Here is a 55,847-nt window from a genome sequence, read left to right on the forward strand (position 1 = left end):
TGCCGTACCGATGTGACCTGGGGTGGCAATACGCTCTCGTTGGCAGGCCGCACGTTCGAGGAAGCGTTCGCGCTCGAGAAATCTCGGCTGGTGCCAGCATAAGGACCGAAAGCCACTCCAGCTCCGTATCGCAAAGAATGCGGAGAAAAATCTCAGTGAGCTGGCTGGCCGCATTCACAAGCGCGTTCAGGCTAAGAGTTTTAGCAAGACCGACTTCGCCTTGGCGCTGCTCGCCGAAGATCCCGCGACCTGGATTGTTCCGCAATACATCGCTGACGGCCTTCGCTGGCTCGAAGCCGAAATTGCGCCGCCTGAACCCGAGCCTGAGCCTGACGACGAGGCAAACGCGGAAGAAGTGGCGGAGACCGATGGCGCCGCCATTGCTGCGCCTGGGCCAGATGGTGAGGCTGCGGCATGACCAGCCGCATCGGCAGCCCCGACACGCCAGCAGACATCGAGGTTCGCGCCTGTCTCGATCGTAAGGTCCCGAGATCGTTCGTGATGGTTGCGGGTGCTGGCTCGGGCAAGACAACATCGCTGATCAAGGCGCTGGAGCACCTCGCCCGGACCCGAGGTAAGGCGCTACGGCGCGCGGGGCAGCAAATTGCCTGCATCACCTATACCGATGTCGCGGTTGGCGAGATCTCCGGTGATGTAGGCGTCTCACCGCTGTTTCACATCTCCACGATCCACAGCTTCCTCTGGTCGGTGATCCGGCCATTCCAGAGCGACATCGCGGCCTGGGTAGGCGTTCGCATCGAGGAGAAGATCGCCGAGCGCCGCGAACATTACAACCGACCTCGCACTCAGATGCGAACGAAGGCACGGCTGGAGATTGAAATTGCCGAACTTGAAGCCCAGCTCGCCGCGATCAGTTCGGTCGAGAAATTCACATATGGTACCGGTAGCAGTTATGCTGAAGGCATTCTCGGCCATGACGATGTGCTGAAGTTGACGCCCTATTGCATCGGCGCCCATCCGTTGCTGCGCCGGGTTGTCGCCAGCCGCTTTCCGTTCATTTTCGTTGACGAAAGCCAGGACACCAATCCCGAAGTCATCGAAGCGCTGCGCACGATCGCGGTCGAGCAGCCGCGCCTGTGCGTTGGGTTCTTCGGCGACCCGATGCAGAAGATCTATATGAGCGGCACTGGCGCCGTTCCACTCAGCGCTGACTGGGCCGAAATTAGCAAACCTGAGAATTTTCGTTGCCCTGCTTCTGTCCTCGGTGTGGTCAACGCTATCCGCGCAACAGGCGATGGCCTGGTTCAGACCCGTGGGCGCCGGATCAAGGTCGGTGATGTCGAACAGCCTGTGGCGGGCACAGCAAATCTTTTCGTTCTGCCGGCCGACGATCAGCGCAGTGCCCGCCTCTCTGCGGTCCGTGCCTGGCTCGCCGGAGAGACCGACGACGCGCTTTGGCTGAGCGACGTACGCGAAAGCGATGTTCGCCTACTAGTGCTGGTGCATCGCATGGCGGCAACTCGGCTCGGATTTCCAAACCTCTATTCTGCGCTAAGTGACCGCGCACCAACGAACCTAAGCGAAGGACTCGCCGACGGCTCGGCCTGGCCGTTACGACCGGTCGCGCAGCATATTCTGCCTTTGGTCATGGCCGCTCGTGAAGGTGACCGCTTCACGGTCATGTCAATCTTGCGCAACGAAAGCCCGAAGCTCGAACCGGAGCGTCTACGCGGACTACCGGCGGCTCCGATCCTGACCGGTCTTCAACAGGCAATCGACGCGTTGGTCGCGATGCTCGCGGATGGTTCACAGGCCACCGTGCTACAGCTGATGCGGCATGTTCGTGACACCCAGGTGCTGCGCCTCGACGACCGGTTTGCGCCACATCTTGTGGACGAGCCGGTTGATGACGGTAGTAGCGGCTTTTCCAGCGTCCAGGCTTTTCTGTCCTGCCCAATCGGGGAGCTCTGGGCCTATCGGCGCTATTTTACCGAAGAATCACCGTTCGCCACCCACCACGGCGTTAAGGGGGCGCAGTTTGAACGTGTTCTGGTCGTGATCGACGACGAGGAGGCCGCGTTTCACCAATACTCCTACGGCAAGTACTTCGGCTATGTGCCGCTGTCGGACAATGACCAGGCAAAAATCAACGCGGGAGAGGAAACGGTGCTCGATCGTACGAGGCGTCTCTTCTACGTTTGCTGTTCGCGCGCGGTTAAGGATCTCGCAGTCGTGATTTTCGTGCCCGACGTTGCCGCAGCTAGCGCTGCGATCGCCGCAAAAAACCTATTCCCGCAAGCCTCAATACGTGGCCCCGAAGTCTTGGCTTGACTGCAACAAGCATTTGCCATCCTCAGAAAAATGCAAATCCTACTGGGTGTCCCAGTTTGGGTCGTTAGTCGAAGGACTGCGGTTCGAATTTCCTGATCGCCGAAAAAGACGGTGCTTTGTGGCTGCGAACCCGGCATTTGTCTACGCGATAGCGAGCAACCGCTTTTCAACTGTCACAGAGAGCGGATTACATAATCAAAATTATCGGAGCGAATACCAAGCCCCCCTCCCGGCTCCGTTCAGGCTCAGGTGGCCATCTGCCACCAGCGCGCGGAAGTGCTGCTTCAGTGTGTTGCGATTCTGGCCGGACAGGCGCTCGGCGTCGCCGATGGTCAAGCGACCGTGGTCTCGCACGAGGTCCAAGAGTTGCGCCGAAACTTCCGGGAGGCTACCCATCAAAAGTCGTTCACGCTCAATCTTCACGCGCAGACGATGCATCTGGCGCTGCAGCGCGGACAGGAAGAAGCCGAGCCAAGGTTCCCAGTCCGGACTGTCAGACCTGATCGTTCCCTGGGTCTGTCGAAGGGCCAGATAGTAGGCCTCCTTGCTTTGCTCGATCACGCTTTCGAGGGAGGAGTACGGTACATAGGCATAGCCTGCGCGCAGAAGCAGGAGGGTGGTAAGGATCCGACTGAGACGTCCGTTGCCGTCCTGGAACGGATGGATCTCGAGGAAGACCACGACGAAGACTCCGATCAGCAGCAGCGGATGCAGTTCACGGTCCCGGGTGGCGGTGTTGTACCAGTCGATCAGTTCAACCATGCGGCCGGGGGTGTCGAAGGGGGTGGCGGTCTCGAACACGACGCCAATCTGCCGCCCTGTCTCGTCGAAAGCCGCGATCGAGTTTGGCGCGGTCTTCCAGGCTCCCCTGTGGCGCTGATCCTTGCCGCTGTGCCGCAGAAGGTCCCGGTGTAATTGGCGGATATGGTTTTCGGTCACGTCCATGTCGCGCCACGAGGCGAAGACCGCATCCATGACCTGGGCGTAGCCAGCGACCTCCTCTTCGTCTCGGGTCGAGAAGGTCTGGATGTCGAGGTTGGAGAGAAGACGCTGGACCTCCTGATCTGAGAGTCGGCTTCCTTCAATGCGGGTCGAAGAGCCGATGCTTTCGATCGTAGCGACGCGGCGCAAGGCGGACAGCCGCTCGGGGGCGAGACTTCCGAGCGCGCGCCATGCGCCCTTGAACTCGTCGATTTCGGCGATGATCGAAAGAAAGTTCGGGGTGATGCGGAGCGTATGGATTTGGATCATACCCATTTAAATACCCAATAACACCCATTTTCCGCAACCCATTTCTTGACCCAATTACACCCGATTAGCGGCGGAACCACAGGTCGCGCATGGGATCCGGACATGATGTCGGTCAACTCATACGCCGGACCCGAGCGTATCAAGCCATGTCTCCGTTGCCGGTTTCGGCAAGGCGGCCCAGATGAGCGCGCGCTTCGGTCGTAATAGACCCTCCCCTGCCGATGGGCCCCCAGGCATCAAAGGGAACGGCGAGGCGCAGCTTCATCTCGCCTTCGAACTGCTCATGCCTGAAGTTAGAAGTGAGATCAGTCAAGCTATTGCTCTCTTCGCGTTCCATCATCACCACCCTCGCTGCAAGTTCACCGGAATACCCTAGCCCTTCGTTTTCATCGTGGACAACACCAACCAACAGCCTGACGCACCCTCATGAGCGATTGGCGCAGGCTCTATTGCTCATGAGGGACGACCGGCGATGACCCTGGCCGGATGAGTTGTACAATGCGGAAGGCTGCCGCCCTTCTTCGGCGATCACAGCGTCGCGTGTTGTCCTTTCGTTTCGATTCTGGTCCTGTCGTGCGGCACGAAGTTGAGCTGAGGCGGCACCAAGATGAAGACCCCACATGGCGATCTAGACCGATGGCCGGACCCGGTAAGTCCGAACGCTCGCCGCAGCATCTTCGCGCAGGACCTTATTGTCGAAGGCGATGCCACCTCCAGTGGACCGATCGAGATCCAAGGCAATGTCGTTGGCTCACTGCGAGCGCCGGAGATCAGCGTGGCTGGTTCAGGTCGCGTTGAAGGTTCCGTCGCCACCCACGACCTCGTCGTGCTTGGGGCTGTCTCTGGTATGATCTCGTCGCGAAACGTTCAGCTCGCGCCGAGTGCGGTCGTGCAGGCCGACGTCATCCATGAGCGGATCGCCATTGAGGCCGGTGCCGTGTTGGAAGGCAGGCTTCAACGGAAGGCCTGACCGATCTCACACCGCAAGGTATGGCTGCGGCAACTGGCCGGACGGCCGATAGCCCCGCCGCATCTTCTGGCGTAGGGTTTACGATGCTGCTCTCTCCGCTTCTTCAATGGAAGCACAGGTTTCGATGCTCGTCCGGCCGTGGGTCCCGATCCGGCCCCAGGTCCGCACGAATGAGACGTCCCCGAACAGTGTCGGCGCGATGTCGACGCAGTAATAGCGGGCCATATTGGCATCGGGATCGATGCGGTGCAGATGTGCCAGAACCATGTGGGCCTCCCAACACAAATCCTCCCTGCGTCGCAGCTAGTCCAATTACTTTTCTGAATCGAAACCAGCGGATCGATTCAGAAACTTCATGGCTTGCCCCCCCCGGTTCGCGCGCATTGGCCACCAAGGGGTTGCCCACGTTGCGACCTGTCATTGTCAGGTGGTCTCCTTTCCGAGCAACTGTAGGACCTCCAAAACAATGAAGCACTTCGCGCGCCGCTTGTTCGCTGTGTACCAAACCGTCTTGCGCTCGCCGGTATGGCTGAACTCATAGGTGACGCCGAGGATCTTCTCGCGATGATCCGGGTCGACCATCCATTCCACAGGCCTGCCAACATCAAACTTGGCTGCCGACGTGTCGTCGTCGAGGGCATTCGATTTCTGATCAGTCATTTCTCTTCTCCCTCGGTTGTCGTGTGCAGCGGCGCCTTGTCCAAGGCGATGTCGAATGCCTCCTGGAACCGCGCGCGGAAGGCCGGGCCCATGACCCGCGCCAAACCAAGAACCCCAAGCGGATCGTGCCGGGCGGCCAGGTCGGCTGCAAAAGGCGGTCGCAGGGTCAAGGTCACGCTGGTCGGATGCTTGCCCCGTGCACCGCGAGGTTCACTGACTTCGGGCATGCCATCGCGTTCCCAGTCGTCAAAGGCCTCGTCACGCAGTCCCTGCGCCACGCGACGGATCAGGAACTGGACCGAGCACCGCGCCACTGAGGCCCAGGCTTCAGCGAGATGGGCTTGCCTGGCGGTGAGCGACACCGCGACATAGACGACCTGACCCCGGGCCGTTGCGGATGGGGCAGGCACCGCATGGCGCTGCGCCAAGTGCAGTGGTGTCCGCGGTTCACCCTCCTCTTTCCGGGCTTCTTCTTGGCCGCGGATGGGCAACCCGCCATCATCATCGCGTTGGGGCATGACATGTGCGGCGGCTGTCACGATTGCCGGTTGCTCGGGCTTCGATTCTGGCCGGGAGCAGACCGGCGCCGACGGCATCGCGCTCGGTCTTTCAACCTCCGCCGGGGGCGCGACCATCCCACCAAACCCAAGCTTCGCTGAAAAACCCGCATCCTGCCGGATGATCCGCATCTGATCTTTACGCGGTGCCATTATGCGACCACCGCCGGGGCCGCGATCAACTGATCGATTTCGTCGAGAAGCTCCCCGGCCTCCTTCACGGCTGTCTGCAGATGCGCCGCCAAGCCGCGATTTGGCGTCTTGTCCGCGATCGGGCCGAGGAGCCCTTCCTTGTCCATCCGGACATAGGCGCTGCGATTGGACAGCCAGGCCTCGCAGGCAGGCAGCGACCGGAAGAGTTCATCCGCCACCGCGCGCTCCGCTTCAGAGAGCCGGACCTGCACGCGACTGAACACCACGGAGAAGCCGGCAAGCTCATCCGGATTGTCGACCCGCCCGCGCAGCTTCAAATACCAGTTGGCAGTCTCGAGCGTCTCGCTGAGATCGCCGCGCGACAGCATCATCGGGCAGATGATCCGGTGGGCGGCAACGGCCAGCACATCCTGTGCCTCTGACCCGCCGCCGAAAGTGTCGATCAGGATCAGATGCTCCTGGTCTGGCTGTTCATAGATATGGTCAATCGCCTCGACGACCCGGTGGGCATCAAGTGTGTGGATCACCTCAACATGGGGTGACCAGTTTCCGGCCTCTTGCCCCGCCTGCATCCACTTGAGGCAAGACTTCGAGGCATCCGTGTCGAAGATCGTGACCGTCTCGCCGCGACTTGCTGCGGCAGAGGCAAGGGCGCGGCAGAGCGTGCTCTTGCCCGATCCGCCCTTCCTGTTCATCACCAGCACAACCCGTATTCCGTAACCCATACCACCTTCCTCACCTCGCATATCGACTATCCCATTTTTCTGAATGCGGATCGCCGAAATCTTTTATCCTAAATCACATCGCTTTATTCCGTAAGCCTGCGGTGAAGGCCGTCTGCTCTGATTGAGCAAATGGTCGTAAGGCATTGCCTTATGGCATGCGCTTCAACTGTTTCACCAATCGAGATCTTCGCCGCCGATGAGGGTGGCCGTCGTCGGCACTGGTCTGACGAGGACAAGATCCGGATCGTCGAAGAGAGCCTGCGCGGTTTCCGGCAGGGTTCGGCGACGGCGCGCCGGTATGGGATTTCCCGGTCGCTTCTTTCGATCTGGCGGCGCGAGTATCGCAGCGGGACACTTGGCGCGTCGGGGGCTGGTGGGGGCTTCGTGCCATTGGTGATTGCGGGCGCCCCGCCTACGCCAGCGGAGCAGCCATCGCGGGAAGCCGACGATGCCCGGATCGACATCACGTTGACGAACGGGCGTCGCATGACGATCTCTGTGTCGCTGGCCCCTTCGCATCTTGCGGCGTTGCTGGCCGTGCTGGACCCGCGATGATTGCCTTTCCGGCGGGGGCCCGCGTGTGGATTGCAGGCGGGGTAACGGACATGCGGTGCGGAATGAACAGTCTGGCGCTGAAGGTCCAGCAGGGGCTGGGGCGCGACCCGCATGGTGGCGAGATCTTCTGCTTCCGGGGGCGCAAGGGTGACCTGATCAAGGTGCTGTGGCACGACGGGGTCGGCATGTCGCTGTATCTGAAGCGGCTGGAGGCCGGAAAGTTCATCTGGCCGGTGAGCCAGAATGGCTCAGCCGTTCCGGTTTCGGCAGCGCAGCTCGGCTATCTTCTGGAAGGAATTGATTGGCGCAATCCGCGCTGGACACAGCGGCCAGCATCAGCGGGTTAATGGGTAAAATTCCCTTGTTTTATTGGACTATTCTTGGGTTCCGTGGTAGGTCTTCGGCATGTCGGAGACCGCATCTGAGATCGCTGTTCTGCGCGCCGCACTCGCCGCGGCAGAGGCCCGCGCGTCTGCCGCAGAAGGCGCATTGGTCGCCGCCAAGGGGGAGTTGACCCAGGTTCAGGCGATCGTCTCGGCCTCCGAAGACATGATCCGGCACCTTCGACTGCAGATCGCCAAACTCCGCCGCGAGCAATATGGCCATAGCGCCGAACGCCATGCCCGGCTGATCGAACAACTGGAGATGCAGCTCGAGGACATCGAGACCGACATTGCCGATGACCGGGCCAAAACCGAGGCAACGGGCCCGGGGGCGATGGTCGCGGCCTTCGAGCGCCGCCGCCCCGCCCGCAAGCCGTTCCCCGAGCATCTGCCCCGCGAGCGCGTGGTGGTTGAGGCGCCGACGTCCTGCACCTGCTGTGGTTCCGCGCGCATCGTGAAGATGGGCGAGGACATCACCGAGACGCTGGAGGTGATCCCCCGGCAGTGGAAGGTCATCCAGACCGTCCGTGAGAAGTTCACCTGCCGCGACTGCGAGCGGATCAGCCAGCCGCCCGCGCCGTTTCATCCGACGCCTCGGGGCTGGGCGGGGCCCAATCTGCTGGCCATGATCCTGTTCGAGAAGTTCGGCCAGCATCAGCCCCTGAACCGGCAGGCCGAGCGCTACGCGAAGGAAGGGGTTGAGATCAGCCTTTCCACCCTCGCCGACCAGGTCGGCGCCTGTGCCGTGGCGCTGCAGCCGATCCACGATCTGATCCGTGCTCATGTCCTCGGCACTGAACGATTGCATGCGGACGACACCACCGTGCCGCTTCTGGCCAAGGGAGGCACCAGGACCGCCCGCCTCTGGACCTATCTGCGCGATGACCGGCCCTTCGGGGGTGGGGCGCCTCCGGCTGCGCTCTACTACTTCTCCACCGACCGCAGGAAAGAACACCCGACCCGGCATCTGACGGGCTGGACTGGCATCCTGCAAGCTGACGCCTATGGCGGCTACAACGATCTCTATCGCCATGATCACAAGCCCGCGCCGGTGCGCAGCGCGCTGTGCTGGGCGCATGCCCGGCGCAAGTTCTTCGAACTGGCGGATATCAAAGCCACGGCCCGCAAGGGCAAGAAGGTGGCCGAGGAGATCTCGCCTGTGGCGCTGGAAGCCGTTCAACGCTTTGACGCCATCTTCGATATCGAGCGCGAGATCAACGGCCTGACCGCCGAGGCCCGTCATGACGCCCGTCAGCGGCTGGTGCGTCCGATGGTCCAGGATCTACATGACTGGCTGCGATCCGAACGCGCCCGGATGTCGAAGCACAACCCTGTCGCCAAGGCCATCAACTACATGTTCGAGGAAGACGGCCGCTGGGAAGCTTTCACCCGGTTCCTCGATGATGGCCGGATTTGCCTCACCAATAATGCGGCCGAACGAGCCCTCCGCGGCGTCGCCCTCGGCCGGAAAGCCTGGCTCTTCGCCGGATCACCGCGCGGCGGCGACCGCGCTGCCTTCATGTATTCCCTGATCGTCACAGCCCGGATGAACGACATCGACCCGCAGGCTTGGCTGGCTGACGTCCTCGCGCGGACGCCAGAAATATCCCTCTCTCGTCTGCCGGAACTGCTCCCTTGGAACTGGCGCCAAACTGATCGGAAGGTGGCCGCCTGATGGCCCGCGTCACACACACCTACACGATCGACGAGGTCGCCAAAATGATCGGCGAAAGCCCCGAGCTCATCGAGATCACCAGCGCCAATTCCGACAACATCGATTACGGCGAGATGATCTGGGTCGACAACGGCACCGAGGAAGGGATCAAAACCTTCACGGACCGCGGCATCGAATGCCTGCAGGAGCTCCTTGCAGACATTCGAACATGGGATGGCGGCATCCTCGAGTTCCTCCGATATGAGCAGTGTGATCCGGCAGTTATCGAACGCATCATGGCTGACCAAAAAAATGATGAGCCGGAAAACCTTCGCCACAGCGAAGCAACATAACTGCGGCCTACGCCGGATGCTTACTTTATTCCGAACCCGGACAGCGGATATCAGAAACCATCTCGCGCAAACCCTATTGCGCAAGGCGTATCTCTTTAATCATTGGTCTGATTACTGGATGCGTATGTCTTTTATCTGATCGCGCAATGCGTGTATCATAAGGCGTAGCCCTGATCACACGTCGCTGATGCCACAAGACGCATCCCACACTTCCTTTCTCCGAACCCGCAACACTGAACGGTTGGGTCCGTACATCAAACAAAACAGGGCGTTACCGCCACTTCTGCCCGGGAAATGCCCTCCTGCCAAGGGCTTGGATGTGCACCTTCTCCGGTTGCGCCTTGTGCATTCAGCGATCAGCGAAGTGCACTCGGTGGCAGGTGAGTTACCCAAGGTTAACACAACCTGCAAGTGGTCATATCGCGCATAGATTGTGCTTGATCAAGGGCTGAAAGAAGGGGATAGAGAAGGTGGCAGGAAATGCGATGTGTCTACAAATAATCGGTGGCGGAAGTTGGCAGAAAAATCAGAGCCGCGCAAAATACGACTTAAGTCTGGGTCCGGTGTTTCAGCCAAAGCGAATTGCGATCTGGCTGATTCTGCAGCGCAGCAACGGGCGCACCGCGGGCGGCCGCGAGTCGAGAGCTTGGGCCAGGTTGTAAGTTGCCGTCTGCCTGCCGAAGAGCTTCAAGCCTTCGATGCGCTCTGCACCCAACTCGGCGCGAAATCCCGCTCTGACGGTGTGAGGTCGGTCGTGCGGATGGCCTCGGGCTTCCTCGAGTTCAGCCGGGAAGACAGCGCGCGGCTGGAAGAGATCCGCCACGAGTTGGCGAAGATCGGTACCAACGTGAACCAGATTGCGCTGGCGGCAAACCGGGGCCGGGCGCCGATGGTGCGGGCGCAATGGGCATCGGTCGAAGAATTGCGCCGGTCGCTGCCAATGGTGGCGAAGATGTTGAGCCAGATCATCGCGGAACGCCGGCGGCAGGGCGTGGCGCTGTTCCGCAAGTTTGTCGAAATCCAGGAGGGTGCGCGCCATGGTTAAGCCCGGATCGCGTCCGATCGGGCTGGCAGAGGCTGTTCTAGGCGACCTCGACTTTCTGCGTCCCCAGTCAGGGCGCGTGAAACCCGGTCCCTCTTCTTCCTCTCGGCAGGGCTTTCGATTCTCGCCGCGCGCCAGCCAGCTGTGGCGGTTTTCGCTGGGATCGAACGCCGCGGTCATCAAGAAGATCGGCAAGGGTGGCACGGCGAACGCGAAGGAGCTGGCGGCCCAGATGGATTATCTGTTCTCGAAGTCGGCATCGATCTTTGGCAACGGGGTCGTGCTGGATGCAGATGCCAAGGGGCTGACCAAGGACGAACGAAAAGACATCATCGGCGACTGGGTCGAAGATTGGCGTGGGTCGCCCAAGAACGGGCACACCAGCCATCTGCTGCTGAGCTTTCCGTCCCATGTGCGGCCGGAGAAGGCCAAGCTGATTGCCGAGGCCTGGGCCTTCGAGATGTTCCAGTCGGGCGACCATCAGGACGATATCTGGTCCTATGTCGCGGCGCTGCACACCGACCGGGCGCATCCGCATGTCCATATTGTCGTGAACAACCGAGGCACCCTGAATGACAGCTGGTTCTTCATGGCGAGGGAACATGTGTTCAACCTCGACGTGATGAAAACGTGCATGGTGGCCATTGCGGCGGAAGAAGGGGTGTTTCTGGACGCGACCTCGCGCGCGGAACGGGGGCTTCTGACCTATGGCCCCTCGCGGGCAGAGATCGAACGGGCGCGGGAAGAAGGTAGGGCACCGGAGGAACGGCCGCGCAAGGGTAGGGCGCTGGAGGATGCACTTGCCACGATGGCACGCACGGCGGACACCATGCGCAACCTCAGTCATGTGGCGGCTCTGACCGGGCTGCCGGAGATCGCCGAGAAGATTGCCAAGGCTGAGGAAGTACTTCGGCAGGGAGGGGTACTTTCACCCTTCCCGGCCGAGGCGGCGACGCTGGAGCGTGCTGATCTGGAGCGGCATTTCAGCGGATGGATGACCGAGACCGAAGGCAGGATCCGCAAGGCGCCAATCGCGGAGCGGAAGGGCCTGCGGGATGAGCTTTATGGCTATGCCGTCGACATCGCACGTGGGCTTGGCGATGCCCGCGGCGCGCAGCTTCTGCAGATGATGCCGCAGTCGGTGATTTACGGCATGGCGCTCGAAGGCGACGCCCTGACGCGGGGGCGTGCGGAGACGACCCTGCAGCCCGGGGCGGCGGAGCGGCTGCGCGCGGAGATCGTGGCCGGCGCGAGTGCACTTGGCCTGAGCGGCGAGCGCATCGCCATCCGTCTGGAAACGGGCGCGGCGAACGCCTGGGAAGAGCGGGATTGGGTGCGCAGCGATCTTCTGCTCCTCGCCGGACGGCGACGACTGGACCTGCGCGACCCGGAGCAGGGACGGCGCATGGCCGGGGAGCTGCAGGGGTTTTATGACCGAGCGGCGGCGGCGATTGACCATACCGTTACCCATGAAACCGCGCCTGAGAACGACCGGCTTGTGCGCGCGCTGCGGTCCATGGGACGCATCATGCAGGCCGAGGGGAAGGTCGGGTTCCGCAACGATACCCATGCCGGGCGGTTCGCGGCGGAATTGCGGGCGCGATATGGGGCGGGCATCGTGACAGACCTCGCCGCAGGCCGGACAGATGCGCTGGCGCAGGATGTCGGGGATCAGGCCGAACGCCACCGGATCGCCCGCGCAGTGGTCTCAGCCGCGAAATCGCATGTGGCCTTGGGACTGACTTTGCGGCAGGCGACGGTGGCGGAGCGCGAGTTGGCCGGACAATCGGAGCGCAAGGGCGTGACGGATTGGGAGCTGTGATCAGGTCCCGGTGCGCGCCACCCCCGGTTTGCTCCGTCGGCTCTGGCCACGGTCGGCGGGCCCGCCATTCTGTCGCCAGACACGGCTGCCATCTCTTCCTGACAAGGGACAGCCACTTCGCTAGGCTGGTCGCTGAATTCGGACAGTACGGCGGGTGAGACGTGGCAAAGAGTTGGATCGATGAGGCATTGGCCGCCCTTGCGGCGGCGGGCGCCGATGGCTTCGGCGCGCGGCGCGACGTTCTGGAACGCATGAGTTTCGACCTCTTGCATCGTCCGGCCCTGGGCGGCCAGATCGTCGCGCAACTATGTGCAATCGAAACCCCTTCGCCGAATGACGAGGGCCTTGTGGATCTTCTCGGTGCCGGCCTCGACGCCGCGCGTATCGCCAGAGAAAACGGCAAGTCGCGCGGCCAGACCTTTCTCAAGACTGTCGAAGACGCGCTTGATCTTGCGCGCCGGCAGGGGCGGATGACGCCTGCTCACAACCTCATCTTCGCCCAGCTCTGGACACGCAACGGCCTGACCGCCCCGGCTTCTCTGGAGTTGCAGCGCGAGGGCGTCATTTCGGAAACGGGGCGACGTACGGCCAATCCCGCCCAAGGCGAAGCCCTGCTTGAAGGGCTCTTCACCGAACTGATCCAGCAGGCGGAGGGCGAACCACTTGCATTGCACCATGCCCTGACCGAAAGCTTCCCGGCCATGCCCCCGGAGATGCGCGATCAGGTGGTTGCCTATTCGGTGGGTCGAAGCGATGCGCTCCATGCCGATCTGGCCTGTTTCTGGCTGCTTGACCCGGCTCCGCATATCCGCCTTGCCGCAGCGCAAGGCCTGGCGGATCGTCTTGTACGCGGCGACCTTCCGGGGCGCATACTGGCGACATTGGTTGTTCTGCGCAGCTGGATGCCCGAGGATGCGGCACGGGGCAGGGTCGATCTGGTTCTCAAAGAGGCCATGCGCAAAGGCGTTATTGCCGACCCGGACGTGACCCCATGGAAGATCCATGGCATCCGCATGACCCTGCCGGATGGGGGTGGGGCGCAGAGCATCGGTGTCGCGCTGCAAGCAGGATCGCAACGCAAGATGGCGATGCTTCTTCTCAAGCAGGGGCAAGGCGTAAAGGACGCCTATACCATTCCCTGTACTACCGCCCGGGAGCAGAAGTCGATCATCGAGCGCATGTCGGAAGATGTCGGCGCATTGACCGGGACGGCCGACTGTTTGCGCCGGGCCGTGTCTCTCGCGCTCGCCGATGGCCTCGCCCATGGTCTGCCGCCGGTTCCGGGGTTGATTGAGGTGGCGCGCCTCTGCGGCCTCAACGGGCTGCGCCCGGAGGCCAGATCGACGCCGGATCTTATTGCCGGCACGGGATCGTTCGCGGCAGTCAAGGAGCTGCCTTCACGTCAGCAGGGTGCCCTGATCATGGCCAGCGAAGACTGGTGGGATCGGCACGAGATCATCGAGAGCTGGTTCGAGGACAGCGATGAAGCCCATGCGGCCCTCGACAAGGCGCGCAGTGCCCGCTCGGCGGAGGCCGCGCTCTGGAAATGGCTCGAGACCCGGCGCGACTGGTGGGCCCGTATCATGGCCCGCAGCGCCGATGTGCTGGAGACAAGCCTTCATCCAGATGCGACCGGTTTTGTTGCTTGCGCCACCGCGCTTCTTGATGGTCGGGAGTTGAAGAGGATCCCGGTCATGCTCGATATACACGAACAGACGATCGAGGCCTGGGTGCGGGATGATCCGGACTTCGATCCGGAGGCCTCGCTCGAGGAACTGGCCGAAGCGGCCCCCGAGCCCGAGAAGAAGGGTGAAGTTGCCGCGCTGTTGCGCGGAACGGGCCTTTCGTCTGACTGGCTTGACGGTTACCTGACCGGGATCGTCATCGCGCCGAAAATCATCATGCCGAACCAGTGGCTGCCCCGGATTCTGGACGCCGTCCTGCCCCGGATCGACCCGTCCCGCTTCCAGCGGTTCATGGACCTTCTGATGATGCGTGCCCAGGCGGTTGCCGAAATAGCGTCCGAGCCCGCCGAGTTCGCGGCCTCGATTTCCAGTCGATCGAAGAAGGCGCAGGGCGATTGGGCATCCGGGTTTTCTGAGGCCCTGGACAGGTTCCAGTCGGCATGGCCGAAGAAGGGCATGACCAAGGAGGACCGCAGATTGATTGAAATTGGAGCGACTGGCCTGGCCGGTGCCGATCTGCCTGAACTCGCGGCTTTGATCGCGGAACGGCAGGAGAAAAACTCAGGGTGAAGATAGGGCGAGAGGCGTCGCGAAGGGCGGGAAGCGGAAGTTCGCCGCGCCCAAGACGAACGGCAGCAGTGCGGGACGGGGCCGCCGTCAATCTTCAGAAAGGCGATTGGGGATCAGCTCGGCCTTCATCCAGTGGGTTTTTGACTGAACATGCCCCTCCCTGACGTATTTTCCCATTTTTATTGGCATTTCAGCTTCTGCAAACGAAGCCGCGGTCCTTGCAACGAAACCTTCCTGTGTTGTCAGATCAATTGTCTGCATCAAGTGATCGAACAGGGTGGCGTGGTATGGACCGCGGTAAAGCGTCGGGACCGGCAGGATACCCAGCTCCTCGAACCGAGCGAGTGTCAGATCCCATGATTGAACTTCGTCCCCAACAATCCAGGAAAATCCAAGAAAGTATGAGGGAAGAGCGCTATAATAGACCGAATGATGCGCATAGAGGTTTTCACCGACAATGCGTTCGCCGTCTGCCAGAAAGGGTGAAATCCCAGCAGCGAAGGCTTTGAGCCAGTCTCGGGAAGGATGGTAACGGCTGTCCGGGCTGCGCGCGTGGGAACCGTTGGCATGAATGGTTGTATTCTCGCCATCCATCTTTTCGGTGACGACGAGGTCGTCCACCATCAGCCCATCCAACGATGACATGATCTTGTCATCGCTGGTGGCACCGGGGGAGAAAGGTAGGTGAAACGTGCGACCATATTTCTTCATTTGGGTGAGATAACACATAAAGTTCCGGGGGAGCTATGGGCTCCGAGCCGCAGGCTGCGGCACGGAATCAGGTCACTTGGCTTGCTTATTCTTCCCGCTGGCCGGGGCAGGTGAGCGCGGCCCGTGTCTGCCGGTCGCCTTGCGCCAAACATCCGGCGAGAATGGCAGCTATGCGGGGGAAACCCGCCGACATCGCTGTTGAGTTCACTTACAGGCCAAGACCCTCGGCGATGGTATCCACGATCGCTGCATGAACCGCTTCCCGATCCGTGCCCGAGGGGTCGGTGCAGACCGGGTCATCCTGCTCGGCCTCAAGGATCGCCGCGCCTTTAGGCTGGCAGAGCGGCATCGCGGTGAAGTGGAAGGCCGGGGCAAGCTGCATGACCTTGGCATCAGGGATCAGGGCGGCAAAACCGCTTTCGGTGAAGTTCGTGGCAGACATTTGCGTTTGGTGGTCGCCCAAGCCGATCAGCACAGCGTCCGGCACAAGGCCCACCACATCCGCCGCCTTAAGGCCCCAGATGAAACCGGGGTCGATGGCCACCACCGAGGTCACACGCGGATCGGCGTAGCTTGCGTTCCACAAGCCTTGGTCCTGCCGTTGCAATCCGACCTTGTCTGACAAGAACACGTCGCAAGCTTCCATCGTCTCGATCTGCGCAGTACAGGCCGCGACGATCCCGTCAAGATTGCCGGTCACGCCCCCCAGCGACAGCGCCGTCCAGCCGCCAAAGGAGAACCCCGCCGCCATCACCCGCGTCAGGTCAAGATGCGGGCCAAGGTCGGGGTCCTCCGTCAACACGTCCAGCGCCCGCGACAGGTCGGCCGCGCGGGTCCAGTGCCGCACGCCGCGCGCCATGTCATGATCGCCCCAGGTCGAGCCCAGATGGTTCACCATCACCACGATGGCGCCCCGCCCGGCCAGCGCCGAGGCGAGCCAGGCCTGCGCCCGGTCGGTGCCGCCCATCCCGTGACTGAACAGCACTACAGGGTGCAGGCCCGCGGCCGGTTCTGCATCGGTGAAGGCCTCAACCCCGCGAAAGACGGGGTTCTCGGCATAGACGGCTTCTGTGCCGCCCGTCGCGCGGGGATACCAGATCGCCACACGGGTTTCGGCGTCATGATGGGGCATGTGCATCTGGGCGATCTTAAGGCCCGCACCTTCGGCAAGGGCGCCGCTGGCGAGGGTGGCAAGGGCAAGGGCAAGGGCGGTGGTTTTCATCGGGGTCTCTCCGATCCGGGGTTTCAGGTGAGCCTTGCCTCGCCCGAATCCGCCGCGGCCTGCGTCCTGAATCCGGAAAAAGGTCGCCATGATCCGGATTTCGGACTAGGCGTGAGCTGTTCCCAACCGCCGTGACCCATAGATGCCCACCCTTCCCATCCCCGTTTTTGTTTCCTTTCTGCTGGCCTTCGCCTGCCTGCGCCTCTGTGTGGAACAGCGGCGGCTGAGCGTCCTCGGGCTGCTTCTGGCGCTCTGCGCGGCGCAGTCCTTCATCATCGCGCTGGCGCAACACTACATGGTGCCGGGCCTGCGGTGGGTGCAGCCCGTCAGCGCCGCCCTTGTTCCGCCGGTGGCCTGGCTGGCCTATGTCGCCACCGCCCTGCGGCCAGCGGCGCGGGGCGATCTGCTGCATGGTCTGGTTCCGCTGGCGGCCCTGGCAGCGCTGCTGGTGGCGCCCGCCTTCCTTGACGTGCTGCTGCCCGCGGCCTTCGTCGGCTACGGCATCGCGATCCTGATGCAGGCCCTGCGCGGTGCCGACGCGCAGCCCCAGGCCCTGCTGGCGCATGGCAACCTGCCTGCGCGCATATGGCTGGTGATCGGCGCGGCCCTGGTCGCATCGGCATTGAGCGATGTGCTGATCGTGCTCGCGCAGGCCACTGGGCGGGCCGAAACGCGCGGCTGGATCATCACAGTCTTTTCGGTCGGCAACCTGCTGCTGATCGGCCTGTTCGCGCTGTCCCCATATCTGCGGGCAGAACCTCCGGAAGCAGAAGAGGCTGAAGAGGAAACCCCCGAGCCGGATATCGAGCTATGGCAGCGGCTGCAGGCCTTCAATGCGCGGGAAAGGCCATACCTCGACCCGAACCTGACGCTCGCGCAACTTGCCCGGAGACTGCGTGTTCCGGCCAAGGCGCTGTCGGCCACGATAAACCGTTCAACCGGCGAGAACGTCTCGCGCTTTGTAAACGCCGAACGTATCCGTCATGCCCAATCCCTCCTCCTGCGCGGCGAGACAGTGACCGAGGCGATGCTGGCCTCGGGGTTTAACACCAAGTCGAACTTCAACCGCGAGTTCCTGCGCGTCGCCGGTGCCAGTCCAAGCGATTGGCTAAAGGCCAGTCGCACGACTGCAGAGGTGAACACTTCGCAGCCCCTGTCATGACATTGGATAGAACAGGCGCGTTGAAGCTGTGACCGCACCCGGGTGGCATTGATGTGCCAAGGTGGGTCTGTGAGGATCCACAAAGGAGGAGGTCACATCATCAACGCCAAGTGATAGGTTTCTTTTCGAGATAATCCTTGTCTCCTGAATTTGGAATTTCACAATGAACCTCGAAGCAGTCTCGCTCAAAGGACACAAAGACCATTTTGCCCAATTGGCGGCAGACTTGCTGCCAACTGATCCGCAGTGACAAGTGACAGAAAATCCCGCTTGATTTTCGCAAAGCGGTCGATCACAGATGTGCGAGGGGACAGCCTAGAGGTGAGCGGCCCCTGCCTGAAACCCGTCTGACTGGGGCGGCCATGCGGAGAAGACGGGTTAGGGAGCGCTGGTGGCTTAATGACGATTTACAATCTGCATAGCAGCGTCGTGGGCGCCCATCACAGCGGTGCGCATATATTGCCGCCTGATGGCAAGAATGAATGGGACGAAGACGCCGAGATCTTCGAATTTGACGTCAGTCTGAACGGCGCCCGCGCGTTGAACGAGGCGGAAATTGGACTGTTGCAGCGCTGCCGTGTCGAATTGATGCAAAAGCCAGAAAAGCCGCTTCATTGTGCCGGGATACAGGGCAGCTTGATGGTGGTCAGTGTTGAATTGGCTGACCTGATCGAGCAGCTTTGCCCCGCGCAACATCAGATCATACCCCTGTCAAATGTGTGGTTCAAACGCGCAAAAGAGCCGTCCCCCGGCCGGTATGCCGCGGTTCTGGTCATGGCCTACACGCGCACTGTCGATCTGGAGCGATCGAATATCCATCGGTCCTACCTGCCGCATCTCGACAAGACGGCCGTTGTGTTCACCAGTTCGACACTCAACAGCCGTGTTGTCTTTGCTGCGGCAGAGATGGGCAAGACCCTTTGGGCAGATGACGTGACAGGCGCGCTGTTTTGCTCTGATCGGTTCAAAGAGGCTGTCGAGGCTATGCCGGGCCTGTCGGGCTATCATTTCGGTCCCTGCACCGAAGTGTGACATCAATCATATCGGTAGACGTTGACGTTGCCCCCAACTTTTATCCAGTGTGAACGAGACTCCGGGTTTGAGTTTTGCCTGTTTGGGCGGGTTGGGCAACGGGGGCTGGCGCGGAGTTTTGCGGGTTGCGCAGCGTGAGTCCCCGTTGCCGGGCGAAGGTTTGTGCAAACTCGGCTTGGGTCGGCCAGCCAAGGCGGGAGTGGGGGCGTTCGGTGTTATAGTCTTTGCGCGAGGCTGCCAGCGTGGCGCGGGCATGGTGCAGAGACGGGAACAGGGTCTCTTTCAACAGCTCATCGCGCAAATGACGGTTTTTGTCCTGAACCGAACGCGGCCTTAGTATCAAGATCTGGAACGTCCGAGATGCGTTCCTTCATCCTCCAAGAGTTCTGCGAGGCGCACGAATGGCAGCAATGGGGAAGCTGCGCCAAAGAGCGGAGACTGTACGTGAACGTCTGCTAAGGGCCGACCGGCGCATGGCACGCCGGTCGGCGGAGTTGTTACAGATCGATCCCTTCTGACAACGACAGCGCATCGTCCAGGTCAACCCCAAGATACCGAACGGTGCTGTCCATCTTGGTATGCCCGAGCAAAAGTTGAACAGCGCGAAGGTTGCCTGTCTTCTTGTAAATCTGGGCAACCTTGGTCCGTCGCATCGAATGGGTGCCATAGGCGCTCGGTTCCAGCCCAATCGACAGAACCCAGTCGCGCATGATCCGCGCATATTGTCGTGTCGACAGGTGCGGGCTCGCATGAACGTAACCGTCCGGTCTGACCGCTCTGCCGCGGCGCGATGGTGCCGGTTAGTGTCCACCAAGGATAGTGGACACTATGGTGCTTGATGGCGCGGCGAACGAGGCGGCTTTGGACGGATGAGGAGAAGCGTTCGATCTGCTTGCAGACGACGGCGCCCGGCGTCTCCGTGGCTCAGGTGGCGCTTCGCTACACGGTGAATGCGAACCTGATCTTCAAGTGGCTGCGCGATCCCAAGTATCGGCCCGCACCCCGGTCTGGGGCAGAGGATCCCGGTTTGCGCTTTCTGCCGGTGGAGATCGTCGCAGAGGCGAAGGGGCCGATTGCGATGCCCGCCGCATTGAACCACATCGAGATCGAGGTGGCGGGCGGTCACCGGATGCGGATCAGCGGCAGCTATGATCCTGAGGCGCTGGCGCGGCTTATCCGGGGCCTGACAGCGTGATCCCGGTCCCGGCCAACACGCGGGTCTGGCTGGCGGCCGGAGTGACCGACATGCGCAAGGGCTTTGCGGCACTGGCCGCGCAGGCCGAGGCGGTGCTGAAGCAGGATCCGTTTGCCGGGCATCTCTTCGTCTTCCGTGGCCGTCGGGGCGATCTGGTGAAGGTCATCTGGTGGGATGGCCAAGGGGCCTGCATGTTCATGAAGCGGCTGGAGAAGGGCCGCTTCGTCTGGCCCTCGGCCAAGGAGGGCAAGGTGGCTTTGTCGCCTGCGCAACTGTCGATGCTCTTGGAAGGCATCGATTGGCGGGCCCCGGAACGGACGTGGCGGCCTCTGGCTGCGGGATAATCGCCTGCCCCGCGCGAGAAGGATTCCCACAAGGAATACAGTGGGATAAACTCCTTACATGCTCGATCAGACCCTGAATTTGCCGGAAGACCCCGAGGAGCTGCGCAGCTTCACAACGCGGCTCTTGGCCGAGGTCAAGGCGCAAGCGATCCTGATCGAGAAGCTGCGCCATCAGCTCGCGGGACACCGGGCGCATCGGTTCGGGGCCTCCTCCGAGACAGCGGAGCAGCTTCAGTTGGCGCTGGAGACGAGTGAGATTGCCGCCGCTGCGATGACCGCACGAATGAAGCTGCCAGACGTCGAAGAGAAGGACAAACCGAAGCGCCGTCCGATCCCCGACCGCATCCCGCGGATGGAGGTGGAACTCAGCCCAGGCGCAGATGCCTGTGCCGATTGCGGCGGGCGCCTGCGCCGGATCGGCGAAGACGTGACGGAAGAGCTGGAATACGTTCCGGGCCGCTTCATTGTGAACCGCATTGTCCGCCCTCGACTAACCTGTGCCTGCTGCGAGAAGTTTGTTCAGTCTCCGCTGCCATCGCGGCCCATCGAGCGCGGTCGTCCCGGGCCGGGTCTGCTGGCCCATGTGCTGGTCAGCAAGTATGCGGACCACCTGCCGCTTTACCGCCAGAGCCAGATCTTCGACCGCGAAGGGCTGGACCTCGACCGGTCCACCCTGGCCGATTGGGTTGGCAAGACCACCGCCCTGCTTGAACCCGTCGCAGACGCCATCGGCCGCCATGTCCTGTCGGCCGAGGCGATCTTTGCCGATGACACGCCCATCAGCATGCTCGCGCCCGGCACCGGCAAGACCCAGACCGCCCGGCTGTGGACCTATGCTCGTGACGAACGCCCCTGGGGTGGAACGGCACCGCCCGCGGCCTGGTATCGCTTCTCCGGCGACCGCAAAGGCCAGCACCCCAAAGACCACCTCGCCCGATACCGCGGCTGGATGCATGCCGATGGCTATGCTGGCTTCGAGGACCTCTACCGTTCCGGGGCCATCCGCGAGGTCGCCTGCATGGCCCATGTCCGGCGCAAGTTCGTCGACATCCACCGGTCGCAGGGCTCCCCCATCGCCGAAGACGCCATCGGCCGGATAGCCCAACTCTACGCCGTGGAAAAGGAAGCCAGAGGTTCGCCACCGGATGTCCGCGTCGAACTTCGAAAGGCACATGCGGCCCCGGTGTTCGACGATCTCGAGGGCTGGCTGGCCCTGCAACTCACCACGATCTCGGGAAAATCCCCGCTCGCCGCCGCCATCCGCTATGCCCTGACCCGCATGGAACGCATGCGTCCCTACCTCGACCACGGCATCCTTGAGCTCGACAACAACGCAGCCGAACGCGGCATGCGCACCATCGCCCTCGGCCGCAAGAATTACCTCTTCGTCGGATCGGAAGCGGGCGGCAAGGCCGCTGCCATCGCCTACACGCTGATCGAAACGGCCAAACTCAACGCCATCGATCCCCACGCCTGGCTCGCCGACACCCTCGCCCGCATCCCGGAATACAAGATCACGAAGGTCGATGACCTGCTGCCTTGGCGCTGGAACGGATAGCGGTCAGACCGGACGGTTACGCATGAACTCGGCTGGGCCAAAGATATTCGCAACCGATCATTTCTGGATCACGGATCCAACGCTCCACCGACAGTCGCGTGGTTTCGGTGATCTCAAAGCGCACGGGCTTGCGCGTCTTGCTTTGCGTGACTGAAGCACGTTCCTTAACGCGGCCTGCGGCGTAAACATCGTTCACTTTCAGGCAGACCAGATCGCAACCCCGGAGCTTGCAATCGATAGCCATGTTGAACAGCGCGAGATCGCGCTTGTTGTCCGCCATTTCCAGCCGCACACGGATCGACCAGACATGTTTGGGCAACAGCGGGCGTTTCTGGCCGACGATGCGGCCCTTGTTCCAAGGCGCGCGTGTGGGACGAAGGGCGGGAAGTGTTTCGATGGACATAGCTTCTCTCCTGTCCACCATGCCCGCCACGTCTTCGGCTTTGCCGACAAGGCAATATAACATCGACCACCGCTTATATACTGATAAATCGTATCGGGCGGAAAGCAGCCCTTGGCTTGTGAAGAAACGACGTCCGCTTTCCGGGTCGAGTCAGAACTGCGGTTCAGTTCCCTCTTCTCACCGGACCTGTATGGAATCGAGATAGGCGATCAGTGCCAGGACCTCGTCATGCTCCAGCACGAACTCCGGCATTTCGTGACTGACCATGATCCCTTCTGCCAGTGCCTCTTCCAGGCTCTCGATCGGATAGAGCCTGCCAAGGAAGCGGAACGGTATTGCCCGAGGATTGGGGCTGTGATCCTCGGCGGTGACGCCGTGGCAGCGGGCGCAGTTCTCCTGCACCAGGTCAGAGCCATCGCCTATCGGGTCGGCACTGACCGGGGCCGCAAGGACAACCAGCGCTGCGGCGAGGTATCGCATCATCTCTGCGCCTCCCGTGCGTTCAGAAGGAACTGGTAGCGGGTTATGTCTCGAAAACTGAGGCAACAGCACAATCGGACCCAAACCGAGATAGACGGATGACGCATGAAGTTTGGGCGCTTCTGCGCTGTTGTCGGTGCAGATCTGCGCGCTCGTCAACCGCTTGGCCCTGCGTATTACCGCGTCACCCATCATTTCCGATGCTCCTGCAACCCGAGTTCTGCCCGGATCCAGCCGAAGGCGTAGTCGCCCATCGGATCGTCACCATGCCGCCTGACGCGGGGATTTGCCCCCCAAGGCAGGGATCGCCGCGATCGCTGTGGAAGATGCAGCCCCGAAGCGGGGACCGCGGGGCGATGGACATTTTCAGTGCCCGGATCGCCAGATCGCGTTTCATGCGGTTGCTGACGGCCCAGCATGATTACGTGCCGCGAAAGCCCACTCGTCAACGCGATCCGCACCGCATCCCTGCAAAATTCATCCGTCCTGCCTGTGTCCATGGTTCATCTCCTTTGCTGCACATTACGTGATCAAAGCAGCGGCACCAATCCGCAACAGGTCCAGGCACATCGCAGGAAGGTGACGCGCTCCGCACGTTGAGGAACGTCTGATCAACGGCTTTGGCTGCGCCAAGATGGCCGCGTGACTCGTTGTGCCACCCGAATACCTGCGTCCGTAGACTGTTTTCGTGCATTTCGAGCCGCCTGAGCGGCCCTTTCGTGGGTTTCAGGCAGGCTCGTCCTCATGCCATCAGCCTCCGTCGCACCAGGAACAGGTTGCCGAGGGCGAAGAGTGTGAACAGCTGGGCGCGGTTCTTGGCGAGGCCGCGGTAACGGGTCTTCACGTGGCCGAACTGACGCTTGATGATGCGGAAAGGATGCTCGACCTTCGCGCGCACCATGGCGATGATCCGGTTGATCCGTTCGTCGACCGGGTGCAGCGAGCCACCCTTCGGGGCCTTGCGCATGACGCCCCAGACCTTGCCCGGCCCCGCGAATGCGGCCTCCCGGTCGGCGCTGACATAGCCCTTGTCGGCCCAGACCGAGGTTTCTTCGCCGTGCAGCAGTTCGTCCCAGACCTGGCTGTCGTGCAACTTGGCGGTCGAGGTTTCCAGACTGTGGGTCACGCCGCTGTCCGCATCCACGCCGACATGTGCTTTCATGCCGAAATACCAGTCGTTGCCCTTCTTCGTGGACGACATCTCGGGGTCGCGGGCCTTGGCCTTGTTCTTGGTCGATGACGGCGCGTCGATGATCGTCGCGTCCACCAGCGTGCCCGAGCGCAGCGTGATACCCTTGTCGGCCAGATGGGCGTTGACGTCGGCAAAGATTGCCTCGGTCAGCCCGTGCCGTTCCAGCAGGTGCCGGAAATTCAGGATCGTGGTCTCGTCGGGAATGCGGTCGTCACCCAGTTCGATCCCGGAGAACCGACGCATCGCCTCACTGTCGTATAGGATTTCCTCGGCCATCGGGTCGCTCAGCGCATACCAGTGCTGAAGAAAGTAGACCCGCAGCATCGTTTCCAGCGGCATCGGCGGGCGCCCGCCCTTAGGTCCGACCTTGGGGTAATGCGGCGCGATGAGCGCCAGCAGCCGCCCCCACGGAACAACCGCCTCCATCTCCGTCAGGAACTGCTCGCGCCGCGTTACCTTCTTCTTCATCGCGTCTCGAAGACCGGGAAAGGCAGGCTATTTCGGCATCGGCGGGGCTCCTCGTCGCGCCCCGCAAATCCTATCAGATCACGCCAAAACGCGCAGGTTTTTCAGACGTTCCTTGAAGCTTCCATTGGACGGCTCCGCCGTAACCACCGATCTCCGGGCCCAGTCTTCTGTCGAGGAGTCGCGGGCGGATTGATCCACGTCATTGCTAAATTCTTAGCATCTGCAAACATTCTCAAATCTCGGAGGACGGTCGGTGTGGACTTGGCAATCAAGATCGTCCCTGCCTCGGCCGATCGCGGGGTGTGATATGAGCGAGATAATCACGTTGAGTTGGCCCACGGGAAAAGGAGCTTCGGAGATCGCGTTGCGTACTGTCGTGGCGGCACTCTTCTGTCTATCAGCCAGTGTCTCAGGCACGGCTCCTCTCTGGACGGTCATGCTCGGGTTTGCGTCCGGCCTGGCGCTATACATCCTCTGGCCGAAAGCCCGGTTCCCTGCGGGGACAAGCACGATGCACCGCGGCAGCGCGGTCATCGGGCCGGACATCATCGGCGTCGGGCTGCTTGCCCTGTTCGTGGCGCTTCCGGTCTGGATCGGCCGGGCCGAAGGCGCCGAGGGGCTGCACGGTTCGGCGCTGCTGATCTGGCCACTTCTGCCTGCGCCACTGGCCCTGCTGTTCGTCGCGGCGTCAAACGCCTGTTTCGGGCTTTGGGTCGGTCCTGCCGGGCTGAGCATCAGCAGCCTGCGGAGAACCGAACGGATAGGCTGGGACGAGATCATCGGCTGGCGGCCCTGGCGGCGCGACCGGTTGAGGGTATTTCGTGCCGTGGCACCGTTCCTGCCGCCGGGTGCTGCCGGTGCGGTGCTGCTGGCGCGGGCCAGCACGGGGGTCGAGATCGTGCTACGGACCGGCCGCAGCCGGCGCCTTCCCCGGGAAGGGTTCGAAAACGGGCTTGCCCGTGTCCAGCGCGCACTGACCGAACGCGGCCTGCCAAGGCTGGAGCCGGCACATTGAGGAGACGCATCTGACGATGAAAGGTTTTCTGGCCATGACTCTTCTGCGGGCGTTCTGCCTGGCGGTCTTCCTTCCTGCGGCGGCTTGGGCGCAGGCGCTGCACACCTTGGGCGAAGCCGAGGCGCAGGTTCCCGCCGACTGGGCCGAGGCGGGCCGGCGGGGTGATCGCGAGGTCGATTTCACCGGTCCCGGCGGGGCTTATCTGATGGTCCGCTGGTGGTTCCCGGACGAGCCGCTGACTGGCCACGATGGAGAGCTGTCGGCCGAGACGCGCAGCTTTCCTGCCGGGCCCGCGCTGGTCAGGCAATCGCGCACCGGGCCGCTGGTGCAGGTTACCATCGCGTTCGAGAGACTGAACCGGAATGGTGAACGGCTGCTGCTGACGGTGGGAGGCAGCGATGCCGATCCGCAGGCGCTGGAGGCGCTGCTGCTGCCGATCGCCGAGTCGGTGCGATTTGCCGGCGACCCGGCCTCGGCCGCGACGGTCGTGCCGCAGGCTTCGCCGGGCACCGCGGCATCGGGCGGCCGGAACCATCACGCCGAAGGTGGGTTTTCGCTGGCCATTCCGGCGGGCTGGACCATCCATCCGGTCAGTCCTGACGAGGGGCATGGTCTGGTGGCGCTGTCGCCGGCGGGTGATGCGCTGCTGCATGTCGCGGTGTTCGATCTGGCGACGGCCGACACGGTGCTGCTGTGGTGGGACCGTTTTCTGGCCGAAACCGCAATCCCCACCGATATCCTCGGCGAAAGCCATGATCCCTTCGCCGGGATCGAGGGGGTGGCTGTCACGCTGGAGGCCGAGGTCTATCCCTTTGCCGGCATCACCCTGCCGTTCCGACGTGGCAATGCCTGGATCTTCACCGGCAGCGCGTCGGAGGGCAACGTGATGCTGGCTTCCCTGCACGCCGCCGACGCACCGCCCGCCTTGCGGCAGGAACTGGCGGACATGGCGGCGAGCTTTGCCTTCGGTCAGCCGGCGCCGACAGCAACAGCCGAAGCGCCCCCTCCCGCGCCCGCACCTGCCGCCCCCGCGGCGGCGCTGTCGGCGGCCGAGACGCTGGCGCTGGTGGCCAGCGGCTTCGAGGGCGGATGCACCGCGCGCGACGTGGCGGGCGATGCCTTTGCCGGTGCGCTGGCCGCGATGGCCCTTGCGCCGCAGGTGGTGGCGGGCTGCGCGGCTGGCACGATCGAAGCGGCCGTCGTCTCGCTGCCGCAGGACCCGCGCCAACCGCAAGCCGCGATGCTGTGGCTCCGAGCATTGACGGCGGCGGGTGGCAGGGACGTGGCGCTGGCCGACCCCGCGCGCCGCCTTCTGGTCCTGCTGCGTGCCGATGGCGCCGCCGGGTTCCGCATCGAGGTTGCGGATCTGGCCGCTACAGCGCCCGCCGCGCATGCTGCTGCCAAATCCACGGCCGAGCCCGCAGAGCCGCCGGGCCAGCTGTTCGCGGGCGTGGAATCCCCCGACTGGGCGCTGCATCTTGCGCGGCGCGGGCAGGCGGAGTGGACCCGGTTCGAGGGCGGGGCCTTTGTCGCCGAGGTGCCGGCCGGCCCGGATTTCCGCGTTACGGGCTTGCGCACCACGGCGCCGATAGTGCGGCTGCCTTCGGCATCGGACGGCTTTGCCACGCGGCTGTCGATCGACCTCGACACCGCGCGGCTGGACAACATCGTCATCGCGCTGGTTGAACCGGGGCTGGAAGACCAGCGTGACTGGCACGACCACGAAGTCTGGCTGGCGGTGGAACGGGACGGCGATGTCGTGCCCGAACTGGTGCTTGCGGTGCAGCAGAAGATGCAGGGCCGCATGCCGCTGCCCGACGCGACGGCGCTTGCCGGCCTGCAGATCGAGATGCGGCCCGACGGGCTGATCCTTGTCTCGAACGGTACCGGCGCGGTGCTGCTGGAGGGGCGGCTTGCCGCCCTGCCGGGCGATGGCCCCTTCCATCTGCAGATCTCGGCCACCGCGCCGTCGGGTGAGGTTACCGCACTGCTGGCCCTGCGCGGTGTGCGGATGGAGGATGTGGCGGTCGCCGCCGATGCCGACCCGGGCGCGCTGTTGGCCGATGCGCCCCAAGAGGTGGAGCTGTTCGACGGCCGCACCCCCGGCCCGCATTTCGCGCTGCACGGCCCCAAGGGCTCGGCCCCGCTGATCAGTGTTGGCGACGGCCTGCACGTTGACGCCGCGGGAGCAGCGCTGCAGGGCCTCGGGCTGTTTTCGCCTGAACCGGTCATCTGGCTTGACCGCTTCGGCCCCGGCGCCAGCGCCCGCCTGCGGCTGGAGTTCGACCCGGCTGCGACGCAGGGGGTGCAGGTGGCGCTGGCGGCGTCGATGTCCTACGCCGATCAGGAGCCGCACCGCCCGCGCGCCCTGCTGCACTGGCGCAAGGTGGGCGATGCGCATTACCTGACCCGCACCATCGACACGGCCGAACCGCTGCACGCGGTCGTGCCAGGCATCCCCGCCGTGGTTGATCTGGTGCTGACGCCCGAAGGGGTGCAGATCGTGGCCGAAGGCTTCCCCGACGACGTGCTGCCCTGGCCCGTGCTGCAATCGGGTGCCGGCCTGCGGCTTTATGTGCTGGCGATGGGCGACCATGACAGCCAGGCCGCGCAGATGGCCATGCGCCGGATTACCCTCTTGCGCATGCCCGCCGCACCCGCGGTTGCCGACGACCTGCCCCCCTCTGCCCTAGAGCCGCTTCCGGTGGTGCGCCTGTTCCCAGATCCCGCCGCCCCTTGGGAAGGCCACGGCGTCGCCGGCCTGACCTTCGAAGAGGCGGGGCAGTTCACCGCAGATGGCGCGGTGGTGGTCCTAGCGCCCGAGGGGTATCAGGGCGGCCGCGCCGGGGTGCTGTCGTCGGCCCCGGTGGCGGTGCTGGACCGTCGGCTTGACCGCACGGCCTATCGCCTTGACTTCGCCTTCGATCCTGCCGCCACGGATGGCGCATATGTCACCCTGTCGCAGACGCCCCAGCCAGACATGGACGACAGCGGCGAGATCTTCATCTCCCTCGTTCGGCAGGCGAAGGGGCGGCTGGCGGAGGACTGGCTCTTGCATGTGCAAGGCGGGTTCTACGCCACCTGGACCCGCCGCATCCCAGCGGCCAAGATGGCGGGCTGGGACGGGCGGCTGACCCTGCGCATCGACAGGGGGGCCGCGACCGTCTCGCTGCCTGGCATCACCGATCTTCACGCGCCCGATTTAATCGGGTTTCGCAAGGGCGTGTCGCTGTTCGCCACCGTCCAGTCGCGGTCCTTCGATCCTTATGGCGCCGCGAAGATGACGCTGCGGTCTGTGGACGGCGGCTGGATCACCCCGTCAGGCATGACGGCGCGGTCGCGGCTGCTGCTGATGGGCACCAGGGACTTCGATGCCGAAGAATATGTGCGGCTGTTGCGCGCCGAGCTTGAGGAGACCGTGCCATGACGACCCGTCCCCGCCTTGCCCTTGCGGCCCTGATCGCGCTGGCCCAGCCGGCGCTGGCGCAGACGGTGGCCGATCCGGCGAACATCTTCGGCCTGCCGGGCGGCGACGGCACCGCCGGCATCGAATCCGGCACGGCGGTTATCGACAACTCGGCCGCCGTGGCCGAACTTGTCCCGCTGCGCCAACGCTTTGCCGAGTTTCGCGCCGCGGGCTTTCCGCTGCCGGATGTGGCCGATCTTGATGCCTACAACCCCGAAACCCTGCTTCAGGCGGCGCGGCTGATCGAGGGGCAGGAAATCCCTGCACCGCAGCGGCCGACCTGTCGATGTTCCTGAACGCGCGCATCGCCGATACCAACCTGCGCGACAGCCTGGGCACGGTGGACCGCCCGCTGTGGATGACGACGAAGGTTCTGGCGACCATGACGCTGCCCGATCCCGTGGGGCTGGGCGGTGACTTTACCGACTGGCTGGCGGGCCTGAAGAACCGCTTCTCGCGTATTGGCCCGCTCTACAACGCCTGGCAGTCGGCCGAGATCGTCAAGGAACACTGGGGCGATACCATCGCGGTCAAGCACGGCAACTGGGCGCAGCAGGTCTATGACGAGGCCCGCCGCGAGGACTGGTCCGCCGAGGAGATCGGCACCGAGATCGTCAACCTGCAGGCCCAAAGCAACAGGATCCTGGCCGAGATCAACCGCGACACCACCGCCTTCGAGGCTGCCGTCAAGGCCGAGGAGGACCGCCACGCCGCCGCAGACGCCGAACAGGACGCCGCATATCAGGCCAAGCTGGCCGCCATCGCCGAGGACGAGGCCACCGGCGGCGAACGCAAGCGGCGCGAGCAATGGCTGCGCGAACATGCCGACAGCGGCGAGCCGAAACCCGGCATGGGCCGGATCATCGACCCGATGCCCGGGCCGGGCAGCGTGTTCGAGCCGACGCGCAATCCGTCCGAGATCAGCTATGAATGGGCGATCACCGAAACCGAACCGGGCGGCGCCTACTACCGCGAGGAGCGGGCGCGGGCGCTTCAGGAACTGCAACTGGCCCGCCTGGCCGAAAAGCTGCAATACGAGGCGACGCTGACCAAACTCGGCTTCGATTTCGACATGACGATGGAGGATCGGCTTGAAACACTCGCCGAGCTGCAGGTCGAGCGAGAGACGCTACACCGGATGAACCTGCCGATGGCGAACGGCAACTGCAAGGACATCGCCAAGCCGGGCAAAGTCAAGGAAAAGCTGCCCGAGATCGGGATGGAGACGCTGATCGCCCTGCCGCATGACGAACTGCTGAACGTGCTGAGCGTGCTGAAGATCCTGCCGCCGGACGACATGATGACCTGCATCTGCCAGCGCGCAGCCTATGGCCAGATGGGCACGACGCAGATCTACCACCCCGACACCTACGGCGAATACGACCCGCGCTATGAATGCAACAAGCCCGGCCCGCCCTGCATCGTCTCGGGCTATGGCTGCACGCGCAACCCGTTGCCGTCCGACCCCGCCATCTGGAAAGACTGCGCCATCGGCACCGACGTGGACGGCATGACCGTGCCGCAGGCGATCATCGAGCGATTGAACAACGGCGAATGACCGGCCGGCGCAGGAAAAGGATCCCATCATGACCACACAAGCAACCCGTCTTGCCTGCACCGCCGCGGTGGCTCTCGCGCTGTCGCTGGGCCTTGCCGCGCCCCTTGCGGCCCAATCGTCGACCGACACCGTCGCCATCGCCCGCAGCGAGGCGCCCGCGGGCTGGTCGGGGCAGATGTTCCGCGGCATCGCCTTCGCGCTGCCCCCCGGCTGGCAGGAAATGGGCCGCAGCGACGAGAACGTGATCTACTTCGGCGGCGATGTCGCCACCCGCACCGGTCCCGGCTTCGGCCTGATGCTGGAAGACGACCCGGACCAGACCTTTTCGGGCAGCACGATCGTCGAATTGGGGCAGGTGACGTTCGAGAACGGGCGGGTCTTCCGTCGCATTTCCTCTTCGGTCACCGAATCCGGCGTGGAGATGTGGGCCGAGATCCTGATCTCGAAGGTCCCGGTGTCCGGAGACGATCATCTGGTCATCGTGCAAAGCGCCTATGGCGACGCACTTGACCCGTATCGGTCGGTGCATGCCGGCATCCTCGCCTCGCTGGACCTGCCCGCGCCGGGGTCCGTGCTGCGCGAGCCGGTGCTGGGCGGTGCCTTTGTCGCCCCGGTCGAAGGCACATGGGACACGAAAAGCCACAGCGACGACGAGGTGCTGACCTACGAACAGCGCGACCTGGCCGGCGAGGTCACGCTTTACCGCTATGCCGCCGATCCGGCAACGGGCCATTTGAACAGGTGGTATCTGCCGTCGGATGTCGCGGGCCAGCCGGTCACGCTCATGGACCAGCCGGCGCTGCTTTACGAATGGACCCAGCGGTCGAACCGGTTCTCCGACGGCAGCGACGCCGATACCACCACCCGCATCTTCGTGTTCGAAACCTGCCTGCCGGGCCCCGATACGCTGGCCATCGGGTTCGAGGGGCTGCCCTCGTTTTACCGGTCGGAACAGGTGGCGCAGCTTGTGGACGCGATAGAACCGGCGCGCGGCGATGCCGCTTGCGGCGCGGCGAACCTGCCAGCCGGGGCCGTTGCCGGTTCCCCGGGAGCCCGCCCGGACGGGCTGGCGGGTTTCCAGGCCGTTGGTGTGCCGGCCCCCACCGCGCCGGCCGCAAAGGCCGAAGGGACGGCGCTGAATGGCATCCTGACCTACAGCGCCCGCGAGGGATGGATCGCCATGTCGGGCGAGGGCACGCTGACGCTGATGCACCCGGACGGGCGGGGGGTGGTCACGGTGGCGCGCGGCGCCGCGGTCCTGCCGCCAAACGGCCTCGCCGCGCTGGTGCCGCCCGGCCGCCTGCCCAGTTTCTTCGGCGACTATTACATGGAGTGGACCCAGTTCGGCTGGCCCTCGACTTCGGCCGAGTTCATGGACAACGGCCAGCCGGTCACCGGCTGGCACTTCCTGAACATCTCACGCAACTGCCTGCCGGGGCAAGAGCCGGTGGCGTTGTATTGGGCCGGGATCAACAGGTTCCTCAGCGGAGACACGCTGCGCGACTTGCTGATGGGCCTGCGGTTCAACTGGCCCGAGGGGATGGAGGAATGCGCCCTGAAGGATGCGGGAGTGGGCGCCGCCTTCTCTGGCCTGCCCGCAGAGCCCGCGCCCGAGCACTCGGCCGCGCCCGAACCCGCGCCCCAACCCCAGCCGCCCGTCGCCGCAGAGGCCGAACTGCTGCTGCCCCCGCCGCCGCCCCCGGTCATGCCCGTAGAGGAACCGGCCGAAGACCCGGACGCCTTCATCGAAGGCGAGGCCGGCTACACGCTTTACCGCAACGGGCGCTATGGCACCTTCATCGAATACCCCGCCAGCTACTTCCGCGCTGAGCCGCCGCCGGACAGCGGCGACGGCCGCACCTTCGTGTCGGCGGACGGCCAGTCGCAGTTCTATGTCTTCGCGCAGTACAACGCCCTTGGGCTGACACAGGACGAGATGATGCGCCAGGATATCGAACAGGGTGGCACCGACAGCGTGACCTACCGCAAGTCGGGCGAAGGCTGGTATGTGCTGTCGGGCTATGGCGATGGGGGCGTGATCTACTACCGCAAGGTCATCCTCGATCCCTCGGGCCTGGTTCAGGTGTTCGAGATCGCCTATCCGCCGTCCCTGAAGGAGGCGTTCGATCCGGTCGTAACCTACATGGCCAACAGTTTCGGCCCCGGAACCTCGACCGGCGACTGGACCCAAGGTGTCGATCCGGCCTGGGATGACGAGGTCACGAAAGAACCTGTTCGGGTGGACCGCCTGACGAGCCCCGCCCGCGGCACAGACTTGCGCAAGGCGCTGATGGCGGCCGCGCGCGGACCCATCGAGGCGGAAATCGGCCTAAGCATCGTCTTCGTCGCCTCGGTCCTGCGCACCGACGGGACCTGGGCCTATCTGCAGGCCGTCCCGCACAACCCCGACGGCAGCAGGATCAACTGGGCGAATACACCCTACGCCGCCGAGATGAAGAAGGGCGTCATGAGCGATACCGCCATGGTCCTGATGCGGAAGGTGCAGGGGGAATGGACCGTCGTCGACCACATCTTTGGGCCGACCGACGTCTACTGGCTGAACTGGGCCAATGCCTACGAACTGGACGAGGCGCTGTTCACGCCCTGAGGCCAGCGTCGCCAGACGCGGCCTTGCCGGCACATTACCTGTGCGCAGGGGCTGGTTCCCGGTCCTTGAACCTGACCGTTGCCGCCCCGAAATCGGCTTCTGGATACTGAAACGAAAGGAAATCGACATGGAAAGAGCGCCCCCCGGACCAGAGACGTTCCCCGTCATGAAGGGCAAGGTGGCGATCGTCACCGGTGCCGCAATGGGCATGGGCGAGGCGACGGCGCGACTGTTCGCCCGGGCGGGCGCCAAGGTCGTGCTGACCGACTTCAACGCCGAGGTGGGCGAGAAGGTTGCGCAATCGATCCTGGACGCCGGTGACGAAGCTGCCTTTGTCCGCACCGACGTGTCGATCTCCGACGAGGTGAAGCAGACGGTGGCCTTTGCCGTCGAACGCTTCGGGCGCCTTGACGCTGCGGTGAACAATGCCGCGCTGAGGCCCGACAACGCTCCAGCCGCCGAATTCGACGAGGCTTACTGGGACCGGCTGATGTCGGTTGACCTCAAGGGCACTGCACTGTGCATGAAGCACGAACTGGCACAGATGGTGGCGCAGGGCGGCGGCGGGTCGATCATCAACATCTCGTCGGTCTCGGGCTTCCGCCCGCAGCCCAACACGATGGCATATGTCGCCGCCAAGCACGGCGTGAACGGCCTGACCAAGAACGCGGCGATGGAATACGGCCGCCACAACATCCGCGTGAACGCCATCGCGCCGGGTGCCATCGACACGCCGATGCTCAAGGCCTTGCTTGACGAGATGGGGCTGGACCGGGGTGAGTTCGCGAAAAAGCTCAGTGTGCTGGAGCGTTTCGGCCAGCCCGAGGAAGTGGCGCAGGGCAGCCTGTGGCTGGCGTCCGACGCGTCGTCCTTCGTGACCGGCACGGTGCTGTTCGTTGACGGGGGATACACTGGCGCGATGTGACCGCCAATGGCAGACCTACGGCACGCCGCAGGGCAGATTGGATTTCCCGCCGTGCCCGCAGGGCTATCTTGGGAGGCCATATTGCGCCACGAGCCACCGGGCGAAGGCTGGAGAAGGTCGGCTTTCAGACCCGTCCCCTCCAGCAGCCGGTGCTTGTGGAGGGGAGGCACCATGGTTCCTCAAAAGCTGCCGTGACATCCTTCGTGGCGACCGTCCGCTAAGGGCCGGGCCCGGCACTGCTGGATGCCACTGGCCCAGCCGGTGCTCCGCCAAGGAATTCAATCGAGCCACGGAAGGCGAAGTTGTGTAGGCCCCCAGATCCAGCCGCTCTCGATCCAGAATTTACCTCCGTTCTTCGGCCCCCAGATCCAGTTACTGTCTATCCAGTACTTTCCGCTATTCTTTGGCCCCCAAATCCACCCGTCTTGTATCCAAAATTTACCCGACATTTCCGGACCGTAAATGAATCCATTCTCGATCCAAAATTTGCCGCTATGCCCCACGCTTCTATCTCCTCCGTCAATGGAGTAGCATCATAATGCGCCCGCGCGGGTCTGAGAAGAGCTTCAGCTTCAACGCGATGCCGCGTCCCTCGCTGACTGGCCGCTTCGGGGAACGCGGCGGTGCGGCAGTCTGCGAGGTCGAAGATCCGGTAAGGGCCGGATTGGCTGAACGGGGTGGCACAACCTCCATCATACCCCCTCGGATCGCGCTTGCAGCCTTTCACCTCCTGGTGAGGCAAATGCACGTTGGCGGCACGCGAGCACGATACAAGTATCGTACCACTGCTTCGCAGCATTTCCCCTGAATAGCCGTCACACGAAACGTCCGCGCGGAGGTTTGCCCGCAAGTCGACGGACAAGAAATTCGAGTTAATCATCGTGGATCTGGCCTCGGTGCGTTATGCTGGAGCCGTCCGACATGAATGATTTGGAGCACACTCGGTGCCTACAGAGCAAACGCTACGCGAGCATTTCTTTTACGTTGCTGTAGCCCGGTTCGTTTTCCTGCACCCGCAACATGGCGTCGTTTCCGTGCGGGATCCGATCAGACTTGCAGACGCAGAGCAACTTGGCCTTTCCCCGCTGTTGATCTACGGCCTCAGCGTAGCAGGCCTTCCCCTGCGTTGGATGACCTTTTCAACAGTTGTTGAGCCCAGGCCCATCTTGTCCGTGCTGCAGGAGGCATGGTCGCAGGCTGACGGCCTGCGCGGCCTGCCGGACACGCTGCGGGTCAACCGCCATCTCGCCGCCGCCTGCCCCGATTTGACCTCAAGCCTGGCAAAGATCGGCGTGAATCTCAGGATTACCAATGCCGCGGATAAGACCCATCCGGCTGCATTGCGATCAGCGCAGGACGCCGCCCGCTGGTTGCTGGACCGCAGCAGTGGCAAATCCGCTGATAGAGACCCGGTGCTGGCGCTCAATGAAAATGCTGCGCATGACCATCGTTACGACAGTCAGGGCGGCGCGCTCACCACAGCCCCCGCAAAAACACGGCCGCAGATTGAAGAGTGGCTTGCGCTCCCGGTTCAGGAAGCCGGGTTGCTCCCCTTGGAAAAGATGGACTGGACACCCGGGCCATGGCTCTTTCCCCAAGAGACCTCAATACCACCGAAGCAACCGCGGTACTTTCACCCCGACGGCTTCGGCGGGAGGGTTTGGCTGCTTACCGGTCAAGGGGATGACGTCGACCAGACGGAGGTTGACGATGATCCGATCAGCGACGGTCTTGAAGAAGTTGCTGCGCTGGCTCGCAACCTCGTTGAGTGCTGGCCAAACCCTCCCGCCGAAATCGCAAGCGAAGTCGGGATCACGCTTCGACAACTCCAGTGGTTCCTCTCGGGCCGGGCTGATCTTTCTAGCAGCCAGCGCTACCGCCTCGAAGAGCTTCTCGGCATAGGCATGGATGAGCGCTCAGGCTACCTAACCGCACGTGGCCCCTATGTGCTGATCGCGCGCAAGCCCCAGGCACTGGAGGCCGTCTATACCGAGATTTCTCACGGGGGTGACGCAAACCCCTGGGAGCTGCTTCCCAGCACTGGTGCAGCCGATCCAAGCTGGCGATATATCCTGATCAATACCTATGGGGCCCCACCCAGCTTCGTCATGGTTCCCAGGGGCGATCGGATTGCGGATCGGCTCGAGGATCTGATCCTCAACTTCGCCGGCCCCCTCTCCGTCGCCCGACCATTCTACCAAGAGGTCGTCACAACCTGCGCTCGCGCTTGCCGCAACCCTAAAGCGAACGTTACGTCGATGACCGAGTTCGTGCTGCGCTACCAGCGGCACTGGACAGATTGTGCCTGGCAGCCGGTGTAGCGGAGCGGTCGACCGACATGACTGCGAACTTCCCCTTAGGCCTGCGTACGCACCACAATCCTTGACTCTCTGCGCCCAACCACTATCTTTGCCATGTGCCATAAAGAGCATCTTGGGCCGGGTTAGCTTGGATATCGCCCCGCCCATTTGGATGATGGTTCTGCCAGGAGAGCCATTTGCAGGACACGTAAGGGTGGCGTCCGATCCCTTGAGCTAAGGACGCGCTGCTACTGCGAGCACATCGATCAACGCACGGTTCCCACACGGGTACCGTGCGTTTTCGTTCCTGAAAAGGCGGTAATCACCGACCAATGCGCTTCTTCACCACGCGGCGTACGGTGCTCAACAATAGCCGTCCCCGTCCGCGAGCGGACAGCCATAACCCTCAAAGACCGCCAGCTGTGATCCCCAAAGAACACAGGAGTGCCCTCGCGGACTATGGTCGCCACATACCCCGCCACGTTTCCGAACTCGGCAAACCCGGCCGCGATCATCTCGCGCTCGTGTTCAGCCCAGATATGCGCGGCACCGAAGCCACGGTTGGGACCGGTGTGCCGACCGTGGAAGAGGCGGATCTCGCCGGCCGGCAGGATGATGCCCGGCGCGCGCATCTCCAGCAGCCGCCCGAAAGCGATGGCACCCGAAGGATGCAGGATCGGAGTCATCGACACGGTCTCAGCCCTCGGTCTTTGCAGCTGCCGTGCGCTGCCTGGCGGCGGCGGCTCGGGCGTTTGCGCGTGCATTCGGGCGCTCGGTCATCTGCCGCGCGGCCTCACGCTCAGCCCGCTCATCGTCGAAATCCGGAGCAAGCTTCTGCAACTTCTCGACCAACCCGTCGAGGTGATAGATGTTGGAGCCAAAATCCCCTGCCGCGGTCGTCTGCTGCTCACGCCGCAGAAACCCCTGCGCCTCGAGGTCGCGAATGTGCTTCTGCAAGGTCGTCTCGGACATCTGCAGACGCTCCAGCAGATTCCGCTTCGACGGGAAGGGTGGCTTTGCCGGGTCCATCCAGTAACTCAGCAGCTGAACCAGAATGTTGAACTGGGCCGTGTTCAACCCAAGACGCTTCTGGCCCCGAACGAGGATGTTCGGAACTCCGGTAAAACCATGGCTCATCACGGCGGGGCCGAAGATCCTTTCGGTCGAGGACTTCTGACGCCTTGCCTGGCCAGCTTCTGCCTTTTGTGGCGGTGTCTTCTTCTGGGGCATGGCTCGCGCCTCCTTTCGGCATTGGATCTACGAGCCACGTTTCCCTGGAACAAGGCGCTCCAAAGGGTTGGCGGTGTGCAGTTTCTACGCCCACCTGTATTCCGGTATCCCGGTGACTGCTGCTTCCCGTTGACTGGATGACGGTACTTAGCTGTCCAGCTTCTTGGGTCAGGTGGACCGAGATCTACACCTACCCGTGGGGGCAAATATTTGCCATCGCGAAACGCCCGTGAATCCCGGAAATCTTCCGGATCCTCTCGCCAGAATAGCGCCGCTTATCGGCAAGCGCCACACCGGTAGCCCGCGCGCGTTCGTCGAATGTGCGAACCCGCAGCTCCATCAAAGATGGTGTTGCAACGAGCACGACTCACCACTACGTTCAGCTTCCAAGGGTGAATCCCGTAGCTGTCGCCGGCTGAAACCTTCATCTCCTGATACTGCAACTGACCTCGATCTCTCACTCGATGGTCGTGTCTAACCGGCGATCACGGCCCTGGAGATGAGCATGATCGACGCCACCATTCCGTTTCACCTGTCCGCAGCCGACTTGCCTACACTGAAAAAGGCAGAGGCACTGCATCTGCCAGATATTGCTCCCAGCCTCCGCCCTGAGTTCGTTGCGCGCGCGTTTGGCTTTCGAACAGCCACCGGTTTCCGGAAAACGCTCGAAGTGGTTCCTGATCGCGAGCATGAAATCAGTCTCTCCTTCCAGTCGGCGGCGGACTTCACCCGTGCTCGTGGTCTCACCGTGACGGCTCGGCGCGTCTATGATATTCTCGCTACGACCGTGATGGTGAAGGAAGCATCACGGGATCCCGAGATCAACGACATGGGTTACGGCAACAGATATCTGTGGCCGGAAAACCGACACATCCGCGACGAACTGGCTGCTGTGCCCGTCCATATGCAGGGCGGTGTCCGGTCGGCAATCTGGCGCAAGCGGATCAGCGAGTCTCGTGCCAAGGTAACGGACATCGCGAAACGTGACAGCCTCCTTCATGCGCTAGCCTATGCGTCCTGCCTGGAGAAGATCAAGACGACGCAAGAAAAAGGTGCCTACTTCCTGAAGCACCGAGCCGAAGAAACGCCCTTCCGGCTCTTCGGAGACGTGGTGATTGGACACAATTACGTATCAAATACGGATATGATCATCGCCATGCTGCATCTCGGCTTCCAGATGGATGGTCGGCACCGGATGGAGGAAAGGCTCCACCCACGGTTCAACTATTCCATGAAGTCGGTCAACTCTATGAAGCCGTACTCCGTCCGTTACAAAGACGCAGCTTAAGCTGATTCTGCACCAGCCACACCGGGAAGCGGTGATCGCTGTGATTAGCGCCTGCAACATTGGATGGTGAGCGCTTAGCGTTCACCATCCAAGCCGTGGACATCAACCATTTAACGTCCGCGCCCTGCCTGCCGTGACATATGTCTACGCTTCCTGTTCGATCGAGACAGAACTGAACCGGCAACCGCTTTCGTCTTTTCCGAGTAACGATCACTGCGCAGAAGGGCCCGTTCCGCCAGAGGTCTTCAAACCTCCATGCCTGTGAGCTTCTGAGAAAACTTGCTCATCTTGGCAACTGCGATCGAGACGGATGGCTTCAGGGCATCGAGATCAACCTCGGGCGAGGCGACCGCTTTTCCTTCGGCCTGCACTTCGGCATCGGTTTCTGCCCGCGCCGCCTTCGCTGACTTTTCCTGCCGCGACACAACCTCGGCTGCCAATTTCGGCTCAGGCTCCACCGGGGTGTCCGGCTTCGCCTTCTCAGGTCGCACAAAATCGACCACTATCCTTTCGGCCAATCGGCGCTCCAGCGCTTCCATCCGCGCGGTCAGCACCTGAACTGCGGCAGCTTCCTTGGGCGGATAGGGCAAGGGCCCGGACTGCGCCTCAAATAGCGCCTTGAAGGTCGGGTCCTGGAAATACACGATCCGATGGACGAGGAGCGGGTTTTGCCGTTCCGGGATGAGGACGGCCTGATCCGGGTTCAGCCGCCGGACTTCGTCGGGGGTCAGGAGGGGACGCTCCTCCATTCGCCGGCTGACCGAGCGTCGCTGCATGAAGTCCCGATCCCGGGAAACACTGTCCGACACCGAGAGCTTCGTCGTCTTCCCCAACGCATCCGAAATCTCCCCCGCCGTCTTTTTGTCGTTGGCCGCGAGGTAGAGCTTCATGCCGGCAGCGGACTCGAGGGACATCCGGACGTTTTCGCCATAGATGTTGTCGAGGCCGGGGATCGACTGGGTGATGATCGACACTCGCGCGCCGTGACCGGCGAGCTGCTTCAGTGCCTGCTCGACGATGGGCATCGGCCCAAGCTGGTCGAATTCATCCAGCATGACCATGACGGGCCAGGGTTCGGATTTTGGGTCGGGGAGGGTGGAACGCATCGTGGCGATGAGCTCGCCGAAAAACAGACGAACGAGCGGCGACAGGGTGCGGATGTCATCGGCGTTGACGACGACATAGATCGACATCGGGTGCTTGCGGAGATCCGTGAAGGAGAAGTCGTTGCCGGAGGTGGCGCGATCTACCGCCGGGTTGTTCCAGAGCGTCATGCCCGCGCCGCCCAAGACCGAGGCATGAGAGGACAAGGTCCGGTCGGAGTAGCCTGCAAACTTGCGGAAAGTCTGGGCAGCGTTGGGGTGCTTCACCTCCTCGGCATGCTCGCCGTAAACCTCCTGGGTAGCGCCCCGGCCAAAGAGGATGCGGCTGATCTCGCCGATGGTGGGCTTGCCCCGTTCAATGGCCAGAAGGCCAGCAGCCACGAACAGCTCGCGCCCTTCGGTCAGGAAGTCGCCCGCCGTCCCCTTGTCCGAAACTGTCAGGAAGTAGTCCGAGATCTTGGCGAGTTCCGTGTAGCGCTGTTCCAAGTTTTCAATGCGGGCAACGCGTTCGAGCGGGTTGTAGCGATGGGTCGGATGTTCAAAATCGAATGGTGAGAAGCGATAGACCGCATCGCCCTCCGCTTGCCGGTGCCGAGACGTTGCTTCGAAAATCTCCCCCTTCACGTCGAGGACGACGATGCTGCCATTGAAGAGGAGGGTGTTCGGGATGACATAGCCCACGCCCTTGCCGGCGCGGGTGGGCGCGACAACCAGACAATGCGGGAACTTCTGGAACGTGGCGCTGACGTAAGGCGCGCGCTTTGAAGGTGCCCCGAGCTTGCCGAAGACCATGCCGGCGCCCAAGGGCTGCAAGAGACCATTCGCCTTCATTTCAGGGCGGGCCTGGAACTTGGCCTGACCATAGCCTGTGAGCTGCTGGCGGAAGGTCAGGGCGACGGCGGCAATCGTGAAGAGAACGGTCGAGGCACCGACGATCTGCCAGGGCAGAACCCAAGGCACGGACGACAACCGCGCGAAACCCGGGAATTCTTCGATCAGGACGAAGATGCCGGTCGCGTTCGGATCGCGGCCCAAGATCAGGTTCAGAGCGAGGCCGCCGGCAATGAGGCCCACGAGGAGCCCGGCCGACAGACCGAGCGGGAGCAACAGCGCGATACGGTGCATGGTCAGAATTCCCGGTCCTTGGCATGTGTCCGGTCATGAACAGGCGCGCGCGCATGTTCCGGCGGCTTGTTCGCGGCCTCGGCAGCCATCCGGCGCTCTGCAGCTTCGACCTCATGGGCGCTGAGGCCGAGGGAAGGGTGTTCCTTTGCCGCGGAAACAACGGCCGCTGCCATAGCCTGGCGGGCGCTCGCGTCGGGAACATCCTTGGCCAAGGCATCGGTGCGCCCGGCGGCCATGTCTTTCAGGACGGAAGCGCCATAACGCTCCTTCATCTCCTCAGTGAAATCCCGTGCTTGCGTCTCATTGCGGAAGACGACGGAGCCTTGCTGGGCATGGAGTTTCGCCATCTTGTCCAGGGCCTCGACCATGGGATCACGGGCTCGCGACAGATCGACGCCGCGAGCGGACTGGATCATCTCAGCGGCGCGTTCGTAGAAGCGATCCAGGCGTTCGGCGGCCGCGCTGCGGCCTTGCGGGTTGTCGAGGTCATAGCCATGACGCTTGGCGACGTCGCTGAGATCGGATTTCACCCAGGCTTCTTCTTGGCGGGCGTTGGCGGCACCAGTTTCGAGACGCTTGCCAAGTTTTTCGGCGTCGATGCCTGCGAGGCCGGCGTTGAGGGCCAGACTTGCCTGCAGATTGCCGGCACCGCCGGTTTGAAGTGCCGTTTCTTCGCCTGCTATCGACAACGTCGTTGGGTTGATCGCCGTGCTGTAGAGTGTCGAACGTGGAGGGGCCTCGCGCCCGGCCTGATCTCTGTCGAGACCAAAGGCTGCCGCGGCTTCCTTGGCGATACCCAGCATTTCGGATCGCAGCTCTTCCTGTTGCTCGGACGGCAGTCGGTCGATCCGGGCATCCGACTGCGCCACCCAGGCGGAGATCGTCCGCGCGGGATCAGCCGTGAAGTCGCTGTGCAACCTTTCGTCTTCGACATGGGCCGTGAGAACCGGGCTCTCGGCCAAATGCTTGGCCAAGGTCTCACTCAGGGGCCCTTCATCCGGGAACTTGGCCAACACCTCAACACTCCCATCGCGGCCATAGGAGGTGACGGCCAGGAGTTCATCGGGCAGAAAGCCTCTCGAACCTTCGCCGTCGACAAACCGGCCGGTGCCAAGGGTGGCTTCGGCATCGGCGATATGCTCGGCCACGACCTGCCGAAACGCGGTATCGGCGACCAGACGTTCGGCAAGATCGCGACTCGCTTCCGTGTCTCGGCCAAGGGTCAGGACGAGTTGGGCCTCTTCGCCCGCGTAGATCGCGGTTTCCGGGCGGGGGAGTTCCGGCTGTTCGCGATGCTCCAATACGAGGCCCGAGGGCACGCGGTCCGCATCATCGTCCGTGTCATGCTCCATCGCCGCGGCCCGGCTGATGGCAATCTCGAGCCCCTCTTCGCCGCCTTCGTAGAAATCCCAGGCGTGGCGCAGGGCATCGCGGCTGGTCGCAAAGGCCCGGTCCGAAAAGCTGATCTCCGTCTCTCCTTCCGGCACCCTTGCCTCAAAGCCTGCATGTAGACCCCTGTCGGTTGCGACAGTCACTGGGCGCAATTCAACATTCCGGTCAGTGGTCACCCAATCTCCGGTCGCAACCACTTGCGGCTTCTCCGCCGTGATCACCTGACCAACCTGCGCTTCCGCTTCCACCACCCCTTCCCGCGCCTTCACTGCCGCCTGCAAAATGGGTCCCGGTGCAGGTTCCTCCGTCCGATCTGACCAAAGGCTTGCTGCCTTCTCGGGTTCGCGGCGTGCGTAGGCCTCGAGGTCATCTTTCAGCACGGCATCCAGCCGCTCGACAACGGTTTCACCGTCCCGACCGGCTTGGACCCTCTCAAGACGCTCGGAGATCGAAGCCTCCATCGCCGCCAGGAACCCGGCCCGGAATTCCGCATCCGGGGCATGCGAGTCCGGCAGCGATTTGAAATACCGCGTTTCGCCGCCTTCGTGTGTCCCATGGAGTTCCGTGCGGGCCATGGTCCGGGCGGTGTTGCCGTCGACATGGGTCACCGAAGGCCGCTCAACCGGATCGGCCCGGAAGAAGGCCTCGCCGGCAAGACGCGGGTCTTCGAACTCCTGTGAAGACCCGGAGAAGGTCAAGCGGACGGAGAAGTATTCCTTCTTCCGCTCCGCGGCCCCAATGGTTGCACCTGCTTCGGGTTCTTGGGTCGCGGCGCGAACTGCGGACTCTTTCAGATGCTGGGCGTCAATGTCCTGATCCATGAATGCAACCTTTCAGCCCGCTGGCCGATCAAAAGTGGAATGGGAGGGGCGAAGACCGCAGCCCGTCAGTCCTCGAGCCCGGGGAAATACATCTCCATGATCCCGCGGCGGTCGCCTTGGCGGCCCATCTGCAAGATCACGTCGATCGAGGTCTCGAGGTACCGGATGACCTCGGCGAAGCTGAGTTTGGTTCCCTGCGCCATGACGAGAAGCGCCAGCCGGTCCATTGCTTTCCTCGCCGAATGGGCGTGGAGCGTCGTGAACGAACCCGAGTGCCCGGTATTGATCGCATCGAGAAACGTCGCGGCCTCCGCCCCGCGCAGTTCGCCGAGGATGATCCGGTCGGGCCGAAGCCGTAAGGTCGCCTGCAACAGTTTGTCTGCGGAGCGGGGCGAGGCCTCGTCGCGCTGCGCGATGAGGCTCACCGTATTGGGCTGGCCCGGCAAGAGTTCTAGGGAATCCTCGATTGTGATGATGCGCTCGTCTGACGCAACCATCTCCAGAAGCTTGCGGCCAAGCTCGGTCTTGCCTGTCGAGGTGCCGCCCGAGACGATGACGTTCAGCCGTTCTGTGACGAGACGCCCGAGGAAGGCATCGACATCCGCCCCCTCCGACCCGGCGCGGATTTCCGCGATCATGACCCGCCGCTCTTCTTCCAGGGATTTTTCTTGGCCCCGCAAGAAGCTGAAGGATCGCGGCGCGCGCTTTTGGGCGCCCTGCCGGGACCGGAACACCCGGATGCCAATGACCGTGCCGCCGGAGACGGCGGGCGTGCCAACCACCTGACAGCGCAGCATCAGATCTCGGTAGCGCACCGCCGCCGACACGAGGGGTGCGGCTTCCGTGAAGGTGTTCGCGGTTGAATTGGCGATCTGGGCGGCGAGATCGCGCACCGAACGCGCGGGTAGGGGCGGAAGCCCGCTCGGGCCCATGTGAATTTGCCCCGACCGTTCCACCCAGATCGTGCCATCAGCATTGATCGCAAGCTCCATGACGGCCGGGTCAGAGAGTGCCGCGTCGAGCTGCCCGAGATAGGTATCGAGGTAGCTCATCAGTAGAACTCGATGTCGGCATCGACCCGGACCATGACGACAGCCCCCTGATTGACGCTGATCGTCGGCGGAATGCGGAGGTAATCGGCCATGACATCATTCACGGCTTCGCCAAGGTCATTGCCGACATTCTCGGCGGTGTCGGATGCCACCTCGTCGCCCTCGTACCGGGCAGCCGCGATCGCAGGGACGGCCCCGATCACCGAGATCAGGGCGGCGGTGCCGAAGCGCTGCAGGAAGTGGTTGCGCACCTTGCCGGGCAGGCCGGAGCGCCCGATCCGGTCCGTGCCGTAAGCCGCGATTTCCACGGATTGGCCATCCGTCGTCACGATCCGGTCCCAGGCAATCAGCACCCGGCGCTGACCGGCATCGACCTCGGAATCGTAGCGGCCGAAGAGGCGGGAGCCGCGTGGGATGAGGACGCGGGACATATCGAAGGACCAGACATCGTGGCTGACGATGGCAGCGACATTGCCGGAAAGATCGGTGCTGACGGCGGTCTCGAGCGAGGCCTCGATCAGGGTGCCCTGCATCACGGTATAGGCTGGGTTGGCGATCACCTCCGCCTGACGGACCTCGGCCGATTTGGCGCCCGCGCGTCGGAAGGCCTCATCGCCCGTGACAGCGGCCCCTCCACCTCCGGGACCGGCCGCCGGGGCTGCGCCACCCGACTCCCCGCCCATATCCATGGAAGAGCGCATCGCGACCATGTCGGAATGGATCTGGGCTTCCTTCAGCATCTCGGCTTCCTGGCGCTTGCGCGCCAGTTCCTCTTCGCGGGCTCGTGCCGCTTCGGCCTCCGCGTCACCCTCGACGAGCGCCTTGGTCTCAAGTTCGGTCTGGAGACGGATGTTCTCGCGTTCGAGGTCAGAGAGGGCGGCCTCCCGCGCCTTGGCTTCGGCATCGAGGGCAGCCACTTGTGCTTTCAGGTCCGCGAGCGCCGCCTCATCGGTGACGGTTACGGGATTGGCTTTCAGATCGGCGATCTGGGCATTCAGCGCCTCGATCTCGGCCTTGAGCCGATCCGCTTCGGAAGTATCCGGGACGGCCGGGACGATCTGCGGCTTTTCCTTCGTGATTGAAAAACCGTCGGCACCTTGCGCTCCTTGGAAGTCACTGACCGAAGCGGTTTCGAGCGCGGGTGCCGGGGCAGGGGCATCCGGTGCGGCGAGGACAAGCCAGGCCCCAACGCCGACGCCCGCCACGGCGGTCACCACTGAGAGGGCGTAAGGGTTCACGCCGCGTCGGCGTTTTGGGAGCTCGGAGGGTTTCATACGAGCCATGCGCGCGGCGAGTTTTCCGTCCAGATCCTCTTCGCTCATTGGCCGATCCCCGCTTCCGCGGTCACGCAGACATACTCATCGCCGTAGCGCAGGACCCAGCGTTCGGAGCGGGTGCTGACGGTGATCGTGGTGCCGCGCACGGCGGAGTTGACCGAATATTCCTGCCCCTTGGCATCGGCCCGGAAGATCGTCGGCATTGGGGCACCGGGCGGGATGACGAAGGTGGTCTTCCGCCCATCATCCGAGATCGACACCGGCGCGAAGTCGGGGAGCCGCTTGCCCTTTTTCATGACCTTGTAGGTCATCGGCAGGGCCGCCGGGATCTCGGTTCCGGCCGAGGTGCCGCGGGAGTTGCCCGGCACGGTGAACTTCACCGAATAGTTCGGACTGCCCTTGGCGCTTTCCGTCACTTGCAGGAAATAGATGTTCTTCTGGGTCTCGACCGTCAGGTTGGTCGTGGCACCCGCTACCACCGGCTTGATGATGAAGAGGTTAGACCGCTCGAGCTTGTCGATCTTGAAGCTTTCGAGATCGCCGATGGCGATGGACTGGATCTTCTCGCCGTCGCCCAGCTCGACAAGGGTCACGGTCCGGAGCCGCGTGGTGATCCGGTAGACCTGACCCTCCTGATAGGTGGCATAGGTTACCCGGGCATCATGGCTGCCTGATTTCGGGGCGGTCTCGGCAAAGGCGGGCAGGGCCGCGAGGCTGGCCACAAGACCCGCCGTGAGGAATGTGAAGCGTCGGGTCATGTCAGCCTTCCGAAGGGGTGAGGGCCTCGGATGTGAGGCGATAATCGGTGACGAGGAATCCGGTCGGGTTTTGCCAGACGAGATCGAGGGCGGTCTGTTTGGTGGGCTCAAACCGGAAGGTGACGGTCGCGGTAAACTTGCCTTCCCGGTCGGGGATGCCCTCGCCATCCGAGACCCAGGTCTTGGTGAAGCGGACCTGCGCGGTGGTCTCGGTCACCGGCGTGATCGAGAGAATGTCGACCCGGACCTTGGAGCTCTCGCCGTAAAGCTTCGGCGGGTAATTGGGGTGGCCCTCGGTCCAGAGCGCCACGAGGGACGACTTCGCATTGGCCTCGGACCAGGTGTAGGCGCGGAGGATCCGTTCCTCGTTGTCGTGCTGGTCATAGGTTTCGCGGTCGGTGACATAGGCGAAGAGGAGGCTTTGCCGGATGGCCTCGGCCTGTTCCATTCCGGCCTTCTCGACGGCGACCACCCGCTCGGCAACGCCGGTATCCTTGTCGACGATGGCGAGGAAGGCCTCGGTCTCTTTCAGGGGCAGGAGGGTCACAACGGCGATCATGCCCATGAGGCCGATGGCGAGCCCGCCGCCCGCCACCGCATAGGCGATGCGCTCGCGTTTCTTCACGCCGAAAAACATCTCGGCTTCGAGAAAACTTCTCAGTTCAGGGGGTGAACCTGTCATGGTCTTGCTCCGGGAAAGGGGGTTTGGCGCGGCTGGCGGGTGGCTGGTTCAGCTGTCGCGGATGAACTGGCCGAGCCGTAGCCGCGCGGCATGTCCACGTTCGGCATCCGACCTCGCCTGATCGCGCAAATGGTGGTGTTCGGTCTTGCCGGTCATGAAGCCGGAGCGGAACTCGTTCATGCGCCGGGCGGAATAGTCGCTGGCTTTTTCCAGAGGCTTGCCCGCAACTCGAAGGGCCTGCGGCGCGATGCTGGCGAGGCTGATCTGGCCGGTGATATGCGTCACGGCATTCGGTATGGCCATCAGGGCGAAGATGCCGACAAAGACGATGACGAAGAAACCGAGGATCGAGCCGAGATCGGTGACCGCATCTGCGTTCCGAAACACATCATGCGCGACGGTCACGACGGCAACGATGATCCCTGCGGAGGCAACCGGGTACATCAGGTAGCCGATCATCGCCGAGAGCCAGGCCTCGAAGATGCCTTTGGTCTTCTCGAAGATCGTGGCCCCGATGGCGAGCGGGGCGACACCCAGAAGGAAGGCGATCATCAGCTTGGCGAAGCCGACGATGAAAACATAGACCGCCATCAGGATGCCGAGGACCACATAGAGGATGGCGGCAACGAACCCCCGCATGATCGAGGACATGGCAGAGGAAACGCTATCGACGTTCCCGGCCATCATGTTGGCCATGTCATCCATGGCTGCTGTGGCGGAGGTCGCGACACCGCTGCCGCCAAGGCGGAAATATTCCAGCGCCAGATCGCTCAGACCATTGCTGGCGGCCTGATAGATCTGGCTGAAGTTCGACCAGGTAAGACCGAACATCAGCACCATCACGATGCGGAAAGCGAGCTGCACAGCATCGCGCATGGCGATCCGGTAGACGTTGAGGGCGGCATTGATCCCGACCATGACGAGGAGGAGGGCAAGGAGGCTCGAATAGATCGGGCCGACGGCGCTGGCCGTTGCTTCGAAAAACCGTTGGCCCGCCGCCGTGATCGCCGCATCCAAAGTCGTCAGAATGGTCGAGACGCTGTCCATCAGAAAGAACCGCCACACATGGTCTCGGCGATGGGAAACAGCTCATTCGAGGCGTCGAAGACCGCCTTGGTGTCCTGCCAGCTCAGAGGCTCTGTTCCGGTTTCTTTGCGGATAGATGCTGCAATGAGGTCCACGTCGGACCAGGCTGCAACTTTCCCTGCACAGGTGCAGTCGCTTGTGGCGATCACGTTCCGCACCTTCACGTAGCCATAGATATCCCGATATGCGCGTGCCTCCGGCCCTTTCTGGCTCAGGGCATATTCCGGCGGCCACTGGGCCTCGCAGTTGCGGAACTCTTCGTTCACCGCACCCGGGATCGGCTGGACATCGTCCGGCAAAACGACCTTCGGCAGGACGTCGAGAAAGGACTCTTCCTGCACCAGATCGGCCGGGGCAGGGGTCTCGGCCGAGGCCATCCCCGTCCACAGGGTCGCCAGGATCAGGGCCGCACTGAACGGCTTCTGTTGGAGCTTGCCCATTTTCATTCCTTCCGGATCACTTTGATGAACTTCTCTTCCTCGGCAGCCGTCGCGGCATCCATGACGCCGGCTTCCCCCATGCCCATGAGCTGCGCAGATTCCATGTTCCAGATATTGGCCATGGCGATGGACAGCTCGGCCGTGACCCTCGTGTTGAGGTCGATGGCTTCCTTCAGCCCCTCGGTGTCCGGGATCTCCTGGACAAGTTCGTGCACCCGTTCGAGGCTTTCGGACGCCTTGACCGAGGATGTTTCCGCCGCGGCCGACAGGAAGGCGGCCGTGTTGGCCTGCGTGCCGATCCGCGCCGCGCCCGGATCCTCGCTTTTCGAAAGCGTGTCGACGGTGGCGGTGTCCAAACCGACCGAGGCGAAGAAATCCGACACATATTGCCCGGCCGGCTTGTCGCCGACCTTGCCCGAAGTCGTCATCAGCGAATACTTCCCGTCCTTCGCCGCGATGAGACCGCCGGTCAGGTCAGCGACATCTGGCAGGATGTCGTCAAAGAACGTGTCAGGGTCCGGAATGCCCAAGGCCTCCAGCGTCAGCCCGTTCCGGAGCGCATCGAGCTGTGCCTTCAGTGTGGCTATCTGTTCGATCTGCTTCAGGATCTGCTCGTCGAGCTTCAGGTTCGAGGCGATCATCTCGCGCACCTGCAGCTTGGCCTCGGTCAGCACCTCTCCGATCTTGGCGATGCTGGTGAGGTCGATGGTGGGCACGCCTTGGCCTGCCACTGGGAGCGGTAGCGCCAGTGCTGCGGTGAAGAGAAAGGGGCCGATGCCCCGGATGCGCTTGGGGATCATTCCGAACCAGCCTTTACCTTGATGAATGTTGCGTCGCGGGCGTAAGCTTCGATCCAGAGCGCGTAGCGTGCCTGGTCGACCTTGACCCTTGCGGCCTTGACCCGGTCTACCATCAGCGCGATCCGCACGGCCTCGGCCCGGGCATAGGTATTGAGATCCAGCGCTTCCTTGGCCGACTTGGTGGTCGGGATCTTCTCGATGAGGACGCGGAGCCGTTTCAGCGAAGCCTCGATCTCGAGGCTTGCTTCCATGCCATAGTGCAACCCTGCGTCCGAGACATTGGAGGCCGTGGCGATTGCCATGTCGCGCGGATCGAAGGTGCCGACCTGATCGATGCCGCTGATCTTTGCTGCATAGGCGTTGAAGAACCCGGTAATGCGGACCACGTAGTCCTGAGTTTCCTTGAAGGGCGGGATGCCACCGTATTTCGAGACATTGCCGGGACCGGCGTTGTAGGCGGCGAGCGCCAGCGGGACTGAGCCAAACTTGTTGAGCTGTGTCAGGAAATACCGGGCACCCCCATCAAGCTGCAGCATCGGGTCGTCATAGTAGGCCGGATAGATGCCGAGATCCTTGGCAGTATCCGGCATCACCTGCGTCAGGCCGAAGGCACCGACGGGTGACCGCGCACCGATGGAAAACCCGGATTCCTGTTTCACGAGGCTCTGGAACCAGATGCGGAATTCGACGGGGTTGAGACCGGCCCGCGCGAGGCCCGGATGGCCCGCGTACTTCTTCGCGGTAGTGACGATCATCTCCTCGATGCCGGTCTTGCCATCTCCGAACAGCCGCGCTGCATAGGGGCTGTCGTCCTCGACATCATAGAGGACTTCCGCCTCGGCTCCGGGGATCACTTCCAGATCACCGATCCATGGTGTGTTGCCCGTCATCATCGCCAGCGTGGCGTCGAGCGCATCGAGCTGTTCCTGATGCAACTCGGCAATCCGCGCCTTCTTGTCGGCCTCAAGCTCCCGCGCGCCGGTCAGATAGGACATCTGCGCGATCTCGAGGCTGTGCTGGATGATCGATTTGCCGTCGGCAATCGGCACGCCTTGTGCGAAGGCCGCCAGCGGCAGCGCTGTCGCCATCAGGACGAGCGCCCTGACAGAACGGGAAGATTTAGCGGCAGGGAATGACATCGACGGGCGAGGTGTTGCCGCGGGAGACAAGGCCCGCATCCGGGCTTGCGCCCTTGGTGGAAGTCGTCACAGTGGACCCAGCGGTGGCCCAGCAATTGGTCTTGGTGATCGGCACTTCAGCGCAGCCCGCGAGGCTGGAACATCCGAGTCCGATAAGCAAAGTTATGTAATATATTGATTTCATTTGGTAATCATTCCTTCCAGAATTTGGGCCGCGCGGCATAGTCAGCGCCGAAGGCATTGATCCCGGCCTGACCGCCGCCAAGCGCTGTCAGCAAAGGCCCGAGCGCCTTCAGATCGACGTTCAGAACGGTCGAACCGCGTGGGGAGCGCGACAGAACCAGCCGCTGGCCTGGGATCGGGTTCAGGACGAAGTCGAGCTCGCCATCGGTCAGGCGGAAACTTTCGTAGTCGGCCGAGGCCGCCTCGCCGTTCGGGAACAGGAGCTGGTTCGGCAGCGCTTCCAGGATCGACCGGGCTTTCGATCCCCGGATCTGGCTTGGGAACTGGGTCATCATGACGACGACCACATTCTTCTTCCGGGCCGTCACCAGCCATTCGGCGAGCTTCTTCGCGAAGTATTCGTCGTCGAGGACCTTCCAGGCCTCGTCGATCAGGATCAGCGTCGGGCGCTTTTCCTCGATCAGCATTTCGATGCGGCGGAAGAGATAGCCGAGGATCGCGGTGCGCTCGGTGCCGAGATCGAGGATTTCGGTGAGATCGACCGCCGTCACATCATGGCTGGTGAAATCCACCACCGGCTCTTTCGCCTCTCCGAAGACCCAACCATAGCGGCCGTCCGGTCCCCATTCGCGGAGGCGCTGTGCCAGATCGAGGCCATCACCGACATCGCCGAATAGCTCCTGGAAACTCTGGAAGTTCCGCAAACCCTCGCGTGCCTTGCCATTCTGCGCGATGGCAGACTTGAGCGCCTCGGACTGCAGCGGTGTCATGGGCCCGGAGCGGGATTCAAGGAGAGCAACCAGCCAGTCGAGAAGCCAGGCTTCCCCGCGCTCACCAGCCTCCGTCGCAAGTGGGTTAAGTCCTGTCGGGCGTCCCGCGCGGACTTCGGCATAGCGACCCCCGAGGGCATGCACGGCCATCTTCAATCCGGCTTCCTTGTCGAAGATGATCGTCCGGCCCCCTACCCTTTGGGCCTGGGCGGCAAGGAAGGCGACGGTCGTGGTCTTGCCCCCGCCAGATTTTCCGAGAACGAGGGTATGGCCGTTGGTCGGCTCCGCAGTCGGGTCCCCTGGCTCATGGAAGCTGAAACGGTGGAGTGATCCCTGCAGCGTCTGGAAAGCAGTGATCGGCGTCGCCCAAGGCAGGCGCGCCTTTTCCGTGCCGGTGTCCGCGGCATGAAGGGCCGCCATGTCCGCGAAATTGATCGACGACACTGTCATGTCGCGCGCCCGGTAGTCCATGTTGCCGGGATGCATGGCGAAGAAAGCCGCTTCGAGCGCCGTGACCTCGCGCACGAGCCGCATGCCATTCTGATGCGCGATGCCGCGGATGCGGGCGACCTCAGAGTCGAGCGCGGTTTCGGTTTCCGCAAAGACCGTGATTGTCATCTGATGCACGCCAAAACCCAGCGTCCCGCTCTCGGCTTTGTCGGCCGCCTCGAAAAGCTGCGCCTCAACTGTGGCAGCGATATCCTCGGCCGAGCGCATTTGCGCGACGCGGCGTTTCACCCGCTCGGCGATACTGCCGCGCTCGATGGGCGTGTAGCTGTGGGTGATGATCGTGTCCTGCGCGGCCCCAAGAGCATCAAGCATTCCGGGCCAGGTCGCATTGGCATAGGATTTGACATAGAGGACGGCGGCGAGTTTTGGGGTGGACGTCCCCTCTTCGATTTCGACCACGCCCTTGCCAAACTGCACGGATGCACCGGCGGCGTCTTCCGCAAGGAGGCAGTACGGGCTGCGCGGATGGTCCCGCAACTCACCGGTCAGAAGCGAGGCGTAAAAGCCGATCAGGCTTCCATCACTGATCTTCATCCTGCGGGTCTTGATGCCAAGACCGGTCTCAAGGATGGAGGCCACCTCGCGCAGTTCTTCCAGACGGCGGGCGGTGTCTTCGCCCCAGACCCGGGCCGCGGCCTTGCCGAACAATGGCACGGCCAGCGGCGCCACTTGCCGCCGGACGACCGTCAGGATCAGCACCGAGTCCTGCAGATTGCGGCGTGTAAGCTCCCGGCTCCAAGCCTTGTCGATGTCGGCCGCAAAGCTGAGCCCATGGATGGGCACGATGCCGGTGTCCGCTGGTCGCATCATCCGGTGCAGATAGAAGGTGAACCGCTCGTCGAGCGTGTCGAGGAGATGCGCAAATCCCGCCCGAAGGGCTGAGACCGCAGCCGCGCCTGACGTGACGCCGTCGATGCCCGTCACTTCAAGTGACAGCATCAGCGCATTGTCCCGGGTTCGGACGACCTCGTCATCAAGCTCGATGACGTAAGGCAGATGGGCATAGATCTTAGGGCTGGCCGGGATCAACCGCCCTGCCCTGCCCTTTGGCTGGTCCCGCTCAAGAAACATGGCGCCGCCTGCGGTTCAGGATGGCAAGCGGCGTGGTTTCGATCATGACCGCAAGTACATGGTGGCCGTTCGGGTTGATTTTTGCGGACGCGCGGGCAACTCCGTACCAGACCGGGGCGGTCAGGAACCACCAGACCGGCTTGAAGAGGATGAAGGGCAGCACGGTCATCGCTCCCACTGCCATGGCATAGGGCATCGGCAGGCCGAGAAACTTGGCTTGCCGCGAAAGCCCGAGGATGACCGCGCTTTTCTCCATCTACCGCCCCCGATCAGCTGAAGGAAGAGCGGAGATTGGCAACGATGGTCGGCCCTGCGAACACCAGAAACGCCCCCACGACAACCAAGGCCACCCATGCCCAGCTGATGCGATTGAACGCCGCGAGGAAGCCGGTCACCACAAAGGCAATGCCGAAGAAGGCAGTCGCAAACACGCCCCGGAAAGATGCGAGAAGGCCGGTCGCGACCCTTTCAGCTTTCGTGAACACAACTTGTGCCGCAGCGGGTTCTGCCTGAGCCAGCAACAGGGTGCAAAAGGTCAGGCCCAGAAGAGCCAGTGTGGAAGTGCGCATAGTTTGGTTTGTCCTTTTGATCAGAGATCGGCGAGGAGGCGGTCGTAAGCCGCCATCACCTTTACGATGTGGGATTGGGTTTCGTCATAGGGCGGGATGCCGTCATACTTGCGCACGGCTTCCGGCCCAGCATTATAGGCGGCAAGCGCAAGCTCGAGGCTGCCGAACTCGGCCATCTGCTCAAGAAGGTAGCGCGCACCACCGTCAAGGTTTTCGATGGGGTCGGCCGGATCGACGCGCAGATAGTCCGCTGTTCCGGGCATCAGTTGCGCGAGGCCAAGGGCGCCGGCATGGCTCACCGCCCCTTGGGTGTAATTGCTCTCGACCTTGATCATCGCCTGAAAAAACGCGGCCCATTCGGCCGGTGACAGGTCGATGGCGGCCAGAGCCGGATCGTCCTGATAGCGCGCGGCGATCAGCCGGATCGAGGGCAACACTTCCGCGGGTGCTGCGACACCCTTTGTGCTATAGGAGACCTTCTCCCCCTCCCGTTCCCGGGGTTCTTCTTCGGGCTCCGGGCGAACATGAACGATCAGCTTCCCCTGCCCGTCGTAGTGCAGGACGGATGTATCGAGTGCGGCAAGCTCGATCTCTGCCCCCTGCCCTTCCCGTTCATTCCACCGGATCACCTCGGCCTGCGAGGCTCCGCATGCCGCGCCGGACATCGCCAGCGACAGCAGGCACGTCGAGATGATCGAGGGCAAGTTTGCCGAAGGCGAGGCCGAACATCCCGATCGGCGAGTTGACGATCCGTTCCCGTGCAAGGGCCGTGACCAGCATGAAGCGTTCGCCTGAGGCGTTGACGACATAGAACAGCCACTCGCCGGAAAAGCGCCCCTCGGGGTCCGGAGCTGACACACACTCGATCTCAACCGTTGCTCCTTCCGTTGCCGCCATCTTGCGGAAATCGCGTTCCAGCAAGACGGGCAAAGCACGTCTTCTTGTCGTCATGGGTTCCCCTCGGGTTCGATCTGTCGGGGATCGTTGTAACGGAAAGTTTTCCGTGCGGCGATGCCTAACAGAAAGTCTGGCGTATACAACGTAAAAATGACAAACACGATAAAATAAGTCTTCAGTTGCGATCGACAACGGTCGCACCTCGTCGGCCAGACGAGCGGGCGGATGCCGGAGGAAGGATCAAAAGTGTCGATGAAATCCGATGGCCGAAATGCTTCGCACGACCAACGAAACAAGAGAAATAGCGCCCCGTTTCCGGTGCCGATCAGCGCGCTGCATTTACGTCAGATGGGCGTGCTGCGTGTCGCATACGCCGTGGTAACGAGCGCCTTGTTCGGTGTGGCCCCGACCTCGGCACAACCTGAGGCGATTCGCTGTCTGCCTCCCGAAGCACCGATGACCGAGCTGCCGGCCGACGTCCTGGCCGAGTACCGCGCAGAAATCGCGGCCGAGTTCGAAGCGTATTTCTCGTCAGTCACGGAACATATCGCCTGCCTCGATGAAGAGCGCGCCCGCGTCCTTGGCGAGGCCCGGGCGGCCACCGAGGCCTACGCCCGCCTCATCAACACCATCCCTGTCAGAAAGGATCTCCCGTGAAACCTCACCTCCCCGCCCTGCTCCTTGGTCTCGGGCTTTCGACCGCCGCCGTCTCACCGGCTGCTGCCTATCCGGTAGACTGCGCGATCCTGCTCTGTCTCGCGGGGGGCTGGCCGGCCTCCGCCGAATGCGCCCATGCACGGGCAGTATTCATTCGCCGCATCACACCCTGGCCGATTGAGCCGCCGCTGCAGATCTGGAACTGCCCGATGCGGGCGAGTTTCCGTGGGGAGGCGAAACCGTTGGAGCGCTTGTTCGACATCGGCGTTCGCATTGAACCGGTGCCGTTCGTCTTGATTCCAGAAACACAGCTGAAGCTTCAGCTTGTCCAGAATCGGGCGGATGTCGACATCTCCGATACGGCGTTTGACTTCGTCCGGTCGATCCGGGTCTTTGAGATCACCTACCAGCAACGAAGGAACCAGCATGGCGACTGCAACAGCTGGGGCGTCGTGTACATGGGCACCTATGGCGCTCAGGGCGACTACAGCCGTCGCCGGAGCAGCGTTTCTGCCGTTCCGGCCGCCTCAGTTCTCGCTGTGCCGGCGGACTGCCGCGACTATCGGCACCGGTCAGTCTTCGTTGAGTGGCGCGACTATGAAGGCAGCTATGGACATGAAGAGGTTCACTACTGAGCCCTGAACGACCTCTCTCCGCCGAAACGATCGAAAGACGCGGCTCCTAGA

The 55,847-nt window shown here is 63.0% G+C and carries 54 protein-coding genes and 2 pseudogenes (1 of these 56 running past the window's edge); 26 read left to right on the forward strand and 30 right to left on the reverse strand.

Features of this window, described 5'->3' with window-relative positions; genetic code table 11:
* From VDQ28_RS01940 to VDQ28_RS01950, 3 genes are all read left to right on the forward strand, one after another.
* Window positions 1–102 carry the 3' portion of an ATP-dependent nuclease gene (locus VDQ28_RS01940; protein ID WP_323034371.1) on the forward strand. It extends 1,917 nt beyond the left edge of the window, so the window shows 102 of its 2,019 coding nt (coding positions 1,918–2,019); the start codon falls outside the window, past its left edge; its stop codon occupies window positions 100–102.
* 118 nt (window positions 103–220) lie between these two features.
* Entirely contained in the window at window positions 221–418 is a 198-nt protein-coding gene (locus tag VDQ28_RS01945; protein WP_323034372.1) for a hypothetical protein, read from the forward strand.
* Complete coding sequence (locus VDQ28_RS01950; protein ID WP_323034373.1) at window positions 415–2,292, forward strand: UvrD-helicase domain-containing protein; 1,878 nt, start codon at window positions 415–417, stop codon at window positions 2,290–2,292. Before VDQ28_RS01945 ends, VDQ28_RS01950 begins: the two co-directional genes overlap by 4 nt.
* A 201-nt stretch (window positions 2,293–2,493) precedes the next feature.
* On the opposite strand, the gene VDQ28_RS01955 is transcribed toward VDQ28_RS01950, so the two are convergent.
* Both VDQ28_RS01955 and VDQ28_RS01960 read right to left on the reverse strand, forming a co-directional pair.
* Window positions 2,494–3,549: a Fic family protein gene (locus VDQ28_RS01955; protein WP_229825904.1), complete on the reverse strand. Its 1,056-nt coding sequence runs from the start codon at window positions 3,547–3,549 to the stop codon at window positions 2,494–2,496.
* Between the two features lie 133 nt (window positions 3,550–3,682).
* A complete protein-coding gene (locus VDQ28_RS01960) occupies window positions 3,683–3,883 on the reverse strand; it encodes a hypothetical protein (protein ID WP_323034374.1) in 201 nt (66 codons plus the stop codon).
* A 267-nt stretch (window positions 3,884–4,150) separates the two neighbouring features.
* Between VDQ28_RS01960 and VDQ28_RS01965 the strand changes: the two genes are divergently transcribed.
* The gene (locus tag VDQ28_RS01965) at window positions 4,151–4,513 is read left to right on the forward strand and encodes a polymer-forming cytoskeletal protein (protein WP_323034375.1); all 363 of its coding nucleotides are present in this window, start codon (window positions 4,151–4,153) and stop codon (window positions 4,511–4,513) included.
* A gap of 78 nt (window positions 4,514–4,591) precedes the next feature.
* On the opposite strand, the gene VDQ28_RS01970 is transcribed toward VDQ28_RS01965, so the two are convergent.
* From VDQ28_RS01970 to VDQ28_RS01985, 4 genes are all read right to left on the reverse strand, one after another.
* The gene (locus tag VDQ28_RS01970) at window positions 4,592–4,780 is read right to left on the reverse strand and encodes a WGR domain-containing protein (RefSeq protein WP_323034376.1); all 189 of its coding nucleotides are present in this window, start codon (window positions 4,778–4,780) and stop codon (window positions 4,592–4,594) included.
* Between the two features lie 156 nt (window positions 4,781–4,936).
* Window positions 4,937–5,173 (reverse strand): hypothetical protein, encoded by a 237-nt coding sequence (locus VDQ28_RS01975; RefSeq protein WP_189382953.1) that lies wholly within the window; start codon window positions 5,171–5,173, stop codon window positions 4,937–4,939.
* Complete coding sequence (locus VDQ28_RS01980; protein WP_323034377.1) at window positions 5,170–5,691, reverse strand: hypothetical protein; 522 nt, start codon at window positions 5,689–5,691, stop codon at window positions 5,170–5,172. The genes VDQ28_RS01975 and VDQ28_RS01980 overlap by 4 nt, the downstream gene beginning before the upstream one ends.
* Before the next feature lie 191 nt (window positions 5,692–5,882).
* Window positions 5,883–6,587, reverse strand: coding sequence for a division plane positioning ATPase MipZ (locus VDQ28_RS01985; RefSeq protein ID WP_416349341.1), 705 nt, complete (start codon window positions 6,585–6,587; stop codon window positions 5,883–5,885).
* Between the two features lie 171 nt (window positions 6,588–6,758).
* Here VDQ28_RS01985 and tnpA (VDQ28_RS01990) point away from each other — a divergent pair, with 171 nt between their 5' ends.
* The 7 genes from tnpA (VDQ28_RS01990) to VDQ28_RS02020 all read left to right on the forward strand — a co-directional run bounded on the left by tnpA (VDQ28_RS01990) (window position 6,759) and on the right by VDQ28_RS02020 (window position 14,672).
* Entirely contained in the window at window positions 6,759–7,163 is a 405-nt protein-coding gene (gene tnpA / locus VDQ28_RS01990) for an IS66-like element accessory protein TnpA (RefSeq protein WP_112312268.1), read from the forward strand.
* On the forward strand, window positions 7,160–7,510 hold the full coding sequence (tnpB, locus tag VDQ28_RS01995; RefSeq protein WP_112312267.1) for an IS66 family insertion sequence element accessory protein TnpB: 351 nt from the start codon (window positions 7,160–7,162) through the stop codon (window positions 7,508–7,510). Before tnpA (VDQ28_RS01990) ends, tnpB (VDQ28_RS01995) begins: the two co-directional genes overlap by 4 nt.
* A gap of 58 nt (window positions 7,511–7,568) precedes the next feature.
* Window positions 7,569–9,221, forward strand: coding sequence for an IS66 family transposase (gene tnpC / locus VDQ28_RS02000; RefSeq protein ID WP_323034378.1), 1,653 nt, complete (start codon window positions 7,569–7,571; stop codon window positions 9,219–9,221).
* Complete coding sequence (locus VDQ28_RS02005) at window positions 9,221–9,553, forward strand: hypothetical protein (RefSeq protein WP_323034379.1); 333 nt, start codon at window positions 9,221–9,223, stop codon at window positions 9,551–9,553. Before tnpC (VDQ28_RS02000) ends, VDQ28_RS02005 begins: the two co-directional genes overlap by 1 nt.
* A 646-nt stretch (window positions 9,554–10,199) precedes the next feature.
* Complete coding sequence (gene mobC / locus VDQ28_RS02010) at window positions 10,200–10,598, forward strand: plasmid mobilization relaxosome protein MobC (protein WP_323034380.1); 399 nt, start codon at window positions 10,200–10,202, stop codon at window positions 10,596–10,598.
* The gene (locus tag VDQ28_RS02015; protein WP_323034381.1) at window positions 10,591–12,417 is read left to right on the forward strand and encodes a relaxase/mobilization nuclease domain-containing protein; all 1,827 of its coding nucleotides are present in this window, start codon (window positions 10,591–10,593) and stop codon (window positions 12,415–12,417) included. Before mobC ends, VDQ28_RS02015 begins: the two co-directional genes overlap by 8 nt.
* 161 nt (window positions 12,418–12,578) lie before the next feature.
* Entirely contained in the window at window positions 12,579–14,672 is a 2,094-nt protein-coding gene (locus VDQ28_RS02020) for a UPF0149 family protein (RefSeq protein ID WP_323034382.1), read from the forward strand.
* A gap of 87 nt (window positions 14,673–14,759) precedes the next feature.
* Here the strand turns inward: VDQ28_RS02020 and VDQ28_RS02025 are convergent, their stop codons facing one another.
* Window positions 14,760–15,401 (reverse strand): RNA ligase family protein, encoded by a 642-nt coding sequence (locus VDQ28_RS02025; RefSeq protein WP_323034383.1) that lies wholly within the window; start codon window positions 15,399–15,401, stop codon window positions 14,760–14,762.
* Between the two features lie 190 nt (window positions 15,402–15,591).
* Entirely contained in the window at window positions 15,592–16,605 is a 1,014-nt protein-coding gene (locus VDQ28_RS02030; protein ID WP_323034384.1) for a hypothetical protein, read from the reverse strand.
* A 142-nt stretch (window positions 16,606–16,747) separates the two neighbouring features.
* Between VDQ28_RS02030 and VDQ28_RS02035 the strand changes: the two genes are divergently transcribed.
* Window positions 16,748–17,767, forward strand: coding sequence for a helix-turn-helix domain-containing protein (locus VDQ28_RS02035; protein ID WP_323034385.1), 1,020 nt, complete (start codon window positions 16,748–16,750; stop codon window positions 17,765–17,767).
* Between the two features lie 399 nt (window positions 17,768–18,166).
* Complete coding sequence (locus VDQ28_RS02040) at window positions 18,167–18,799, forward strand: imm11 family protein (RefSeq protein ID WP_323034386.1); 633 nt, start codon at window positions 18,167–18,169, stop codon at window positions 18,797–18,799.
* A 40-nt stretch (window positions 18,800–18,839) separates the two neighbouring features.
* On the opposite strand, the gene VDQ28_RS02045 is transcribed toward VDQ28_RS02040, so the two are convergent.
* Window positions 18,840–19,142, reverse strand: a complete 303-nt coding sequence (locus VDQ28_RS02045; protein WP_416349342.1) for an integrase core domain-containing protein — start codon at window positions 19,140–19,142, stop codon at window positions 18,840–18,842.
* Between the two features lie 154 nt (window positions 19,143–19,296).
* Window positions 19,297–19,542, reverse strand: a pseudogene (locus tag VDQ28_RS02050) (tyrosine-type recombinase/integrase); the annotation flags it as partial.
* A 149-nt stretch (window positions 19,543–19,691) separates the two neighbouring features.
* Here VDQ28_RS02050 and tnpA (VDQ28_RS02055) point away from each other — a divergent pair.
* The 3 genes from tnpA (VDQ28_RS02055) to tnpC (VDQ28_RS02065) are packed head-to-tail and all read left to right on the forward strand — an operon-like array spanning window position 19,692 to window position 21,896.
* Window positions 19,692–19,994 carry an IS66-like element accessory protein TnpA gene (tnpA, locus tag VDQ28_RS02055; RefSeq protein ID WP_323034387.1) on the forward strand — a complete coding sequence of 101 codons (303 nt, stop codon included), beginning with the start codon at window positions 19,692–19,694 and terminating at the stop codon, window positions 19,992–19,994.
* The gene (gene tnpB, locus VDQ28_RS02060) at window positions 19,991–20,338 is read left to right on the forward strand and encodes an IS66 family insertion sequence element accessory protein TnpB (RefSeq protein ID WP_323034388.1); all 348 of its coding nucleotides are present in this window, start codon (window positions 19,991–19,993) and stop codon (window positions 20,336–20,338) included. The genes tnpA (VDQ28_RS02055) and tnpB (VDQ28_RS02060) overlap by 4 nt, the downstream gene beginning before the upstream one ends.
* 58 nt (window positions 20,339–20,396) lie before the next feature.
* The gene (tnpC, locus tag VDQ28_RS02065; protein WP_323034389.1) at window positions 20,397–21,896 is read left to right on the forward strand and encodes an IS66 family transposase; all 1,500 of its coding nucleotides are present in this window, start codon (window positions 20,397–20,399) and stop codon (window positions 21,894–21,896) included.
* Window positions 21,897–21,918: 22 nt separating this feature from the next.
* Here tnpC (VDQ28_RS02065) and VDQ28_RS02070 read toward each other — a convergent pair.
* From VDQ28_RS02070 to VDQ28_RS02080, 3 genes and pseudogenes are all read right to left on the reverse strand, one after another.
* Window positions 21,919–22,299, reverse strand: a pseudogene (locus VDQ28_RS02070) (integrase); the annotation flags it as partial.
* A 177-nt stretch (window positions 22,300–22,476) separates the two neighbouring features.
* Window positions 22,477–22,782, reverse strand: coding sequence for a c-type cytochrome (locus VDQ28_RS02075; RefSeq protein WP_323034390.1), 306 nt, complete (start codon window positions 22,780–22,782; stop codon window positions 22,477–22,479).
* 739 nt (window positions 22,783–23,521) lie between these two features.
* Window positions 23,522–24,439, reverse strand: coding sequence for an IS5 family transposase (locus VDQ28_RS02080; RefSeq protein WP_174213201.1), 918 nt, complete (start codon window positions 24,437–24,439; stop codon window positions 23,522–23,524).
* Between the two features lie 511 nt (window positions 24,440–24,950).
* Here VDQ28_RS02080 and VDQ28_RS02085 point away from each other — a divergent pair.
* The 7 genes from VDQ28_RS02085 to VDQ28_RS02115 all read left to right on the forward strand — a co-directional run bounded on the left by VDQ28_RS02085 (window position 24,951) and on the right by VDQ28_RS02115 (window position 36,332).
* Window positions 24,951–25,454, forward strand: coding sequence for a hypothetical protein (locus tag VDQ28_RS02085; RefSeq protein WP_107325432.1), 504 nt, complete (start codon window positions 24,951–24,953; stop codon window positions 25,452–25,454).
* Between the two features lie 16 nt (window positions 25,455–25,470).
* Window positions 25,471–28,881: a hypothetical protein gene (locus VDQ28_RS02090; RefSeq protein ID WP_323034391.1), complete on the forward strand. Its 3,411-nt coding sequence runs from the start codon at window positions 25,471–25,473 to the stop codon at window positions 28,879–28,881.
* On the forward strand, window positions 28,878–29,216 hold the full coding sequence (locus tag VDQ28_RS02095; protein ID WP_323034392.1) for a hypothetical protein: 339 nt from the start codon (window positions 28,878–28,880) through the stop codon (window positions 29,214–29,216). Before VDQ28_RS02090 ends, VDQ28_RS02095 begins: the two co-directional genes overlap by 4 nt.
* On the forward strand, window positions 29,207–30,478 hold the full coding sequence (locus tag VDQ28_RS02100) for a hypothetical protein (protein WP_323034393.1): 1,272 nt from the start codon (window positions 29,207–29,209) through the stop codon (window positions 30,476–30,478). The genes VDQ28_RS02095 and VDQ28_RS02100 overlap by 10 nt, the downstream gene beginning before the upstream one ends.
* Window positions 30,479–30,506: 28 nt before the next feature.
* Window positions 30,507–33,086 (forward strand): hypothetical protein, encoded by a 2,580-nt coding sequence (locus VDQ28_RS02105; RefSeq protein WP_323034394.1) that lies wholly within the window; start codon window positions 30,507–30,509, stop codon window positions 33,084–33,086.
* A gap of 127 nt (window positions 33,087–33,213) precedes the next feature.
* Entirely contained in the window at window positions 33,214–34,011 is a 798-nt protein-coding gene (locus VDQ28_RS02110) for a glucose 1-dehydrogenase (protein WP_323034395.1), read from the forward strand.
* A gap of 944 nt (window positions 34,012–34,955) precedes the next feature.
* A complete protein-coding gene (locus VDQ28_RS02115; protein WP_323034396.1) occupies window positions 34,956–36,332 on the forward strand; it encodes a hypothetical protein in 1,377 nt (458 codons plus the stop codon).
* A gap of 245 nt (window positions 36,333–36,577) precedes the next feature.
* On the opposite strand, the gene VDQ28_RS02120 is transcribed toward VDQ28_RS02115, so the two are convergent.
* The gene (locus VDQ28_RS02120) at window positions 36,578–36,997 is read right to left on the reverse strand and encodes a hypothetical protein (protein WP_323034397.1); all 420 of its coding nucleotides are present in this window, start codon (window positions 36,995–36,997) and stop codon (window positions 36,578–36,580) included.
* Window positions 36,998–37,007: 10 nt separating this feature from the next.
* On the reverse strand, window positions 37,008–37,541 hold the full coding sequence (locus tag VDQ28_RS02125) for a helix-turn-helix domain-containing protein (RefSeq protein WP_323034398.1): 534 nt from the start codon (window positions 37,539–37,541) through the stop codon (window positions 37,008–37,010).
* A 505-nt stretch (window positions 37,542–38,046) separates the two neighbouring features.
* On the opposite strand from VDQ28_RS02125, the gene VDQ28_RS02130 reads away from it, so the two are divergent.
* A complete protein-coding gene (locus VDQ28_RS02130; protein ID WP_323034399.1) occupies window positions 38,047–38,829 on the forward strand; it encodes a hypothetical protein in 783 nt (260 codons plus the stop codon).
* Between the two features lie 245 nt (window positions 38,830–39,074).
* On the opposite strand, the gene VDQ28_RS02135 is transcribed toward VDQ28_RS02130, so the two are convergent.
* The 15 genes from VDQ28_RS02135 to VDQ28_RS02205 all read right to left on the reverse strand — a co-directional run bounded on the left by VDQ28_RS02135 (window position 39,075) and on the right by VDQ28_RS02205 (window position 54,558).
* Window positions 39,075–41,057 carry a type IV secretory system conjugative DNA transfer family protein gene (locus VDQ28_RS02135; protein WP_323034400.1) on the reverse strand — a complete coding sequence of 661 codons (1,983 nt, stop codon included), beginning with the start codon at window positions 41,055–41,057 and terminating at the stop codon, window positions 39,075–39,077.
* A 2-nt stretch (window positions 41,058–41,059) separates the two neighbouring features.
* Window positions 41,060–43,270, reverse strand: coding sequence for a hypothetical protein (locus VDQ28_RS02140; RefSeq protein ID WP_323034401.1), 2,211 nt, complete (start codon window positions 43,268–43,270; stop codon window positions 41,060–41,062).
* A 65-nt stretch (window positions 43,271–43,335) separates the two neighbouring features.
* Complete coding sequence (locus VDQ28_RS02145) at window positions 43,336–44,322, reverse strand: ATPase, T2SS/T4P/T4SS family (RefSeq protein ID WP_323034402.1); 987 nt, start codon at window positions 44,320–44,322, stop codon at window positions 43,336–43,338.
* Window positions 44,322–45,644 carry a TrbI/VirB10 family protein gene (locus VDQ28_RS02150; RefSeq protein ID WP_323034403.1) on the reverse strand — a complete coding sequence of 441 codons (1,323 nt, stop codon included), beginning with the start codon at window positions 45,642–45,644 and terminating at the stop codon, window positions 44,322–44,324. The genes VDQ28_RS02145 and VDQ28_RS02150 overlap by 1 nt, the downstream gene beginning before the upstream one ends.
* On the reverse strand, window positions 45,641–46,357 hold the full coding sequence (locus VDQ28_RS02155; protein WP_323034404.1) for a TrbG/VirB9 family P-type conjugative transfer protein: 717 nt from the start codon (window positions 46,355–46,357) through the stop codon (window positions 45,641–45,643). The genes VDQ28_RS02150 and VDQ28_RS02155 overlap by 4 nt, the downstream gene beginning before the upstream one ends.
* A 1-nt stretch (window position 46,358) precedes the next feature.
* Window positions 46,359–47,039 (reverse strand): type IV secretion system protein, encoded by a 681-nt coding sequence (locus VDQ28_RS02160; protein ID WP_323034405.1) that lies wholly within the window; start codon window positions 47,037–47,039, stop codon window positions 46,359–46,361.
* A 48-nt stretch (window positions 47,040–47,087) separates the two neighbouring features.
* Entirely contained in the window at window positions 47,088–48,104 is a 1,017-nt protein-coding gene (locus VDQ28_RS02165) for a type IV secretion system protein (protein ID WP_323034406.1), read from the reverse strand.
* Window positions 48,086–48,565 (reverse strand): hypothetical protein, encoded by a 480-nt coding sequence (locus VDQ28_RS02170; RefSeq protein ID WP_323034407.1) that lies wholly within the window; start codon window positions 48,563–48,565, stop codon window positions 48,086–48,088. Before VDQ28_RS02170 ends, VDQ28_RS02165 begins: the two co-directional genes overlap by 19 nt.
* A gap of 2 nt (window positions 48,566–48,567) precedes the next feature.
* Window positions 48,568–49,365, reverse strand: coding sequence for a type IV secretion system protein (locus VDQ28_RS02175; protein ID WP_189382377.1), 798 nt, complete (start codon window positions 49,363–49,365; stop codon window positions 48,568–48,570).
* Window positions 49,362–50,534 (reverse strand): lytic transglycosylase domain-containing protein, encoded by a 1,173-nt coding sequence (locus VDQ28_RS02180; RefSeq protein ID WP_323034408.1) that lies wholly within the window; start codon window positions 50,532–50,534, stop codon window positions 49,362–49,364. Before VDQ28_RS02180 ends, VDQ28_RS02175 begins: the two co-directional genes overlap by 4 nt.
* Before the next feature lie 161 nt (window positions 50,535–50,695).
* Entirely contained in the window at window positions 50,696–53,038 is a 2,343-nt protein-coding gene (locus VDQ28_RS02185) for a type IV secretion system protein B4 (RefSeq protein WP_323034409.1), read from the reverse strand.
* Window positions 53,028–53,294: a VirB3 family type IV secretion system protein gene (locus VDQ28_RS02190; RefSeq protein WP_089258429.1), complete on the reverse strand. Its 267-nt coding sequence runs from the start codon at window positions 53,292–53,294 to the stop codon at window positions 53,028–53,030. Before VDQ28_RS02190 ends, VDQ28_RS02185 begins: the two co-directional genes overlap by 11 nt.
* A gap of 13 nt (window positions 53,295–53,307) precedes the next feature.
* Window positions 53,308–53,607: a TrbC/VirB2 family protein gene (locus tag VDQ28_RS02195; protein ID WP_089258431.1), complete on the reverse strand. Its 300-nt coding sequence runs from the start codon at window positions 53,605–53,607 to the stop codon at window positions 53,308–53,310.
* Between the two features lie 20 nt (window positions 53,608–53,627).
* Window positions 53,628–54,236 carry a lytic transglycosylase domain-containing protein gene (locus VDQ28_RS02200; protein ID WP_235858275.1) on the reverse strand — a complete coding sequence of 203 codons (609 nt, stop codon included), beginning with the start codon at window positions 54,234–54,236 and terminating at the stop codon, window positions 53,628–53,630.
* Complete coding sequence (locus tag VDQ28_RS02205) at window positions 54,220–54,558, reverse strand: hypothetical protein (protein ID WP_141135736.1); 339 nt, start codon at window positions 54,556–54,558, stop codon at window positions 54,220–54,222. Before VDQ28_RS02205 ends, VDQ28_RS02200 begins: the two co-directional genes overlap by 17 nt.
* Window positions 54,559–54,729: 171 nt before the next feature.
* Between VDQ28_RS02205 and VDQ28_RS02210 the strand changes: the two genes are divergently transcribed.
* Together VDQ28_RS02210 and VDQ28_RS02215 are read left to right on the forward strand one after the other, a co-directional pair.
* Complete coding sequence (locus VDQ28_RS02210) at window positions 54,730–55,161, forward strand: hypothetical protein (protein WP_323034410.1); 432 nt, start codon at window positions 54,730–54,732, stop codon at window positions 55,159–55,161.
* Window positions 55,158–55,796 (forward strand): hypothetical protein, encoded by a 639-nt coding sequence (locus tag VDQ28_RS02215; RefSeq protein ID WP_235858277.1) that lies wholly within the window; start codon window positions 55,158–55,160, stop codon window positions 55,794–55,796. The genes VDQ28_RS02210 and VDQ28_RS02215 overlap by 4 nt, the downstream gene beginning before the upstream one ends.
* The last annotated feature ends 51 nt before the right edge of the window (window positions 55,797–55,847 follow it).

Origin of the sequence: Pararhodobacter sp. (assembly GCF_034676545.1) — a bacterium.
Taxonomy (GTDB): Bacteria; Pseudomonadota; Alphaproteobacteria; order Rhodobacterales; family Rhodobacteraceae; genus Pararhodobacter.

What these genes read in the sequence shown, in the direction of transcription:
- VDQ28_RS01960 (WP_323034374.1), bottom strand. Translation starts at nt 3,883, where the DNA reads ATGATGGAACGCGAAGAGAGCAATAGCTTGACTGATCTCACTTCTAAC.
- VDQ28_RS02105 (WP_323034394.1), top strand. Translation starts at nt 30,507, where the DNA reads ATGACCACACAAGCAACCCGTCTTGCCTGCACCGCCGCGGTGGCTCTC.
- VDQ28_RS02170 (WP_323034407.1), bottom strand. Translation starts at nt 48,565, where the DNA reads ATGGGCAAGCTCCAACAGAAGCCGTTCAGTGCGGCCCTGATCCTGGCG.
- VDQ28_RS01975 (WP_189382953.1), bottom strand. Translation starts at nt 5,173, where the DNA reads ATGACTGATCAGAAATCGAATGCCCTCGACGACGACACGTCGGCAGCC.
- VDQ28_RS02130 (WP_323034399.1), top strand. Translation starts at nt 38,047, where the DNA reads ATGATCGACGCCACCATTCCGTTTCACCTGTCCGCAGCCGACTTGCCT.
- tnpC (WP_323034378.1), top strand. Translation starts at nt 7,569, where the DNA reads ATGTCGGAGACCGCATCTGAGATCGCTGTTCTGCGCGCCGCACTCGCC.
- VDQ28_RS02210 (WP_323034410.1), top strand. Translation starts at nt 54,730, where the DNA reads ATGCCGGAGGAAGGATCAAAAGTGTCGATGAAATCCGATGGCCGAAAT.
- VDQ28_RS02110 (WP_323034395.1), top strand. Translation starts at nt 33,214, where the DNA reads ATGGAAAGAGCGCCCCCCGGACCAGAGACGTTCCCCGTCATGAAGGGC.
- VDQ28_RS02205 (WP_141135736.1), bottom strand. Translation starts at nt 54,558, where the DNA reads ATGACGACAAGAAGACGTGCTTTGCCCGTCTTGCTGGAACGCGATTTC.
- VDQ28_RS02025 (WP_323034383.1), bottom strand. Translation starts at nt 15,401, where the DNA reads ATGTGTTATCTCACCCAAATGAAGAAATATGGTCGCACGTTTCACCTA.
- VDQ28_RS01980 (WP_323034377.1), bottom strand. Translation starts at nt 5,691, where the DNA reads ATGCCCCAACGCGATGATGATGGCGGGTTGCCCATCCGCGGCCAAGAA.
- VDQ28_RS02140 (WP_323034401.1), bottom strand. Translation starts at nt 43,270, where the DNA reads ATGGATCAGGACATTGACGCCCAGCATCTGAAAGAGTCCGCAGTTCGC.
- VDQ28_RS02075 (WP_323034390.1), bottom strand. Translation starts at nt 22,782, where the DNA reads ATGATGCGATACCTCGCCGCAGCGCTGGTTGTCCTTGCGGCCCCGGTC.
- VDQ28_RS02040 (WP_323034386.1), top strand. Translation starts at nt 18,167, where the DNA reads ATGACGATTTACAATCTGCATAGCAGCGTCGTGGGCGCCCATCACAGC.
- VDQ28_RS01965 (WP_323034375.1), top strand. Translation starts at nt 4,151, where the DNA reads ATGAAGACCCCACATGGCGATCTAGACCGATGGCCGGACCCGGTAAGT.
- VDQ28_RS02005 (WP_323034379.1), top strand. Translation starts at nt 9,221, where the DNA reads ATGGCCCGCGTCACACACACCTACACGATCGACGAGGTCGCCAAAATG.
- VDQ28_RS02195 (WP_089258431.1), bottom strand. Translation starts at nt 53,607, where the DNA reads ATGCGCACTTCCACACTGGCTCTTCTGGGCCTGACCTTTTGCACCCTG.
- VDQ28_RS02095 (WP_323034392.1), top strand. Translation starts at nt 28,878, where the DNA reads ATGACGACCCGTCCCCGCCTTGCCCTTGCGGCCCTGATCGCGCTGGCC.
- VDQ28_RS02145 (WP_323034402.1), bottom strand. Translation starts at nt 44,322, where the DNA reads ATGAGCTACCTCGATACCTATCTCGGGCAGCTCGACGCGGCACTCTCT.
- VDQ28_RS02030 (WP_323034384.1), bottom strand. Translation starts at nt 16,605, where the DNA reads ATGAAAACCACCGCCCTTGCCCTTGCCCTTGCCACCCTCGCCAGCGGC.
- VDQ28_RS02135 (WP_323034400.1), bottom strand. Translation starts at nt 41,057, where the DNA reads ATGCACCGTATCGCGCTGTTGCTCCCGCTCGGTCTGTCGGCCGGGCTC.
- VDQ28_RS02155 (WP_323034404.1), bottom strand. Translation starts at nt 46,357, where the DNA reads ATGACCCGACGCTTCACATTCCTCACGGCGGGTCTTGTGGCCAGCCTC.
- VDQ28_RS02085 (WP_107325432.1), top strand. Translation starts at nt 24,951, where the DNA reads ATGCACCGCGGCAGCGCGGTCATCGGGCCGGACATCATCGGCGTCGGG.
- tnpC (WP_323034389.1), top strand. Translation starts at nt 20,397, where the DNA reads ATGCTCGATCAGACCCTGAATTTGCCGGAAGACCCCGAGGAGCTGCGC.
- VDQ28_RS02185 (WP_323034409.1), bottom strand. Translation starts at nt 53,038, where the DNA reads ATGTTTCTTGAGCGGGACCAGCCAAAGGGCAGGGCAGGGCGGTTGATC.
- VDQ28_RS02175 (WP_189382377.1), bottom strand. Translation starts at nt 49,365, where the DNA reads ATGATCCCCAAGCGCATCCGGGGCATCGGCCCCTTTCTCTTCACCGCA.
- VDQ28_RS02190 (WP_089258429.1), bottom strand. Translation starts at nt 53,294, where the DNA reads ATGGAGAAAAGCGCGGTCATCCTCGGGCTTTCGCGGCAAGCCAAGTTT.
- VDQ28_RS01955 (WP_229825904.1), bottom strand. Translation starts at nt 3,549, where the DNA reads ATGGGTATGATCCAAATCCATACGCTCCGCATCACCCCGAACTTTCTT.
- tnpA (WP_112312268.1), top strand. Translation starts at nt 6,759, where the DNA reads ATGGCATGCGCTTCAACTGTTTCACCAATCGAGATCTTCGCCGCCGAT.
- VDQ28_RS01970 (WP_323034376.1), bottom strand. Translation starts at nt 4,780, where the DNA reads ATGGTTCTGGCACATCTGCACCGCATCGATCCCGATGCCAATATGGCC.
- VDQ28_RS02080 (WP_174213201.1), bottom strand. Translation starts at nt 24,439, where the DNA reads ATGAAGAAGAAGGTAACGCGGCGCGAGCAGTTCCTGACGGAGATGGAG.
- VDQ28_RS01950 (WP_323034373.1), top strand. Translation starts at nt 415, where the DNA reads ATGACCAGCCGCATCGGCAGCCCCGACACGCCAGCAGACATCGAGGTT.
- VDQ28_RS02160 (WP_323034405.1), bottom strand. Translation starts at nt 47,039, where the DNA reads ATGACAGGTTCACCCCCTGAACTGAGAAGTTTTCTCGAAGCCGAGATG.
- VDQ28_RS02015 (WP_323034381.1), top strand. Translation starts at nt 10,591, where the DNA reads ATGGTTAAGCCCGGATCGCGTCCGATCGGGCTGGCAGAGGCTGTTCTA.
- VDQ28_RS02100 (WP_323034393.1), top strand. Translation starts at nt 29,207, where the DNA reads ATGTTCCTGAACGCGCGCATCGCCGATACCAACCTGCGCGACAGCCTG.
- VDQ28_RS02125 (WP_323034398.1), bottom strand. Translation starts at nt 37,541, where the DNA reads ATGCCCCAGAAGAAGACACCGCCACAAAAGGCAGAAGCTGGCCAGGCA.
- VDQ28_RS02090 (WP_323034391.1), top strand. Translation starts at nt 25,471, where the DNA reads ATGAAAGGTTTTCTGGCCATGACTCTTCTGCGGGCGTTCTGCCTGGCG.
- VDQ28_RS02150 (WP_323034403.1), bottom strand. Translation starts at nt 45,644, where the DNA reads ATGAGCGAAGAGGATCTGGACGGAAAACTCGCCGCGCGCATGGCTCGT.
- tnpB (WP_112312267.1), top strand. Translation starts at nt 7,160, where the DNA reads ATGATTGCCTTTCCGGCGGGGGCCCGCGTGTGGATTGCAGGCGGGGTA.
- VDQ28_RS02035 (WP_323034385.1), top strand. Translation starts at nt 16,748, where the DNA reads ATGCCCACCCTTCCCATCCCCGTTTTTGTTTCCTTTCTGCTGGCCTTC.
- VDQ28_RS02120 (WP_323034397.1), bottom strand. Translation starts at nt 36,997, where the DNA reads ATGACTCCGATCCTGCATCCTTCGGGTGCCATCGCTTTCGGGCGGCTG.